Here is a 56,897-nt window from a genome sequence, read left to right as displayed (position 1 = left end):
CTACATTGGCGGCTGCTTGATGACGCCGTGGTCAGGGTCGAAGGCTCAGCCCGGCGCTGGAACGCCCGGCTTCTGCCGTTGCGTAAGGGCGGTTTCGAGCTGCTACTGGTCGCCGATACGGTACTTGCAGAGCCAGAGGTTGAATCGTCCGCGCCACCTCCGCCGGTGTTTTCGACGCCTGACTGGAAAGGGCTGTTGGGCCAAAATCTTGCACCAGCCTTGCGTTTGCCGGTCAACCGCATCGTCGCCAATGCTGAAACCATCCGCACGCGTCTTGCCGGGCCAATTGCGGAACCTTACGTCGGCTATGCCGGAGACATTGCAGAATCCGGCAGACACTTGCTGTCGTTGGTGGAAGACCTTGCGGTTCTCGAAACGGTGGAGGACGAAAACTTCGCGCCCGCACCGGATCAGATCGACCTTGCCGATTGCGCCCGTCGTGCGGCGGGAATTCTTGGCGTCCGCGCGCAGGAGCGGGGCATCGTACTCGCCCTGCCGCCAGAGGATTCTGCAGCACCTGCCGTCGGCGAATTTCGCCGGGTTCTGCAAATTCTGCTCAACCTGATCGGTAATGCCATCCGCTATACCCCCGGTCAAACCACTGTGCGGATCGAAACCGGCTTCGAACCGGGGATGGCGTGGCTCACGATTGAGGATGAAGGCGAGGGGATCAGCCCCGAACAGGCCGAACGCGTGTTCAACAAATTCGAACGCCTTGGCCGTAGCGGCGATGGCGGCAGCGGCCTTGGCCTCTACATTTCGCGCAAGCTAGCTCTCGCGATGGGCGGAGATTTGTCGGTAGAAAGCGCGACGGGCGGCGGTGCGCGGTTCGTGCTGAGCCTGCCGGCTGACGCTTCGCTTCAGGCTTCCGCTCTGGGTTAGCGGCGCTTGCCTGCGCGCCACAGCGCCAGCAAACCTATCAACATCAGGCCAACGCCGATGTAGGCCCATTGCGTCTGTGCCAGCATGAAGCTCGATGAAGGCCACATGATCAGACCAAGCCCCTGGCCGGTCCACAGCCCACCCATAAGAAGCGCGGCGATGCCGAAAATCCTGAGAATCATCGTCATCGCCGCCTCCTGAGTTGTATTATCGTTCGGTCAAAGACACGTAATCACGCGCCGTAGGGCCAGTATAGAGCTGGCGCGGGCGCCCGATCTTCTGGGCTGGATCGCTGATCATTTCGTTCCACTGCGCCACCCAGCCCACGGTGCGGGCCAGCGCGAAGAGCACGGTGAACATCGTGGTCGGGAACCCGATGGCCGAAAGGATGATGCCCGAATAGAAGTCCACGTTCGGGAACAGCTTCTTCTCGGCAAAGTAAGGATCGCTCAGCGCGATTTCCTCAAGCCGCAGCGCGGTTTCGAACAGCGGGTCCTGCACATTCAGCGCGGCGAACACTTCGCGCACGGTAGATTGCATCACCGTCGCGCGCGGATCGTAGTTCTTGTACACGCGGTGGCCGAAGCCCATCAGGCGGAACGGATCGTTCTTGTCCTTGGCCCGGTCGATGTAGTGCTGGATGCGGTCGGGCGTGCCGATTTCCTTGAGCATGTTGAGCGCAGCTTCGTTCGCGCCGCCATGTGCCGGACCCCACAGGCAGGCAATGCCCGCCGCGATGCAGGCAAACGGATTTGCGCCCGAAGAGCCCGCCAGGCGAACGGTCGAAGTCGATGCGTTCTGTTCGTGGTCAGCATGGAGGATGAAGATACGGTCCAACGCGCGTTCGACGGCCGGGATCACTTCATACTCTTCGGCGGGGACGCCAAACGTCATCTTCAGGAAATTGCCGGTATAGGACAGCTTGTTGTCGGGATAGACGAATGGCTGACCGACCGAATACTTATACGCCATCGCAGCGATAGTCGGCATCTTGGCAATCAGGCGATGTGAACTGATCGTACGATGTGTCGGGTCGGCGATGTCAGTGCTGTCATGATAGAACGCAGAAAGCGCTCCCACCACGCCGCACATGATCGCCATCGGGTGAGCATCCCGGCGAAACCCGCGGTAGAATGTGGCGAGTTGCTCGTGCAGCATCGTGTGGCGCGTGATCGTGCGGCTGAAATCAGCCAGTTCTTTCTGGCTCGGCAGGTCGCCATTGAGCAGCAGATAGCTCACTTCCATAAAGCTGGAATGCTCGGCCAACTGGCCGATGGGGTATCCCCGGTGAAGCAGGACGCCTTCATCACCATCGATGTAGGTCAGCGCGGAATCGCAGCTGGCCGTCGATGTGAAACCCGGATCATAGGTGAACATGCCTGTCTGGCCATAGAGCTTGCGGACGTCGATCACGTCCGGCCCGATCGTGCCGCTCTTGATCGGCATTTCGATGGTGCTGTCACCCGCCGTCAAAGAAGCCTGGTTATCGCTCACGCCTTAACCCTCCTATATTATCTCTGATTTTCAATCACCCACCCGGCTCAAGCCGCTGAATCGCCAATGCGCGCCAGCGACTCGTCCTTGCCGAGAAGCGCCAATACGTCGAATATTCCCGGCGAGGTAGTCTGTCCCGTCAGGCTTGCGCGCAACGGTTGAGCGATCTTGCCCAAACCTATCCCAAGCTCCTCGGCCATTTGCTTTACCGTGGCCTCCAGCCCCTCGGTTGTCCAGCCGTTTTCGCCCGCAAGACGGCTTAACACCTTGCCAAGAATGGCCCGTGCGTCATCGGTCAGCAGTGCGGCCGCTTTCTCAACCATGGGCAAAGGGCGTCGTGCAAACAGGAACACTGCGCCTGTCGCCAGTTCGTTCAGGTCGGCTGCACGAACTTTCAGGACCGGCATGGCCTGCGTCAGCAAATCCATGCCCAATGCTGCATCAAATCCAGGTTCAATCTTGGCCAGCTTCGGGGCAACCAACGCCGCCAACAGCGCATCGTCGGCCTCGCGGATATAATGTCCGTTCAGGTTGAGCAGCTTTTTGATGTCAAAGCGCGATGCGCCTTTGTTCACATCGCCGATGTCGAACCATTCCACCGCCTGTTCGCGGCTGATGATTTCCTCGTCGCCATGGCCCCAGCCAAGACGCAGCAGATAATTGAACACCGCTTCGGGCAGCAGTCCCATCTCGTCGCGATAGGCATCAACCCCAAGCGCACCGTGACGTTTGGAGAGCTTGGCTCCGTCCGCGCCATGGATCAACGGAATGTGGCCATAGACTGGATCGGGCCACCCGCCTTCGATGGCATCCATCGCGCGGATGACCACCAACTGGCGGAAGGCATTGTTGATATGATCGTCGCCCCGGATCACATGGGTGACGCCCATGTCATGATCGTCCACCACTACCGCCAGCATGTAAGTCGGCGTGCCGTCCGAACGCAGGATCACGAAATCGTCGAGTTCGCTGTTCTGGACGGTGATCGAACCTTGGACCTTGTCGTCAATCGTGGTCTCGCCATCACGCGGAGACTTCATGCGCACAACATAGGGCTGGCCCTCAGGCCACTGGTCCGCGCCAGCATCACGCCATTCACTGTCGATGCGGAAGGGGCGACGTTCAGCCTGCGCCTGTTCGCGCCGCGCTGCCAGTTCTTCCTGCGTCAGATAACAGCGATAGGCATGGCCAGCATCGAGCATCTGGTGGGCAACAGCGGCATGGCGCTCAGACCGGGCGAACTGGAACACAGGTTCCTCGTCTCCGCCAAGTCCGAGCCAGTTCAGCCCATCAAAGATCGCCTCAATGGCCGCATCGGTTGACCGTGCACGGTCGGTATCTTCGATCCGCAGCAGATATGTGCCGCCATGATGGCGCGCATAGAGCCAGTTGAACAGCGCAGTGCGTGCGCCGCCGATGTGCAGGAATCCTGTGGGGGAGGGCGCAAATCGCGTGACCACTTTTCCCGTTGTGGGCGATCCTGCAGAAATGGTGTCAGTGGCGCTTGCCATTGGCCGCGCTTTCCTTTGCTTTGAATGTCATGGCGTCCCCGACGGCAGATGGACCTGCGGCAGAATTTCCTGCCGCCGATCCGGGCACTGCCCCGGCCGGACAGGCGCGGCATTGGGACATCCGCGCGCGATTGTCCAGCATACTTGAGCAGGTTGACGGGTTCCTCGACGCCCACCCGTTCGAACGCGGGCTGTGGCTGGTGGTGGCCTTCGCAGCGGGAATAGTGGCGTGGGTGGCCCTGCCGACACAGGCCGACTGGATCGCGTCGCTGCTGACGGCGCTGGCCATCGCGCTGATATCGCTAATTTGCCTGGACGAAGGTCACATCCCTCACTTGCGCGTTGCCTTGTTCGGCTGTGCGGTGATGTTTGCCGCTGGCACGGCATCCATCTGGGGCAAGTCCGCTCTGTTAGGCCAACCTGGTATAGAGCGCCCTGCAGTTCTTACGCTGGAGGGCAGGGTGCTTGAGCGGCGAGAGGAGCCTGCCAAGGCTCGTGTGCGCCTGCTTCTTGTCACCCGTTTGCCAGACTTTCCAGAACCTGTTCGCGTCCGGGTGAACCTGCCTGCTGAAAAGGACATTCCCTCCATCACGGACGGCGCACAGATCCGCCTGCGTGTCCGGCTTATGCCGCCTGCTGCCCCTATGCTTCCGGGGGCATATGATTTCGCCCGCACCGCCTGGTTCAACGGCCTTGCCGCTACCGGCAGCGCGCTGGGTGAAGTCACAGTTGTCCGCCCTGCAACGCAAGGGACGACTTTGCGGGGCGTGCAACGTTCTCTGGCAGACCATGTCCGCTCACAGCTCAGCGGATCGCCCGGCACGATCGCCGCCGCACTTGCCAGCGGAGACCGCGGCGCCATTGCTGAAGCGGACGAGGACGCCATGCGCGATGCGGGCCTCACGCACCTCCTTTCAATCAGTGGCCTCCACGTCAGCGCCCTGGTCGGTGCGGTCTATTTTCTTGTCGCGCGCTTGCTTGCTGCCATCCCGTGGATCGCGCTGCGCATCCGTGTGCCGATTGCTGCTGCACTGATGGGCGCGTTGGCAGGCATAGCCTACACTTTGCTAACCGGCTCCGAAGTCCCGACGATCCGCTCATGCATCGGTGCACTGCTGGTCCTGATTGCCTTGGCGTTGGGCCGTGATCCGCTCTCGCTGCGCATGGTCGCGGTCGGCGCGCTGGTGGTCATGCTGTTCTGGCCTGAGGCGGTGGTCGGTCCGAGCTTTCAGATGAGCTTTGCCGCCGTCATTGCTATCATCGCCTTCCACTCTGCCGCCCCGGTTCGGGGATTTCTTACGGCGGAGCACCACGGTCCGCTTGTTCGCATGGCGCGCAACCTTATCCTCCTGCTCGCCACCAGTCTGGTGATCGAACTGGCGCTGATGCCCATTGGTCTGTTCCACTTTCACCGTGCGGGCATCTACGGCTCTCTGGCCAATGTCATCGCAATCCCATTGACGACATTCGTGACGATGCCGCTGATTGGCCTTGCCCTGTTGCTCGACAGCGTGGGGCTTGGCGCACCGGCATGGTGGCTGGTTGGCAAAAGCCTTGAACTGCTTCTGGCACTGGCTCATTTTGTTGCAGGCAGGCCGGGCGCGGTCACCATGTTGCCGGCTATTGCACCGTGGACTTTTGCATTGTTCATTGCCGGAATGCTCTGGCTCGCGTTGTGGACCGGTAAAGTGCGCTTGTGGGGCATGATCCCAGCGACGCTTGCGGTGATCGCCATGATCTTCACGCCAACGCCGGATATTCTCGTCACCGGAGACGGCCACCACGTCGGCCTGACGGGTGAGGGCAATGACTTGATCGTCCTGCGCATGGGCCGGGGCGATTACATGCGTGACAACCTGCTCGAACTTGCAGGCATGGAAGGAACCCTGCGCCCGATTGACGAATGGCGCGGGGCGCGTTGCGGTGAGGACTTCTGCCTCGCCAAGCTGAACCGAAACGGTCGGCGCTTCACGGTCCTGCTATCCCGCAGCCGCGCCTACATCGATGAGATGGCGCTTGCCGCTGCCTGCGAGAAGGCCGACATCGTGATAGCCGACCGTCGTTTGCCTTTCTCGTGCCGCCCACGATTACTCAAGGCTGATCGCCGCGCACTGGCCGCAACCGGCGGCATGACGATCAACCTTTCAACCGGCACTGTCCGCACCGTCGCCGAAACGCAGGGGCAACATGGTTGGTATCGATGGCCAGTGTCACCAGACCAAACTCGGCACAGCGATCCGAAAGTGCAAGTCAGCCCAGGAACGGCGTTGGCGCCATCACCGACGGGTCAGTGATAGCGGCGTAGCAGCCCCGCCAGCTTGCCTTGTACCGCCACTTCCTCTGGCTGGTAGAACTGCGGATCATAGGCTGCATTTGCCGGGTCAAGCCGGATCATGCCCTTTTCGCGGTGAAGGTACTTGAGCGTGGCTTCCTCGCCACGCACCAGCGCCACAACGATCTCACCATCGCGGGCAACATCGGTCTTGCGGACAAGGGCGTAATCGCCATCGAAAATCCCGGCTTCAACCATCGAGTCACCGGACACTTCAAGCGCATAGTGTTCGCCCGCGCCGAGCAAGGCGGCAGGAACCGGCAGGGTGGCCGCAGTCTCGAAAGCTTCGATAGGCATACCCGCCGCGATCTTGCCGTGCAGCGGCAATTCGATCACATCGTTCGCCGGGGCTGGTGTCGCCTTTGCAGCACTGCGCAGCGGTGTGAGCGCGGTATTGGCATTCGCTGCCTCACGCACGGGCGCAGCAGGTTTGCTGACCGAGCTGTCAGGCTGGCGCAGCACTTCCAGCGCACGGGCACGGTTGGGCAGGCGGCGGATGAAGCCGCGTTCTTCCAGTGCGGAAATCAGGCGGTGGACACCAGACTTCGATTTCAGATCGAGCGCTTCCTTCATTTCCTCAAACGAGGGGGAAATGCCGGATTCCTCCAGACGGATCTGGATGAAGGTGAGCAGTTCATGCTGCTTGCGCGTCAACATTGGCGGTTCCTCCGCGAGTGAACGAATGCGGAACGGATAAGCAACTTCCAACAGCGCGTCAAGCAATACCGCCATTTTCGAGCAGGTAGAGAGGAACATCTGTTCCCGTTGCCTTCTCCTCGGCTCCGGCTTCGCGCACGATCAGGGCATTCGCACGCGCCAGTGGTGACAATGCACCGGAATCCTGCAACGGGTCGAGCGTAACGCTGACCCCGTCCCAGGCGCCACGTAGAAACTCCATACGGCTTCCACCTTTCCCCAGCGGCCCTGCCAACCGACCTGAAATGGCGCGCGGCAGCGGTGCGCTTGCGCCAAGAGCAGCGCGCAGCAGTGGCAGCAGAAACAGGAAAGCCGTTACAAAAGCTGATGCGGGATTGCCAGGAAGCCCAAGGATCACCTGCTCCCCCCGCCGCGCGACCAGCAGAGGTTTTCCCGGCTTGATGCCCACCCGCCAGAAGTCGATCGACGCGCCTATGGCTTCCAATGCGGGGCGCACCAGATCATGGTCGCCGACTGAGGCCCCGCCGCTCGTCACGATAATATCGGCATCGCCTGCACTTTCCAGCGCCGCAGCCAGAGCTTCGAGCTTGTCCGGGATCGGGCCGAGATGGCGCAGTTCCACCGGCAGCGCGGCGGCCATCGCGCAAAGCATCGGGCCGTTACTGGCGGGCAACTGGTGCTGGTCTGGCAGATGACCCGGCAGCACCAATTCGTCACCACTGTCGATCACGGTCAGCTTTAACCGTCGGCGCACGGGCAAGTGGCTGTGCCCACCTGCAATCGCCAACGCGATCTGGGCTGGGCCGACGCGTGTGCCCAGCGCGATCAACTCGGCTTCTGCGACGAAGTCCATACCGGCGGGTCGGATATGACGGTCAGGGGGGATGGGCGGTTCACCGGTCAGATGCACCGCGCCGCCCTCGCGCGTGGCGTCCTCCTGCACCAGAACCATGTCTGCACCGGAAGGCACGATGGCACCCGTGCTGATCCGCACTGCTTCGCCCGCATCGACAGTTTCGCCAAACGGATGACCCGCGGCACTCTCGCCGATGACACACCACGGTCCAGGCAAATCCGCGCTGCGCAGCGCATAGCCATCCATCGCCGAGAGCGGTGCGGCAGGCTGCGTACGGCGGGCAAGCAGCGGTTCGGCAAGGTAGAACCCAAGGCATTCGCCTACTGCGCGGTGCTCGATCGGCAACACCGGAGCGAGGGCAAGCAATCGCGCCTGCGCTTCGGCAAGTGGCAGCGGTGGTGTCCTCACGCGCCCTCCATGCGCCATGGGCCCGACTTTCCGCCGCGCTTTTCAACAAGGCGCAGGCCCTCAATGACCATTCCCTTGTCGAGCGCTTTGGCCATATCATAGACAGTTAGCAGCGCCACCGAGACTGCGGTCAGCGCTTCCATCTCAACTCCGGTGCGTCCGGTGAGGGATGCGGTGGCGGTGCATTCCACGCCGCTTTGGGTAAAAGCAAAGTCGATGTTTACCGCATCAAGCGCCAGCGGGTGGCACAGCGGGATAAGGTCACCGGTCTTCTTTGCTGCCATGATCCCGGCGATCCGCGCAGTGCCCAGAACATCGCCCTTGGGACCGTTGCCTTCGCGCACCGCCTGCAAGGTTGCCGTGTTCATGCGGATCACACCGCGCGCAATGGCCACGCGCTGTGTTTCCGGCTTCCCGCCGACGTCCACCATGCGGGCAGTTCCGGCCGAATCGATATGGCTCAATCCGTTCATTCAGCGCGCCTTTTCCCTGAACAGGTTTACACAGTTTACACAGTCCAGAGAGAAACCATTCAGCCCCCGGCGAAGCATTGCAATGGCCGGATACGTTGCGGTTTTCAAGGCGGAGGGGCGGTTTGTGGACATCGGACGATTCTGGCAGCGCTGCACGGTGTAGGACAGCGCTATTTCCTGCTCTCAACTGCCTTCTTCAACGCATCGGCCACTTGGGTTTGCGTGGCAGCGACGATCTTGTTCACGCCTTCTGCGTTGGGATGCACGTTGTCACCCAGCATCAGCGCGCTGTTGCCCAGTACCGGTGCCAGGAAAAACGGCACGAGGCCTGCCTTGTGCTTCTTGGCCATATCCGGCCAGATCGGGTTGAAGCGCTCGGTATAGTCCGCGCCAAGGTTCGGGGCGGCGAGCATTCCGGTGAGCACGACCGGAATGCCGCGCCGGTCAAATTCGGTGAGGATGGAATCGAGGTTGGCGCGGGTTTCTTCAGGGGGCAGCCCGCGCAGCATGTCGTTGCCGCCAAGGCCGACGAGTGCCAGAACAGGCTTCACTGGCTGATTGTCGAGCGTGAAGGTCAACCGTTGCAGCGCGGCCGATGTCGTATCACCCGAAACGCCCGCATTGACGACCCGCGCCGGGGTGCCGCCAGCATTGAGCGCGGCTTCCAGGCGGGGTGGATAGCCCTCTCCGGGTTGCAGGTTGTACCCGGCATAGAGGCTATCCCCGAACGCAAGAATGACGGGCGCGTCAGCCGGGATGGGGGCCGCATTGGCAACGGCTTGTGCAGCAGCAGAAGCCTTTGATTCGGGAGCATCTTCCGAAGAACAGGCCGCCAGAAGCAGGGCGGAGAGGAGCGCGATCTTTCTCATGCCGCCAGCAATAACCGTTCGCCATGATCTTGTCGAAGGGGTTGGTGTTGCCAGTCGTGCTTCGACAAGCTCAGCATGAGCGCAGCAGTGGGATTACTCCGAACCCATCTCCCGCTCATCCTGAGCCTGTCGAAGGATGTTGGGCAAGAAGGGTGGCCCAGTGCATTGAATCTGGCCGAGCGCGCACCCAAGTGCCGGTTGCACCCTGCAACCAATCCATGCCACTTGAGGCCCGTGACAAACACCACATCCCCGGTCATCACCGCTTCCGCCCTTACCTTGTCGCTCGGCTCCGGGGAGGCGCGGGTGGAGATACTTCGTGGCATCGACCTGTCGGTCAGCCAAGGGGAGAAGCTCGCGCTTTTGGGGCCATCGGGGTCGGGCAAGTCGTCGCTGTTGGCCATCCTGTCAGGGCTGGAGCGGGCGAGCGGTGGGACGCTAAATGTCGCAGGCGCGGATTTTACGTCACTGGATGAAGATGGGCTTGCAGCCGCCCGGCGTGGACGCATTGGCATTGTTTTACAGGCCTTCCATCTGCTGCCCACGATGACTGCGCTGGAAAACGTGGCAACGCCGCTGGAGCTAGCGGGCATGGCCGACGCTATGGCGCGGGCGGAGGCGGAACTGGTCGCGGTGGGCCTTGGGCACCGCCTGCATCACTACCCGGCGCAGCTTTCGGGCGGGGAGCAGCAGCGCGTGGCAATTGCCCGCGCGCTGGCCCCAAAGCCTGCGATTCTGTTTGCCGATGAGCCAACTGGCAATCTTGACCATGCCAATGGCGATGCTGTGGCCGACCTGCTGTTTGCCCGCGCGGGTGAGGCGGGGGCAACGTTTATCATGGTGACGCACGACGAGGCGCTGGCCGCGCGATGCGGGCGGATTGTGCGGCTGGCCGATGGGCAAATTGTTTCCGATGCCGTGGCAGGCGTGAGCGCATGAACCTTTCGTGGGGTGCTGCCTGGCGGCTCGCGCGGCGGGGGGTGGACTGGAGGTTCAAGGGGCTGCGGTTGTTGCTGGTGTGCCTTGTGCTGGGCACGGCGGCGCTGTCATCGATAGGCACGCTGATCGGCGCGATTGAGCGCGAACTGGCAACGCGCGGGCGCGAGATGCTCGGGGCAGATCTGGAGTTCACGCTGGCCGCGCGGGCGCCTGCGGCCGACGAGCGCGCGGCGATTGCGGCATTGGGAGAGCTTTCCGAAGGCGCGCGGATGCAGGCGATGGCGCGCGTGCCGGGTGCCGAGACGCGAACGACCCCGGTGGAGCTGAAGGCCGTGGACGCGAAATGGCCGCTTTATGGACGGTTTACGCTGGAAGGTGGCAAGCGGGCCGGGGCGCCTCAGGGCATGACGGCTTGGATTGCGCCGGGTGTGGCGGACCGTCTTGACGTCAAAATCGGTGACCGCCTGCAAGTGGGCGAAGCTGTGCTCACGGTGGGCGGCGTGATCGGGTCAGAGCCGGACCGGCTGGCTGAGGGCTTCTCGCTCGGGCCGACGGTGATTATCGGCAAGGAGGCACTAGATGCCTCAAAGCTGGTGCAGCCAGGGTCGATGGTGCGTTCGAAGCTGCGCGTGAAACTGCCTTCCGGCGACAATCCGGTGGCGATTGGCGAAAGCATCAAGGAGCGCTTCCCGCTGGCCGGATACGAGGTGCGCACGCGCGAAAAGGCGTCACCGGGTCTGGACCGCTTCGTTTCGCGGATGGGGCAGTTTCTGGTGCTGGTGGCGCTGGCTGCCTTGGCGATTGCCGGGATTGGCATTGGGAACGGGGTGAATTCCTATCTTGAGGCGCGGCGCAGTTCCATCGCCACATTGAAGATCCTTGGTGCGTCCAGCAGTGACATCGCGCGGATATATCTGCTGCAACTGGCGGCGGCATCCTCGTTGGCAATTCTGGCCGGGCTTGTGGTGGGAGTGAGCGTTACCCCGCTGCTGGGACGCGCGTTGCAGGGCTTGCTGCCGATTGAGGCGGGGTTTGTGCTGGATTGGCGCGCACTGGCGATTGCAGCAACTTATGGCGCGCTGATCGCGCTGACCTTTGCCGCTCCGCCTTTGATGCGTGCACGAAGCTTTCCGGCGATGGCGCTGATGCGTGCGCGGGTCAGTCCACTGGCCGGTGGCTGGCGTGGGGCGGTTCTGCCGGTCGCGCTGGGGCTTGGCGGGATTGCGGCGCTGGCAGTGCTGACTGCCCCACAAAAGCTGCTGGCCGCAGGTTTTCTGGGCGGTGCGGCAGCGTTGTTCGTGCTGCTCTCGGCGCTCGGGTGGGGTATTCAGCGGCTGGCGGCGCGGGCGCCCAAGCCCAAGGGCGCAATCGCACGGATGGCGCTGGCGAACCTGCACCGACCGGGCGCGCAAACGTCCGCGCTGGTGGTCGCGCTGGGCTTCGGGCTATCGGCTTTCGTGCTGCTGGCGGGCGTGCAGACCAGCCTTGATGGCAACATCGCGCAGAGGGTGCCGAACAAGGCACCGGATTACTTCGTGCTCGACCTGCCGCAGGGCAAAGTCGCGGCGTTTGACGGCATCGTAAAGGCCGCCGCGCCGGGGGCCGAGGTGCGAAAGGTGCCTGCGCTGCGGGGCAGCATCGTTGCCTATGGCCCGGAAGGCACGATGACGCGGGTCGCCGATCTCAAGGAAATACCTGAAAACGCTTGGCCTTTGCGTGGCGACAGGGGGCTGACTTATGCCGATGCGTTGCCGCAAGGCAACGCGCTGACGGCAGGCGAATGGTGGGCGGCGGACTATGCCGGGGAGCCGCTGGTTTCGGTGGACGATGATCTGGCCAAGGCACTGAGCCTCAAGCTGGGCGACCAGATTTCCGTTTCGATTCTGGGAGTTGAGCGCACCGCGAAGATCGCGTCGTTCCGACGGATCGACTGGGAGAACATGGGCTTCAACTACGTGCTGGTGTTCAGCCCGAACGCAATTGCCGATGCGCCGCACAATCTGGCGGCAACGATCAGCCTGCCCGCGCAGGAAAAAACCGACGAGGTGCGCCGCGCGATCCTTGGCGGGCTGGTGAAGGCGCTGCCCTCAAGCTCGGTGATCGAAATCGGGCCGGTGTTGGGGCAGGCGCGCGAAATCCTGTCGCAGATGGGCACGGCGATCTTGGCGGCGGCGAGTGTCGCAGTGCTTTCAGGCATGGCGGTGCTGGCCGGAGCCATCGCGGCGGCGCGTGAGCGCAAGACCTATGACAACGTGATCCTGAGGGTGCTTGGGGCTAGCCGCAGGCAGCTTTTGGTGCTGTTGATGGCCGAATATGTGCTGTTAGGTGCACTTCTGTGCGCTTTGGCCTTGGGGCTGGGCAGCGCGGTTGCCTGGGCGATTGTCGTGTGGCTGTTCGAGTTCGACTGGTTGCCCGACTGGCCGCGAATTCTTGGCGTGCTGGGCGCAGGCGTGGGACTGGTGATGGTGCTGGCGGTGGGCGGGTCGCTCGGCCTGTTGCGCACGCGCCCGGCGCAGGTGTTGCGGGAGCTTTGACCGGTAAGTTGGTTCAGACGTTGGGGCGCAAGCGTTAGCGATTCGCAAGGCTGGCGTGAGTGACTACATGGCATAGCCGAACGGAAAGCGTATTTTTTTCAGTTTTCCCCAAGCCAAGGTTCGCTATTGTGGTGCGGAAATCCTTTGTCTTTCGATCTATCGAGAACTCGGGGTCAAAATTATGGATGGGTCCATCAATACTGCCGCCAAAAATATGTATCCACTCATTGTCACGAAGCTGGCAGGAATAAAGTAAATTACCAGATAGATATTGTGGAGGATTTCCACAGGTGGAAATATACCGATCTAGCGGTGTAGATGTATAGAATCCTTCAATCACGAATTGGGATGTTGTAGAATCGAGCATTAGAATGCTACTCTTCTTCGCCCCTTTACTCCATGTATTCCATCCAGGCTAGAAAAAATCATTGTATATTATTTCTATTGTGAAAATCTTCATCATTTTGCCTATTGGGCAGACATTTCTAATTGATGACGATATGTGTCGACCACCCGCTCGATTCCGTAGAGCCGGATGTGCATCTCTCCTTATGAAACTCAAATTGTCTTGACCGGAGTTGTGTATGCTAATTTTAAACTCGGGGAAACTGCTCGATGTAATATATAAATTCTTGTTACATTCCCAAATTTTCCATACGGCGCTTGATATTTTTGGCTGTGATGTGAATTTTGGAGATACATATAATATCCCGTTTTTCGCAAAATTGGGCGCCCTAGAAACTACATTCGATGGGATGTTGGCGATATCGCTGAAATGATATTCGAAATTACCATTATTGTAAGTTATTCGAAAAATTTCTCTTTTGAAAACATGAGAGCATCTGGGGCAAATTTCTATTCCATCATCAACCAATACATTTCTCGAAATAAGATATGAAATTCTTTGGGACGCAAACCACTTTTTGCACTCAGGACAAACTACGGCAGGGCTCGAAAGATCAAAAGTTGGAATTCCCGACGTCATAAAGCTTTCCTCTGAAATTTCTTTCAAAAATACAATAAGTTGTATGTGACAAAAGAAGAAAAATGAGGAATTCGGGTCTTGAGTTTCAAGTGGCTGAAAGAAGTTCGCGCGTCGCTGCCTCGACATCGGCCTGACGCATCAGAGCTTCACCGACAAGGAAAGTGCGCGCACCACACTTTTCGAGGCGGTGCAGGTCAGCGTGGGTGTTGATGCCGCTTTCGCTGACCAGCAGTGTGCCTTCGGGAGCGAGCGCGGCGAGGCGTTCTGTGGTGCCGAGGTCGGTGACGAAGCGCTTCAGATCGCGGTTGTTCACGCCGATCAGGCGGGATTTGAGGCGTGCGGCGCGCTCCATCTCCTCTTCGTTGTGGACTTCGACCAGCGCGTCCATGCCCTGTTCGCGGGCGGCGGCTTCAATTTCAGCCATTTGCGCGTCTGACAGGCAGGCGGCGATGATCAGGATGGCGTCGGCACCGATGGCACGCGCTTCGGCGCACTGCCACGGATCGACCATGAAGTCCTTGCGGATGACCGGCAGGGTGCAGGCCGCGCGGGCTTCGATCAGGTAGTCCTCATGCCCTTGGAAATAAGGGGCGTCGGTGAGGATCGAGAGGCAGGTTGCCCCGCCTGCCTGATAGGCGCGGGCGTGATCTGCGGGGCTGAAATCGGCGCGGATCAGGCCTTTTGAGGGGCTGGCTTTCTTGATCTCGGCGATCAGGGCGTAGCCGGTGGCGGCCTTTGCGCGCAGCGCTGCTTCAAAGCCGCGCGGGGCGCTTTGTTCGCTGGCGCGGGCGGCGAGGCCAGCAAGGGAGATTGCGGCCTTGCGGGCGGTGACTTCGCTGCGCTTGGTGTCGCAGATTTCGGTGAGCATGTCGGTCATTGCGAGCGTGCCTTAGCGAGGTTTTGGGCAACGTGTCGAGTGAGATTGCGGGCACTGCATTTACTTTGACCGCTGCACAAAACTTTACTTTTTGCCGTCACCCCGGGCTTGATCCGGGGTCCCGCTTTTTCGGGAGCGTTGCAAAGAAAGCGGGACCCCGGGTCAAGCCCGGGGTGACGATACATTTAGTAGCTGACGTTATGCGAGCGCCACGATCCAGCAGTTGAGCAGCGTGTTGGCGAGGCCTTTGTCGATGGCTTCGGCGGCTTCTTCCACGCCCTCGTGCCAATCACGCGCTTCGCCTGCGACGATCAGCGCGGCGGCGGCGTTGAACAGGACGGCGTTGCGGTAGGGGCCTTCTTCGCCCTGGAGAAGGGCGCGTAGGGCGGCGGCGTTGAATTGTGCATCGCCTCCGCGCAAGGCTTCGACCGGGGCGTTGGGCAGGCCTGCGTCCTGCGCTGTGACGCGGCGCATGAAGACTTCATGCCCACGCACTTCGGCCAGTTCGTTGCCGCCTGCCAGGCTCAGTTCGTCAAGGCCTTCGTCGCCCGAGATGACCATGCTGTGATCTGTGCCGAGGCGGCTCATGGCGTCGGCGTAGATCGGCACGTATGCAGGGCGGGCAATGCCGACGAGTTGGCGGCGGACACCTGCGGGGTTGGCGAGCGGGCCCATCAGGTTGAAGATGGTGCGCCGGCCCAGCGCTTTGCGGATGGGCATGATGCGGCCCATCGATGGGTGGTGCTTTGCGGCGAAGAGGAAGCAGATGCCAAGGTCGTGCAGCGTTTCCTCGGCGGTTTCCACGGCGCGATCGAGGTTGAGACCGAGCGCTTCGAGGGTGTCGGCAGCACCTGATTTGGAACTGGCGGCGCGGTTGCCGTGCTTGGCGACGGGGACGCCGCAGGCCGCGACGACCAAGCTGACGGCAGTGGAGACGTTGAGCGTATGGTGTCCGTCTCCGCCGGTGCCGCAGACGTCGATGGCGTTGGCAGGCGCTTTGACCGGGATCATGCGTGCGCGCATCGCACGTGCCGCTCCGGCGATTTCGCTGGCTGTTTCGCCTCGGTCCGAAAGGGCGGTGAGGAACTGTGCTATTGCTTCGTCCGACACGGTGCCATCGAGCACAGCTGCGAAGGCCTGTTCGGCCTGAGCCTCATCGAGCGGGTGGGTTACGTCTGGCAGGGTCATGCCGGAACGGGGTGCGTGTTGATGCCGCAGAGCTTCAGGAAATTGCCGATCATCGCGTGGCCGTGTTCGGTGGCGATGCTCTCCGGGTGGAACTGCACGCCGTGGATGGGCAGCGAGGTGTGGCGGAAGCCCATGACGTGCGTGTCATCGGACTGCGCGTTGACTTCGAGGCAGGCGGGAATGTCGGTCACGATCAGCGAGTGATAGCGCGTGGCGATGAACGGGCTGGGCAGGCCCTCGAACACGCCGGTGCCATCGTGGGTGACGGACGAGGTCTTGCCGTGCATCAGCCCGCCGCGCACGACCTTGCCGCCGAAATACTGCCCGATGGACTGGTGGCCGAGGCACACGCCGAGCAGCGGCAGCTTGGCATCCGCCGCTGCGCCGACAAGATCGAGGCTGATGCCCGCTTCGTTGGGCGTGCAGGGACCGGGCGAAAGCAGAAACCCTTGCGCGCCGGTCTTGATCGCCTGTTCAGCGGTGAGCGCATCGTTGCGCACGACTTCAACTTCCGCGCCCATCTCCATAAGGTAGTGGACGAGGTTCCAGGTGAAGCTGTCGTAGTTGTCGATGACGAGGATCATTGGGCAAGCTTTTCGTAAGCCATGAAGCGACATTCTGCGAAGGGAGGGTGGATGACGTGCGAACGCCAATCCTGCGTAAAGCCTTCCAGCAATTCGATTTGCGCGACAACGTCGTTCCAGTGAGGCATTTCTTCGTGGAACCAGAGCGTTTGCCCGCAAGCCATCTGGATGTCGCAACACATCAGGTCAGTGGTGAGTTCGTCACGCTTGTAGAACGCGACATGCTGGATGTCTGCCATTTCGAGCGGCAAAACATTGCTCACTGCCCATACTCCGGCTCACTCGCCACCCGCACAGCTTCCCTCGCCGCCGCAAACAGCGCGCCCGACTTCAATTCGCATTCGCGCTGTTCGTATTCGGGGTTGCTGTCGGCGACGATGCCTGCGCCGGCTTGGGCGTGGAGGACGCCGTCTTTGACCACGCCGGTGCGCAGGACGATGCAGCTGTCGACTGAGCCGTCGGGGGCGAAGTAGCCGACGCCGCCTGCGTAGGCGCCGCGGGTTTCGGGTTCCAACTCGGCGATGATTTCGCAGGCGCGGACTTTGGGGGCGCCGCTGACGGTGCCTGCGGGGAAACCGGCGAAGAGGGCGTCCACGCTGTCGGCGCGTGTGGTGTCGAGCTGGCCGACCACATTCGAGACGATGTGCATGACGTGGCTGTAGCGTTCGACGGTGTAGCTCTCGGTGACCTTGACCGTGCCTGCCTTGGCCACGCGGCCGACATCGTTGCGGCCGAGATCAAGCAGCATCAGGTGTTCGGCGCGTTCCTTGGGGTCTTCGAGCAGGCTCAGTTCGTTGGCGCGGTCTTCCTCGGGCGTTTTGCCGCGGGGGCGGGTTCCGGCGATGGGGCGGATGGTGACTTCGCCGTCACGAATGCGGACGAGGATTTCCGGGCTTGAGCCGGTGAGCGCGAAGCCCGGCATGTCGAGGAAATAGAGGAAGGGCGAGGGGTTGATGCGGCGCAGAGCGCGGTAGAGCGCGATGGGCGGCAGCGGGAAGGGTGCGGTGAAGCGCTGGGCGAGGACGACCTGGAAGATGTCGCCTGCTTCGATGTAGTCCTTCGCGCGCATGACCATCTGCGCGTAGTTCGCGGCGGGCATGACCGGCTGCGGGGTTACATCGACGCTTTCGGAAAGGCGCGTGTCGGCGGGGACCGGGTTGGCCAGTTTGCGCAAGGCATTGTCGATGCGTTCGGCGGCGGCTTCGAGCAGTTGGGAGGGTGCGCCGCCTTCGGCCCAGACGGGGGCGATGGCGAAGAGTTCATCAGACAGGCGATCGAACACCAGCACCACGGTGGGACGGGTGAACAGCATGTCGGGCAGGACGAGGTCGCTTTGCGCGGCGCGCGGGAGCTTTTCGACGAGGCCGATGGTTTCGTAGCCGAAATAGCCGACAAGGCAGGCAAGCGCCGGGGGCAGGGCTGCGGGCACATCGATCCGGCAGGCGGAGACGAGCGCGCGCAGTTCGGCTAGGGCATCACCGGGCAGCGGGGCAAATGCGGCCTTGTCATGCCGCCAGATGCGGTTGATCTCGGCGGTGGTGCCGGTGGCGCGGAACACGAGGTCCGGGTCAATCCCGAGCAGGCTGTAACGGCCGCGCACTTCGCCGCCCTGCACGGATTCGAGCAGGAAATCGCCGCGCCCGCTTTCCATCAGCTTGAGCGCTGCGCCGACAGGCGTTTCCGTATCGACGATCAGTTTACGCCAGACGAGCGCGGGCTTTCCAGCGGAAAGCTGGGCAAGCGCGGGGCCGTGGTTTTCGAGCTGTGCGCCGGTGGTTTCGGGGGCGGGATCGGCGGTCAGTGTCGTCATGGCTTATTGCGCGTTGGTGCCGGTCAGCTGGTCGCGGACGGCCTTGATCCCGGCTTCGTTGCGTTCAACGCCAACGTCCTTGCGGATGGCAGCGCGCAGTTGCTGGGCCAATTCGTCGCCCGCATCAGCCGCGAAGGAGCGGGCAGCCTGTGCGAAGACCTGATCGCCGCGCTTCACATCGCCGATCACGATATCCTTGAGCGACACCAGATACCAGCCTTGCTTGTCCGGCCCTTCAAGGCGCTTGTTGCTGCCCTTGGCCATGGCGAACAGCAGGGCGAGCGGGGCAGGAACCTGTCCTTGCATCTGGCCAAGCGCGGCGCGCGGCATATCGATGGGCTGCGCTGCGGGCAGGGCGACGCCAGCCAGCTTGAGCGCTTCGGCCATCGGCGTGCCCTTGTTGAGCGCCGCGAGGATCTTGTCAGCCGCTGCCTTGGCCTTGGCCGAACCCTGATCGACGGCCCAATCGCGCGTGACGGTGCCCTTGATCTGGTCAAGCGGGGCGGGGGTGGCGGCGGTCAGCTGGCCCACATCGAAGATGGCGAACTTTTCACCCGGCGTGATTTCGGCCAGTTGCGCTTCGCCTTCACGTTCCATCGCAAACGCGGCCTGGACCAGCGGGGCGACTTCTTCGCCGACCTTTTCGCCCTGCTTGCCGTAGATGCTGCCATCGGCGGCAAGCGGCTGCGTGGTGGCGAAAGTGAGGTTCAGTGTCTTGGCGATGTCGGCAAGACCGGTGCCGCTGTCGATTTCCTGTTCTGCTTGCGCGGCGAGATCGGACAGGGCGGCGCGGCGCTTTTCGAGCGTGAGCGCGGCGACGAGTTCAGGGCGGGCCTGATCGAGCGTCTTTCCGACGTTGCGCTTGACCGCATCAACCTTGACCACATGCCAGCCGAGGCCCGACTTGGCGGGCGCGGCAAGTGTGCCTTGCGCAGCGGCAAAGGCGGCGTCGGCCACGGCCTTGGCGGTTTGATTGCCGAGCGCTTCGCGGGTCTGGTTTTCCAGCTTGCTGGGGACGAGACCCTTGGCACGGGCGGCGCTTTCGAGCGAGCCGCTGTTGCCAACTTCCGTGGCGAGCGCCTTGGCGGCGGCTTCGGTCGGCACGATGACCTGCGTGACCGAGCGCTGTTCGGACGGAGCATAGACGGCGGTATTGAGCTTGTAGCGGTTCGCCACCTCTGCCTCGGTGGGGGCGGGCACAGTCTTGAGGCTTGCTTCATCGACAACGAGATAGCGGATCGTGCGCCGTTCAGGCTGCATGTAGCGGCCCTTGTTGGCGTTGTAGAATGCGGTGAGCGTGTTGGCATCGGGCGGTGAGGCCGGGGCGAAGGCCAGCGACGGGATCGTGGCAATGGTGCCGACACGCTTTTCGGTGAGGAGCGCGGCGTAGCGCTGCACCGATTCATCAGCCATTTGTGCGCCGAACGCGGCGGGCAGAAGAAGCTGGCGGGCGAGCAAGCCTTGCCCCAGATCCTTGCGCACTTCCTTGTCAGTCAAGCCGCGCTGGGCGAGAAGCTGTTCATAGGTGGTCTGGCTGAACTTGCCATCAACGCCTTGGAATGCCTGAATTTTCACGATTTCGCTATCAACCAGACGGTTGCTTGCCACCATGCCATGGCGCTTGCCCCATTCGGCCATGGCCAGGCGATCGGTCAGCCCGGTGATGATTGTATCCATCCCGCCTGCATCGAGGAACTGCTTCATCGTCAGGCCCGGCTGGCGCTGGCGTTCCTGTTCAAACGCGTTGGTCAGTGCTTTGGCCAGTTCGGCGGTTCCAAGGCGGCTGGAGCCAACCTTGGCGGCGCGATCACCTCCGGCAATACCGCCGAAGCCGCTGCCGGTGACATCGGCGCTGGCAAAGGCGAGCGCGATCAGGCCGAGGAACAGGAGCGCAACGACGACGCCGATGCGGGACTTGAGGAACGAGCGGAAGAAACCGAGCATTTGCGGGTGTTCGTCTCTTTTTCAGGGCACCCAAGGGCGCCGAATGACAATTTGCCGATGCCTTAGGAGCCAAACGCAAATCCCGCAATGGGTCTGGACGCTCCAGATGTCACGGTGGGGTGGTGTGACGGCAATATGACGCGATTGATGTGCGACTGCGCACCGTGTTGTTTAAGCACTTATGCGATCAGGTGTTTTGCAGAATCACTCAGGGTTTGATAGCCGCCCGGCGACTCAGGGCTAAATCGGCCCAATTTGAATGTTTCGAGACTCTGCTATTCGGCAGAGGTCTTGGCAGGGTATAACAGGGGAACGGGCTGATCATGCCGCATCGTCCATACATCGTTGGCAACTGGAAGATGAACGGGAGCCGCGCCATGCTGGCCGAAGCCCGTGCGATTGACCGGGCTGCAGCGCGCTATCCCGATGTGCAGGTGGCGCTTGCCCCGCCGTTCACGCTGATCGGCGCGCTGCGCGAGGCCGTGACGGCTATGGGGGTCGGCGGGCAAGATTGTCACGCGCAGGCCAAGGGTGCCCATACGGGTGATGTTTCCGCGCCGATGCTGGTGGATACTGGCGCGGACGTGGTGATCGTGGGGCACAGCGAGCGGCGCAAGGACCACAACGAGAGCGATGCTGTGGTGAAAGCCAAGGCTGAAGCGGCCCTTTCCGCAGGGCTTGGCATCATCGTGTGTGTGGGCGAGACGCTGGACGAACGCGATGCCGCCAAGGCTGAGGCAGTCGTTTCCGGTCAGATTGATGGTTCGCTTCCCGATGCCGAGATGGCTGGTGAAGCAGTTGCCGCGGGCAAGGTCGCGGTAGCTTATGAGCCGGTATGGGCCATCGGGACGGGGCGTGTTGCAGCCGTTTCCGATGTTGTTGCGATGCACGCCGCCATCCGCGAGCGCTTGCTGGCGCTTTACGGGGAAAGCGGCGCGAAAGTGCGCATTCTTTATGGCGGGTCGGTCAACGCAGGGAATGCTGCGGAATTGCTGGCGGCAGACGGCGTAAGCGGCGCACTGGTTGGCGGCGCGAGCCTGACGGCCGAGGCGTTCCTGCCGATAGTTGCTGCGGCAGGCACTGGTGAGGCCTGATAACCTCTAGCGCATCCTCCGGGTTGCGCCGAAGCGTTCTCGCGCCTACATGGCCGGAAATTCCTGCGCTCATCGGCGCGAAGGGTAGAGATTCATGTCGCTGTTCATTTTCCTCACCGTGGTCCAGGCAATCGTTGCGGCGCTGCTTGTGATCGTGATCCTGATGCAGAAGTCCGAAGGCGGCGGCCTTGGCGTGGGTGGAAGCCCGGCCGGGTTCATGTCTGCACGCGGCGCAGCTGATTTCATGACGCGGATGACGACGATTCTGGCTACGGCATTCGTGGTGTTGAGCATCACGCTGGCGGCGCTGGCCGTGGGCACGACATCGAGCCGCGAGATCGACACTTCGCTTGAGCGTGTTGCGCCAGTGCAAAATGCACCTGCGGCTGATCCGCTGGCACCTGCGCAGGGGGGACAGCCTGCTGTGACACCTTCGGTTGCTGCACCAGCTCCGGCAGCCGATCCTTTGGGTGGCTCTGCCGCTCAGTAATATTTTTCGGACTATGCAATTGGCCGACCCGCTTCCTCAACGGTTGCGGGGCGGTTCTCTTGTTGCGTTCGATCAATGTGTTTTCGACCACGCCTGTGGATTGCGGTAAAGATTACAGCCGCAACCGCTTGCGCAATTGCAACCTCTGACGCTAAGGCCCAACTCCCATGGCGCGGTACATTTTTATCACCGGCGGCGTGGTCTCCTCGCTCGGCAAAGGTCTTATGGCGGCGAGCCTTGCGGCTCTGCTGCAGGCGCGTGGATTTCGCGTGCGAATCCGCAAGTTTGACCCCTATCTGAACGTCGATCCGGGCACGATGAGCCCCTATCAGCACGGCGAAGTCTATGTGACCGATGACGGCGCGGAGACTGACCTCGACCTAGGGCACTACGAGCGCTTTACCGGCGTTTCGGCGCGGCAGGCGGACAACATCACGTCGGGCCGCATCTATCGCGACATCATCGCCAAGGAACGGCGTGGGGACTATCTTGGCGCTACGGTGCAGGTGATTCCGCACGTGACCGATGCGATCAAGGAATTCGCACAGGCTGAAACCGAAGATCTGGACTTCGTGCTTTGTGAAATCGGCGGAACGGTGGGCGACATTGAAGGTCTGCCCTTCATCGAGGCGCTGCGCCAACTGCACAATGAGAAGCGGGACGAGACTTGCTTCGTCCATGTTACGCTGGTGCCCTATATCGCAGCGGCAGGTGAGCTGAAGACGAAGCCGACCCAGCATTCGGTACGCGAGTTGACCGGTCTTGGCATTCAGCCCGACATTCTGCTGTGCCGCTGCGAAAAGCCGCTGCCCGAAAGTGAGCGGGCCAAAATCGCCCAGTTCTGCAACGTGCGAAAATCGGCCGTGATCCCCGCGCTTGATGCATCGAGCATCTATTCGGTGCCGCTGCAGTATCACGCTGAAGGACTGGACGGAGAAGTGTTGCGTCACTTCGGCCTGACTGCGCCTGAACCGGATCTGGCGGTGTGGGACGACATCGTCGACCGTTATCAGAACCCCGAAGGCGAAGTGACCATCGGCGTGGTCGGTAAGTACGTCGGCCTGCAGGATGCGTACAAGTCGCTGAACGAAGCTCTGGCGCATGGTGGCATGGCCAACCGCGTAAAAGTGCGGATCAAGTGGCTTGATGCAGAGTTGTTTGAAAAGGACGACGACGAGATTGCAGCGGCACTGGAGCCCATGCATGGCATTCTTGTGCCCGGTGGTTTTGGCGAGCGCGGGACCGAGGGCAAGATTGCTTCGGTGCGGTTTGCACGTGAACGCAATGTTCCGTTCTTTGGCATTTGCCTTGGGATGCAGATGGCCTGCATCGAAAGCGCTCGCAACACGGCAGGTATAGCGAATGCCTCGTCGACCGAGTTTGGTCCTACTGAGGAGCCGGTTGTCGGAATTATCACCGAATGGATGACGTCAGAGGGTCTGGAAAAGCGCTCCGAAGGCGGCGATTTGGGCGGCACGATGCGTCTGGGGGCATACGAAGCAAAGCTTGCTGGCAACAGTCACGTCGCGAACATCTATGGCACGTCAGACATCAGCGAGCGGCATCGCCATCGCTATGAAGTGAACGCGGCCTACAAGGAACGACTCGAAAAGGGCGGTTTGGTGTTCTCTGGCATGTCTCCCGATGGGCTGCTGCCGGAAATCGTCGAGCGCCCCGATCATCCGTGGTTCATCGGTGTGCAGTTCCATCCTGAGCTGAAAAGCAGGCCTTTTGAACCGCACCCGCTTTTTGCCGGTTTCATTGCTGCGGCGGTGAAGCAGGCGCGTCTGGTTTGATGGTGCGCAAAATCACTGGTCATTGATGGTATTCCCTGATTAGTTGCCCCGGAAGCACGTAGGGCAAGTATTCAGGGGACTGTGTGATGGACGCGGCAAAGCTGGCCGAGGCACTGACGGCGCAGAGTCTTTTTGCAGACTGCGAAGAGGCCGAACTCTCTGACATCATCGCACGCGGACAAGTGCGGGCTTTCAAACCCGGCCAAATGCTGATGAGTCAGGGGGAGCAGGGGTCTACCCTGTTCATCGTGCTCAAAGGGCTGGCCCGCGTGAGCATGGTTGCGGCGAATGGACGCGAGATCATTCTCGACTATGCCGAACCGGGCCATGTGCTGGGGGAAATTGCGTTTCTGGACGGGGGTGAGCGTTCGGCGACAGTGGAAGTGATCGATCCGATCGAAGCACTGGTGCTGACGCGCGGTGCATTTTCCGACATCATCGAAAAGCACAAAGGGCTGGCACTGCGCCTGCTCAAAGCCATGGCGCGCAGGTTGCGGCAGAACAACGCGGTGATCGAGGCAGATCGCGCCTATACATCTGGGCCAAGGTTGGCGCGGTTCCTGCTGCGGCTGATGATGGGTGACGGCGCCGGGAACGAGAATCAGCTCAAAATTGCTCTCAGCCAAGGCGAACTCGGCAACTTTGCAGGCATGTCACGCGAACAGATCAACCGCCAGCTTTCGGCCTGGGCTGAGAATGGCATGGTCGGACTGAAGGGCGGGCGCGTGACGATCCTTGACCGTGATGCGTTGATTGATGTGGCTGAGGCCTGGTAAGGCAGGCTGGATTTCTCATACGAGGGAAATACGTCTGGTTATGCCAATTGCTTCCAGAAATGCAGCGTCATGGCTGACTGCCACCAACGCACCGTCATAGGCGGCAAGACCTGCCTCGATAGCTTGCACAGCTTCGAGGTCGAGGTGGTTCGTTGGCTCGTCCAGCAAAATGAGCGGCGGCGGCGAGGTTGACAGGACGCAGGCCAAGGCCGCGCGAATAGCTTGGCCTCCGCTTAACGAAGCAACAATCTGATCTGCTGCGGATGCGCGAAAACGGAATCGGGCTAGAGCCGCACGTGCCGCATTTTCATCAAGGTCTGGCTGTAGCCGCCGGAGGTTGGCAACGATGCTCAGTTCAGGATCGAAAATTGCGGTGTGTTGATCCAGCATGGCAAAGGGCACGGACACGGATACAGTGCCGACATCAGGCGCATGGCGCCCTGCAATCAGGTGCATCAGGGTGGACTTTCCGGCACCGTTGGGGCCGATGATGGCAACACGCTCAGGGCCGACGACGGTGAAATCAAGGCCGGAAAACAGTGGTGATTGGCCCGGATGCGAAAACGTGACGTTGGTGAGTTGAATGACCTTGCGTGATCCGCTGAGGCCGGTCGACCCGAGTTCGATGCGCAAAGGTTCGATGATTTCGAGGCTGGCACGCGCTTCCATCAGCCTCGATTGAGCCTCGGCTGTCTCACGTTCGGCAAGGCGAGCGTTGGTGCCGCTCGAATTTTCGGCCCGCTCGCGCCGCGCTCCGAGAAGAATGCGCGGAATGCCGCCTTTGCGTGCGTTGTTTTGACCAACTCCGTCACGCCTTCCTTTGCGTTCACGCGCGACTTGCGCGCTGTCGCGCACTTCGTTCAGGGCACGCTCGGCGCTATCGCGCGCTTGTTGAGCTGTAGCGAGTTCCATGTCCTTGCGGTCGCGGTAATGGCTGTAGGGGCCTCCATAGCGGGTTGCCCCGAATGAAGTGAGCTCTAGAATTGCATCCATACCCTCCAGCAGGACGCGATCGTGGCTCACGACCAGCGCACCCTTGCGCCAACTGGCAAGGAACGCACCCAGACTGTCACGACTGCGGCTATCGAGATTGTTGGTTGGCTCATCCAAAAGCAGAAAATCGGGGTTCGCCAGAATTGCAAAAGCAAGACCTGCCTTTGTCAGTTCACCTCCCGACATGCCAACGACTGGCGTGTCGAGGCTGGCCGACAGCCTTACATGGGCAAAAGCTTCGGCGAGGCGTTGCTCAAGGGTCCAGTCAGCGGATTCAATATCTTTCGCATCAGCGAAGCCTGCCTCGGCGCGGCGCAGAACCGCAAGATCATTGGCAACGCCAAGCGCCTCTGCAAGGGTTTCGCCCGCTGAACGGGCAACGATCTGGCGCAGAACGGAGATTGTTCCCAAGCGCGTGATCCGCCCAGTTGAGGGAGAAAGATCGCCCGCAATCAGCCGAAGCAATGTGGATTTTCCGGTCCCGTTGCGCCCAACAATGCCGAGACGTTCGGTGCCGAACGAAGCGTTCAGATCGTTTAGGACTGATCGTCCGTCAGGTGCGGACCAGGAAATCGAAGCGAGTGTAATTGAAGCGGGCATGGGACACATCTTTACTGAAAGCAATTGAGAGCAGTGTTGCGTTCAGAAAGTGGTCCATGATGTTGAAAACTCCGAAATTTCTGTCGATGATTCTAGCGTATGACGATACCGCAGGCAAGATTTTCCGGCAGAAGGGCAGGCCGAAACCGGCCCGCCCTCCATTTGACTTTGCGCCGGATCAGGCGGCAGCGGTGTTGTCGCCTTCGATCACTTTGAGCTGGTTCTGACCGCCGATCAGCACCTTCTTGGGCTTCATTGCCTCGGGTACTTCGCGCACGAGGTCGATGGTCAGCAGGCCATCGGCAAGGTCTGCAGCCTCGACCCGAACGAAATCGGCCAGTTCAAACCGACGCTCAAAACCGCGGTTGGCGATGCCGACATGGAGATATTCGCGATCGGTCGGTTCGGGCTTCTGGCCCTTGACCACGAGCAGGTTCTGCTGCGCTGTGATGTCGATATCTTCGGCCTTGAAGCCGGCAACAGCCAGCGTGATCCGGTAGGATTCATCGCCACTGCGTTCGATATTGAAGGGGGGATAGTTGTCTCCGGCATTGGCGCGGGCCTGGCGTTCGAGCAGATCGAACAGGCGATCAAAACCCACGGTGGTGCGGCGATAGGGGGTAAAATCAAAACGGTTCATGGCAATATCCTCAACATGAGCAATCTGCACTTGCCTTGGCGAGCCCGGAACCCGGCGCCCGCTTCGGCGGTTTGATGGCCATGCCCGACTTGCGGCGCATGACACGTGAACCCATGTGTGTTAGCCAATTTCGCATTTCAAGACCCCCTTTTCGAGGTGCCCATGTCGAATACGCCAAAGGTCGAAATCTATACCAAGTGGGGCTGCCCCTATTGCTCGCGCGCCAAACAGTTGCTCGATGGCAAAGGCGTGACTTATGAAGAGTTCGACGTCACAATGGGCGGGCCGAAAAAGGCCGAGATGCTGGAGCGTGCGCCGGGTCATCTGACGGTACCGTCAATCTTCATCGATGGCATTCACGTGGGCGGGTCTGACCAGCTTTCAGCGCTGAATGCGCAAGGCAAGCTGGATATGATGCTCGGCCTGTGACGGGCGAGGTTGTGCGCGATCCGGTGAAGGTTGCGCTGTTCCAGATGACGAGCGGCATTGATCCGTTGGCCAACGCGGCTGCCATCGTGGACGCAGCGCGCAAAGCAGCAGATACAGGCGCAGCGATGCTGTTCACGCCTGAGATGTGCGGTTTGCTTGATCGGAACCGCGCCCGGGCTACGCCAAATATTGTGCTAGAACGCGAAAACCCTGTGCTGGCGGCAGTGCGTGAGGCAGCGCGAGAGTTTGGTCTGTGGATTGATCTTGGCTCTCTCGCTGTACTGCGCGAAGATGGCAAGTGGGCCAACCGTGGCTTTGTGATCGATGCCGACGGCGCGATTGCTGCGCGGTACGACAAGATCCACATGTTCGACGTCGACCTGGCAACGGGTGAGACGTGGCGGGAATCTGCGGCCTATACACCGGGAGAGCAGGTGGTGACGGTCGAGACGCCTGTCGGCAAGCTGGGCCTTGCGATCTGCTACGACGTTCGCTTTCCGGCATTGTTCGAGGAACTGGGGCGGCATCGGTGCGATGCAATCCGCATTCCGGCGGCGTTTACTGTGCCGACCGGCAAAGCGCACTGGCACCTGATGCAACGTGCGCGTGCGGTAGAGGCAAGCGCGTGGGTCATCTCAGCCGCGCAGGGCGGACGACATGAGGATGGGCGCGAGACCTATGGCCATTCGCTGGTCGTCGATCCGTGGGGCGAAGTTGCCTACGATGGCGGGGAAGGTACTTCGCTTGGTTTTGCGATGATCGACCCAGCACGCACCGGCGAAGTGCGTGCCCAGTTGCCCAGCCTTGCCAACAAGCGCGAAATCCCTAGATCAGCCTTATGATTGTCTTTGATCTGCAATGCGAGCCAGTGGGGCACCGCTTCGAGGGATGGTTTGGCTCCTCGGCCGACTATGAAGAGCAGACCGCGCGCGGGCTTGTTTCATGTCCGACGTGTGGATCGCCGGACGTGACAAAGGCGGTGATGGCACCGAACCTGGGGCGCAAAGGCAATCAGGTGTCGCTGCCAACAAGCAGGCCAGAAACCGCGCCGCAAGCGATGGCACATGCTCCGCTCCCACCTGAGGCTGTTGCCATGCTAAAGGCAGTGGCGGCGATGCAGGCCGAAGCCATCAAGTCCTCAACGTGGGTGGGCGAGAAATTCGCCGAAGATGCCCGCGCCATGCACTATGGCGAAAAAGACGCAACGGCGATCCATGGCAAGGCAACGACGGACGAAGCGCGCGAATTGATCGAGGAAGGAATCGCAGTTGCGCCATTGCTCGTGCCGGTGGTGCCGCCCGAAGAAGCCAACTGAATTTGCCCAAACAGCGTTGCCAGCGCCTGCCCGCCTGCCTAAAGGAAACGCGGGCGCCCGTAGCTCAGCAGGATAGAGCACCAGATTCCTAATCTGGGGGCCATGGGTTCGAATCCCGTCGGGCGCACCATTTCCCTTGGCTTTAATCGATATGCGCGCTGGCTATAACGGCTCTCGCGCCTGTCAGGCTGAGGTGGTGGGAATCGAAATAGGCTGGTTTTCCATCAATCGTGAGGCGCGAATGATAACCTTCGCCCAACACGGCCAGTGGGTCTATGATGACAACATTTCTGGCTGCCCAGCGGGCATAGTGCGATGTCAACCAATCTGTTTCGCTGCGATAGATTGCCATGCTTGCCCCACGCGCTGAGGCAAATTTGCCGCGCGCGGCGGCGTGGGCGAGGTATCGGGGCACATCGAAAGGTTGGCGTGGCACCGGGCCGATCAGCACTACCTGTTTGCCTGCTGACCGTAAGCGGTCGATTGTGCCGTCGATCATGCGGATCATGCCGGGTTGGTTGTAAGCAGGACTTGCCCAGAACGCGACAAGGTAGACGCGCTTGATGTTGGGGGTAACTACAAGCGTTTCTAGCGTGTTGACGTTGTTTGTTGCGCAGCCGGGGTCTGATGGCACCGCGTAGCCGATGACGGGCGCGCAGCTTGCGCGGGTGCGCTGGACGATAGACGCGCCGCTGCGTTGCAGCTTTTCGCCCAACGCGAAGGCCAGTTCTACGCCGTGGCTATCTCCCCAAATCGCTGCGCTTGGTGGAACGTTTGCGCCGAGGACGCAATCGGGATGGTCACCTCCTGCGCTTTCGATGATGCAGGTGCCGCGCTTTGGGCTGATGTCGGTGACGGCTTCGGCCATTTGTGTCACTTGTGCGGGGAATCGCGTGGACCAACCGCCTAGCGACAGCACGGCGATACAGGTGGCAGCAATCGCGCCCATGCTTGCGACGCTGAGGGTGAAGATGCGGCGGCGGTTGAAACGCTGTGCATTGCGGAAAGGACGCTCAACAAATCGCCAACTGGCCCATGCGAAAATGAAACTGGCGACAACCACCACGGCCTGCCGTGCGCCGACAAGCGGAGCATTGGCGACATACTCTGCAAACACGATAAGCGGCCAGTGCCACAAATAGAGGGAATAGGAGATGAGTCCTATGCCGACCAGCAGTGGCAGAGATAGCAGGGAACCCACCATCGTGCCTTGCGCGAAACGGATCAGCAGAACCGTGCCCAATACTGGAGCCAGCGCCGCAACGCCGGGAAACACGGCGGTGCGGTCATAGGCAGCCACAGGCCACACAATCAGCATCAGTCCGAGTAGCGCAAGCGTTTGCGGCAGGGGGCGGCTGCTGGGCTTCGGTGTGGTAAACAGCGCCAGCATTGATCCTGCCAAAAGCTCCCAAGTGCGGGCCGGGAGCAAATAGAACGCAAAGCCGTCGGTATCGGCCTGTTTCCACACAGCTAGCGCGAAACTGGCCAGTACGAGCAGTGCAACGGCGGTCAATCGCTGGCGCGGGGCGGCTCTGGCGCAAAGCCAGAGCACTGCTGGAAAGGCCACGTAAAATTGCTCTTCTACCGCTAGGGACCAGCAGTGCAGAAGGGGCATCGCATCTGCTGGGCCGCCGAAGTAGCTGGTCTGAGTGAAGAACCAGACATTGGCGAGAAAGCCCAGCGTCATCAGCGCCGAGCGTGGCACGGCTGCAAAATCGGCGGGTAAATAGAGCCATGTGGCGAACACCAGCACCGCAGCAATCATTACCAGCAGCGCTGGCAGAATGCGGCGTGCGCGACGTTCGTAGAATTTCAGCAGGGAGAACTGGCCCTCATCGATTTCGCGTGCGATTATGGCGGTTATCAGGAAGCCCGAAATGACGAAGAACACGTCCACGCCGACGAAGCCGCCGGAAAAACCAGGCAGCTTTGCATGGAAGGCCAGGACCGGCAGGACCGCAAAAGCGCGCAATCCATCGATGTCACGGCGATAGGCGGTCGTCGAACTCATTCTTGGCGGTGTTTATCCGCACAAGGTTAATCCTGCGTATCGGTGTGGCGGTCCCTGAATTTGTATTGGGGCCTACAGAGTTTTCCGCATGGGGACTTTGGTGCTTGATCCGGCAATGCTTTTGTGATTCAACAAAAATCATGAACACCCGCCGGTCTCCGTTGCTTCCAAAAGACAGCCTTACGCAGTCGATGGCGCTGATTGCGCTGCTTCTGCTCAGTGCTGCCGGTGTTGCTGGGCCTAGCGGTTTGCTGGCCTGGGGTGAAAATGCGCGCTTGCTTGAGCAGCGTGAGCAGGAAATCGCCCGTCTTACGGCCGAGCGGGATCGGATCAAAAACCGTGTCGCACTGCTCGATCCGCGCCATGCCGACCCTGATCTTGTTGGTGAATTGCTTCGCAGCAATCTCAATGTCGCCCATCCCGACGAGTTGGTCATACCAGTAACGAATTGAACCCGCTGGCAAGGCGGGGAACGCTTTGGTGGCTTGATCGCTTGCGTTGAAGCGCGCATTGCTTTCGTGGCTGAAGGGGATCTGGTTTGACGCAGAAGCGCCGTGGAGGCGAAGGCCCGGCAAGTATTTTGCGGGGCAATGTTTTGCAGGATAGCGAAGCAACTGACGAATCCGGCGCAGACGAAACGCAGCCGCACTCCTCGTCAGTATGGCGTTTTGTCCATGCAAGCCGTGCGCACGCCGTAATCGATGCGGCGGACTATTTCGCACTGATGCGCGAAGCGATGTTGCGGGCGCATCAGCGGATTTTTCTGATCGGCTGGGATTTCGATACGCGCATCCTGATCGGAGGTGGTCGCCGTTGGTGGAACCTCCCGCGCCGCCGCATTTCTCCGGCGAGGCTGGGGCCTTTTATCCTCTGGCTTGCCAATCGTCGCAAGAACCTCGACGTGCGGGTGCTCAAGTGGAATTTTGGCGCTTTCAAGGCGTTCTTCCGTGGGGCGATGATGCTTGATCTGCTGCGCTGGTGGCGGCACCCGCGCATCGTGTTCAAGCTGGACAGTGCGCATCCGCTCGGTTGCAGTCACCACCAGAAGATCGCGGTGATCGATGATCGTTTTGCCGTTTGCGGTGGCATAGATATGGCGTCAGACCGTTGGGATACGCGCGAACATCTGGACCATGATCCGCGCCGCAAACGCCCTGGCGGTAAACTCCACGGCCCGTGGCACGATTGCACGATGCTTCTGGAAGGCGAGGCTGCAAGGGTTTTGGGAGACTTTGGCCGCAAGCGCTGGGAACAGGCTGGTGGCAAGCCGATGGGGCCGTGCAAGCCGCAGAAATCCTCTCCGTGGCCAGGGCATATCGAGGCGGAATTCCACGATGTAGAGATCGGCATTGCGCGCACGCGATCACACTTTGCCGAGGTGCGGGAAGTGCGCGAAGTCGAGGCCTTGTTCCTCGAACATATCGCACGAGCAAAGCGTTTCATCTATTTTGAAAACCAGTATTTTTCATCACGCTGCGTGGCCGAGGCCATTGCCCAGCGCATGATGGAGCCTTACCCGCCCGAGGTCGTCCTGATCAATCCGCAAAGCTCCGATGGATGGCTTGAGCAGGCCGCAATGGATGGTGCGCGGGTGCGGTTGGTGCAGTCTATCCAGCAGGTCGATCACAAACAGCGCTTTTCGGTATGGCATCCCTTTACGGTGGGTGGCAGGCCGATTTACGTTCATTCCAAGCTGACAATCGTCGACGACGAGATACTGCGGATCGGATCGGCCAACCTCAACAACCGTTCGATGGGGTTGGATAGCGAGTGCGATGTGTTCATCGATTGTGCAAGGCCCGGCAACGGTCATTGTGGGGACGCTATCCGACGCTTGCGCATTTCGCTGCTGGCCGAGCATTGCGGTATTTCGCCTGAACAGGTAGCGGAACTGGTTGAACGGCATGGCACGATGGCTGCAATGATCGCTGCGGCTCCGCAGGATGGGAAAAGGCTTGGGGCCTTCGTCCCGCACGAGTTGAGCGAGGCAGAGCAGGCGCTGGCCGATAACGAGGTGCTCGATCCTGAGCGGCCGGAGGAGATGCTCTCCTTCTACCGCAAGGGATTGTTCAGAAGCCGTTTTCTACGGCGGCCGGGAAAGTATAAGGATGCGCGATGAGCAGTTTGGTGGGGCCTGACGACGACGACGATCTGGCACGCGGCAAGGTTCCGGTGCCAAACGATGTGCAGGATGCGATCCGCACATTGCTGCGCTGGGCGGGGGATGATCCAGCCCGCGAAGGCCTGCTCGATACACCCAAACGCGTAGCCCGGGCGTGGAAGGAATATTGCCAGGGCTACGGCGAAGATCCGGCGATCCACCTTGCACGTCAGTTCGAGGAAGTGGGCGGTTACGACGAGATCGTGCTGCTGAAGGACATTCCGTTCCAAAGCCACTGCGAGCACCACATGGCTCCCATTATCGGCAAGGCAGCCATCGCTTATCTTCCGCGTGACAAGGTTGTGGGCATTTCCAAGCTGGCCCGTGTGCTGCATGGTTTTGCCCGTCGGCTGCAGATTCAGGAGCGTTTGACCGCCGAGGTTGCAGATTGCATCTGGCAGAACCTCAAACCGCATGGCGTCGCCGTGGTGATCGAAGCGAGCCACGCCTGCATGACCGCGCGCGGCGTCCGCACGCCTGGTGTCGGTATGGTGACTAGCAGATTGATGGGCACATTTCTGGATGATGAGCGCAGCCGCAAGGAAGTGCTGAGCCTTATGGGTTATTGACCTGCCAAGCAGCAAAGAAACATTACAAACCCGTTGCTTGGTCGGACATGACCCAAGGCCTATCTTGTTTGCGTCACCGGAAAAAAGCCGGGACGCAGCAGGAGACAGGAACATGAAGACTTTCGCGTTCGCAGGAATTGCGGCGGGTCTGGCGTTTAGCGCACCCGCGCAGGCGATGGAGCACAAGACGGTGATTGAGCACCCCGTCGGTCCGATTGCAGCAGACTATACAGGCGCAACCCGCGTGGAAATGCAGCAAATCGGCACAGCCGGGGCAGGGGGGCGTCCTTCTTCGCTGCGTTGCCGGTGGTCCGTTTCGCTTTCGGTCGAGCGACATGCACAAGTCGGCGCAAGCTTGCAGGCAAAGCGTTCAATGACACGTGATGATGTGATCAAGGGGTCGTCGCCAGGTTGGTGCTCTGCGCGATTAAGAGGCATCGACAGTGTCGTTGAAGCGCGCCGCGACGAACTGCGCAGCGCAATGATGGCGATGGTGGCGCAAGATCGTGACGTGATCCTCGTTGAAGCAGATAATGCCCACGCAAAGCAGCGCGCGGGATAAGGAGATATGAAAACATGACCGGCATCCATCGCGGCCTTGGCCTGATTTTCGTTGGCGCAACGGCTTTTGGCCTTGCGCCGCAGGCTCAGGCTCAGTCGGTGGATGCTGGGGTGGAGGCGACGACCGATGAAGTGCGGCGCGGACTTAGCTGGAGCGACGGGGAAGTCTCCGGCTCTGCTGACGCCCGCGTCGGTTTCGGCGGCTTCGATGCTTCTGTGCGCTTGGCCATGCTGCGCAAATCGGATCGTCATGCGAACGCTGACGCCGTGGCTGACCTGGCGCTGGGCAAGGACTGGGACGCGGGGGCCTTCACTCTGCGCACCGAAGCAATCGGTCATGTTTTCGGCAATGCCGACAGCAACATGAACTATGGCGAGCTCGGTTTGGGCGCACGCTATTCAATCGGGCCGCTGCAAGTAGGCGGCATGGCTTGGTACGCGCCAAAGCAGGACAACATCGGCGGTGATAACCTGCACTTGCGCGCCACGGCGGATGCCGGACTTCCTGCGTTCCCGGTTACTGTGTTTGGCGCAGTGGGTTATACGACTGGTGATACAAGGGACGCAGACTCAGCGCGACTGCGCCCGGCGGGAGACTACACCGATTGGAAGATTGGTGCGGAATACAACCAGTTTCCGTTCACGCTGGGGGTCGAATATGTTGGCACCGATATCGACACCGACAACATTGTTTCTGTCTCACCCTTTGCAGACCTGAAGCACGCAGGGGATCGCGTTCTGGCGCGGGTCCGCATGTCCTTCTGATAGCCGATACAAGAAAGCCCCCGCAATTGCGGGGGCTTTACGTTTTTGATCAACATTCCCGGCGCGGCGGGAACGCCAGGGTCAGATGTTGTCGACCATGTATTCGGCCGCGCTGACCTTGAAGTCGCCCGGTGCTTCGACGAAAAGCTGCTCGACCACGCCATCGTTCACGACCATCGAGAAACGCTGGCCGCGCTTGCCAAGGCCAAAGCCCGAACCGTCCATCGTAAGGCCAAGCGCTTCGGCAAGGTCGCCGTTGCCGTCTGCCAGCATGGTCACGTCGGCCGAACCCGAAGCTGCACCCCAGGCCTTCATCACGAACGCGTCATTGACGGCGGTGCAAGCGATCTCGTCAATGCCCTTGGCTTTTAGATCGGCGGCCTTTTCCACATAGCCCGGCAGGTGCTTGGCCGAGCAGGTCGGGGTGAATGCGCCGGGGACGGAGAACAGGGCAACCTTCTTGCCCTTGAAATACTCAGACGACTGCACGGCTTCAGGGCCGTCTGCGGTTGCCTTGACAATCTTCACGTCGGGCAGCTTGTCTCCAACAGCGATAGTCATCCCCAATTTCCTTTCGTTTGGGCGGGGCGACGGTGCCCCGTTCCGGTATTGCTGCATGGATATAGGGGCGGCATTGCGGTCTGCAACCGGGGGAACGGCTTCGGTCAAAAGAGTGCGATATAAAGAAAACTTTATATTAAGTTTGCGCAAGCGCCTGTCGCACGCTATGGGCACACCAGAGGCGCGCAAGCCGCGCACAATTTTCTATCAGGAGACTGCTTCGTGGCCAGCGTGCTTGACGCCAAGAACGACTACGTGATCGCCGACATCGGCCTTGCCGACTTTGGCCGCGCCGAAATCAAGATCGCCGAAACCGAAATGCCGGGCCTCATGGCCCTGCGCGAAGAATTCGGCGCATCGCAGCCGCTTAAGGGCGCGCGCATCACCGGTTCGCTGCACATGACGATCCAGACCGCAGTGCTGATCGAAACGCTGACCGCGCTTGGCGCCGAAGTGCGTTGGGCTACCTGCAACATCTACTCGACGCAGGACCATGCTGCCGCTGCCATCGCCGCAGCCGGCATGCCGGTCTTCGCGATCAAGGGTGAGAGCCTTGCCGATTATTGGGACTATGTCGGTTCGATCTTCGACTGGGGTGATGACATCACCGCCAACATGATCCTCGACGATGGCGGCGACGCCACCATGTTCGCACTGTGGGGCGCGCGCGTTGAAGCAGGCGAGAAGCTGTTCGAGCCTTCGAACGCTGAGGAAATCGAATTCGTCCGCGCGCTGAACGCTTTCCTCAAGAAGAAGCCTGGCTACCTCACGGCATCGGTCAAGAACATCAAGGGCGTTTCGGAAGAAACCACCACCGGCGTTCACCGCCTTTACCAGATCGCCAAGGACGGCAAGCTGCCTTTCCCCGCGATCAACGTGAACGATTCGGTCACCAAGTCGAAGTTCGACAACCTTTATGGTTGCAAGGAATCGCTGGTCGACGCGATCCGTCGCGCCACCGACGTAATGCTCGCCGGCAAGGTCGCCTGCGTTGCTGGCTTCGGCGACGTTGGCAAGGGTTCGGCCGCTTCGCTCCGCCAAGGCGGCGCACGCGTCATGGTCACCGAAATCGATCCGATCTGCGCACTGCAGGCCGCGATGGAAGGCTATGAAGTTGTCACGATGGAAGAAGCCATCAAGCGCTGTGACATCTTCGTGACCGCCACCGGCAACGAAGACGTCATCACCGCCGAGCACATGATGGCGATGAAGCCCATGACCATCGTCTGCAATATCGGCCACTTCGACAGCGAGATCCAGATCGCCGCACTCGACAACTACAACTGGACCGAAGTGAAGCCGGGCACCGACCTGGTTCAGTTCCCCGATGGCAAGCAGATCATCATCCTCGCCAAGGGCCGTCTGGTGAATCTGGGCTGCGCCACCGGCCACCCCAGCTTCGTCATGAGCGCCAGCTTCACCAACCAGACGCTCGCGCAGATCGAACTGTGGACCAAGAGCGAGAACTACAAGAACGACGTCTACGTGCTGCCCAAGCACCTCGACGAAAAGGTTGCCGCGCTCCATCTCGAAAAGCTGGGCGTGCAACTGACCAAGCTGAGCAAGAAGCAGGCTGATTACATCGGCGTGCCGGAAGTCGGCCCGTTCAAGCCGGATCACTACCGCTACTAAAAGGTGCGGAATTGATCCGAGTCCCCGCGAAGGCGGGGAACTCAGTCGGTTTACGCTGACCGAGCCGGAACACGCAGAAGCCCCCGCCATCGCGCGGGGGCTTTTGTGCATTTGAAGGCACTTTCAAACGGCTGAGGCCCCCGCCTTCGCGGGGGCGCGATTAACAAGTTGTGCGGCAATTGACGCAAGTTGCAGCCTCAACTTCAACACGCCGCATTGTAATTGTGCAGCGCACGCCGTAGCGAATAGGTGATGCCGTTGCTTACCCAGACTGCACTGGTCCTGATTGGAGTGCTACTCGCCGCATGGACGGCGGGGGCGGGCTGGTTCGTGCTCGATGCCCGCCGTCGCGCGCGCAAGGGTGAGGCGGTGCTGCGTCAAGCCCGCAAGTTGGGCCGGATGGTCGATGAATCGCCCGCGCTGCCACTGTTGGTGCGCGCCGATGGCCGGATCGAAGGGCCTGCTCGACTCGCTGGATGGCTCGGGTTCGATGCCATGCCCGGCTACCTTTCAGAGCTTGATGCCGAAGGCCGTGGCTTTGATGAAGTGCAGCTTTCACGGCTCAGCGATGCCGTGCGCAAGGCGCAAAAGACCGGCGCACCGTTCCGCATGGCGCTCACCCCCAAGGGCGGCACGCGCAGCCTTGCCGCGCACGGCCATCTAGCCGATCCACAAGTCTCCCCGGGTGGCTCCGCGCTCGTCTGGTTCTTTGATTTCTCCGAGAGTCAGGAAGAACTGGTCCGCCTGCGCGAGGAAACGCAAAGCGCCAAGGCTGATTTCGCAGGTCTTTCCGGCTTGATCGAAGCCGCTCCGCTGCCGATGTGGTTTCGCGGGCCAGACCTGCGGCTGCGGTTGGTCAACAGTGCCTATGTCAAGGCCGTCGGCGCGGCCAGCGCCGAGGCAGCGATCGCCCAAGGCACCGAATTGATCGAGCCGATCGACGGCCTTAGCGCCGCGCAAGTCGCCCGGCAGGCGCAATCGCGCCGCGTTCCGGTGGAGCGCTCGCTCCTCGCCACGGTCAAGGGCCAGCGCCGCGCCGTGCGCGTGATCGACCTTCCGCTGGGCGAGGACGGCGTTGCCGGTTACGCGGTGGACATCGAGGAAATGGAGGAATTGATCCGTCAGTTCCGCCGCTTCCGCGAAGCCCAGCGCGAGATGCTCGATACGCTTTCGGCGGGCATCGCGCAGTTTGACGACAAGCGGAATCTGGTCTTCGCCAACCAGCCGTTCCTGCGAATCTTTGGCGTGCCGCAAGCGTGGGTGGTGGACACTCCGCCCTTTGACCGCGTGCTGGACCGGATGCGCGATGCCGGACGCTTGCCTGAAGTGCGCGATTTCCCCGAATGGCGGCGTGAACGGCAGGCGTGGTTCCTTTCGCGCATCCCTGTGGAGGAATCGTGGCACCTTTCGGGCGGCACGCACCTGCGCGTGGTAGGCCAGCCGATGCCCGATGGCGGGCTGCTGATGATCTTCGAGGATCGCACCGAACAACTCCAGCTTTCTGCCACCCGCGACACGTTGCTGCGCACCCGCACCGCCACGTTCGACAATCTGTTCGAATCGCTCGCGGTCTTTGCGCCCGATGGAAAGCTCCAGCTGTGGAACCGGCGCTTTGCGGCCGATTGGGGGCTGGAGGAAGACTTCCTCACAACCCACCCGCGCGCCGATGTTCTGCTTAACAAGCTGGCCCCGTTGCTTAAGCGGCCTGCGCAGATCGGCACCATTGCGCAAGTCATTCAGGCCGCCACGCTAGAGCGCAAGCAGCGCACCGGGCGGCTCACGCTGGCTGATGGGCGGCACCTTGCGCTGGCAGGCGTGCCGCTGCCTGATGGCAACGGGATGCTCACCGTATTGGACATCACCGACAGCCAGAAAGCCGAAGCCGCGCTGCGCGAACGCAATGCCGCGCTGGTCGAGGCCGATGCGGTCAAGACCCGTTTCATCGCCAACATGAGCTACGAATTCCGCACCCCGCTCACCTCGATCGGCGGTTTTGCCGAACTGTTGCAAAGCGGGATCGCGGGCGACCTAACTGAGCAGCAAAACGAATATGTTGGCGCAATCCTGTCGTCGGTCGAAAGGCTTGGCGAGCAGATCGAGAACGTGCTCGACCTTTCGCAAAGCGAGGCAGGCACCCTTCCGCTGGCGCAGGAGCCGGTAGAAGTCTTTCCGCTCTTGACCGAAGTTGTCACCGAACGAGCCGAGCGCCTGTCTACTGCCGGGCTGACGCTCGATCTGCGTGGCGACAAATCCGCTGGCACCATCACCGGCGATGCCCGCCGGCTGCGCCGCGCGTTCGGCCAGCTGATCGACAATGCCATTGCCGCAACGCCCAAGGGCGGGCGCATTCTGGTCGAAGCCGGACGCAAGAAGGGCGGGGCGGTGCAAGTAGTCGTTTCGGACAATGGCAGCGGCATGGAAGCTGCGGTCCTTGCCCGCGCGCTGGAAGGCCTGAAAGTCAGCGCCGATGGCAAAACGGTGGAGCGCAGACAAGGCCTTGGCCTGCCACTGGTGCGCCAACTGGTTGAAGCGCACGGTGGCACGCTTGAACTGTTGTCCGAACCCGGCCTTGGCACAAGCGCCATCGTCGTCCTGCTATGATCGTTGAACTGCCCGATCTCGCAGCGTCCGAAGCGCTGGCCCAACGCATCGCCGCAAAGTTGAAAACCGGCGACGTCGTGGCGCTTTCAGGTGGCCTCGGTGCGGGGAAAACCACACTGGCGCGCGGCATCATCGCCGCGCTGGGGCATCAGGGCGAGGTGCCAAGCCCCAGTTTTGCCATCATAGAACTTTACGAGCCGCCCACCGTCCGACTGCCTCTGGTCCACGCCGATTTCTACCGGCTGGAAGATCCGGCTGAGGCCGAGGAGATCGGACTTGACGATTATCGGCAGGGTGCGGCCATGCTGGCGGAATGGCCGGAACACGCGGGCGGTTTCGCGCATGAACCTGCGTGCCTGTCGATCCTGCTGGAATCCACGGAAAACGGCAGGCGGGCCATTGTAACCGCAGGCCCCAATTGGCTAGAGCGAAGCGCATGGACCTGACTATTCCCACGGGCGTCGAAGCCTTCCTCACGCAGGCAGGCTGGGGCGGTGCCGTGATTGAGCCTTTGCCGGGGGACGCATCGTTCCGCCGCTATTTCCGTATCCGCCGTTCGAATGGCAACGCCATGCTGATGCACGCGCCACCGCCAAACGAAGACCCGCAGCCTTTCCTCCGCGCGGCCAAGTGGCTCGATGCCAATGGCTTGCGCGCGCCGCTCATTCTGGCCGAGGACGCAGAGCAGGGCTTTGTCTTGCTTGAAGATTTCGGCGAAGTGCGGATGCGTGAATATCTTGATGCCTGGCCGCAGGACGAAGACGAGGTCTATCGCAACGCCATTGATGCGCTGTTGCAACTGCGCAAGCTGCCGCCAGGGCCATTCACCGGTTACAGCCTTGCAGAATATCAGCGCGAGGCAAGCCTGTTCGTCGATTGGTATGTGCCTGCGCGTGGCCTTTATGTGGACAGCCGTAGCTGGGCGAATGCGTGGGAAGCGGTGATCTCGCAACTCCTGCCGCGCCAGCGCCCCGGCGTGACCGTGCTGCGGGATTACCATGCTGAAAACGTAATGCTGCTCGGTGGGCTGGAAAAGCAGGGCCTGCTTGATTTTCAGGATGCCCTTGTCGGGCATCCGGCCTACGATCTCGTCTCGCTGTTGCAGGATGCACGGCGCGATGTTTCTCCCGAACTCGAACTGCGTATGCTGGATTACTATCTGCAGAAGTCTGGCGAGGGCGAGGAATTCCTTGCCGACTATGCGCGGCTCGGCGCGCAGCGCAACGCCAAGATCGTGGGCATTTTCGTTCGCCTGTGGAAGCGAGATGGCAAGCCGCGCTACCTTGATTATATCCCGCGCGTCTGGGCGCTGATGGAGCGGGATCTTGCGCATCCCGCGCTCGCGCCGGTAGCACAATGGTTTGACACACACATTCCGGCAGAGCTTCGCGCCGCTGGTGGTGGCCGGTTCGAGCCATGACCAAACCGCTCGCCAGCGATGTTGCGATGGTCCTGTCCGCAGGCCTTGGGAAACGCATGCGCCCGCTCACTGCATCGCGCCCCAAGCCGCTGGTGCAGGTCGCCGGAAAGCCGTTGATCGACCATGCCCTCGAGAAGCTGCAGGAAGCCGGCGTCGCGCGCGCGGTGGTCAATGTGCATTACCTTGCCGATGCGATGGAGGCCTATCTTTCAAGGCGCACGGTTCCTGCCATCAGCATCTCGGACGAACGAGAAAAGCTGCTCGAAACCGGCGGTGGCATGGTCAAGGCGCTGCCGCTGATCGGCACCGATCCGTTCTTTTGCCTGAACTCGGACAACATCTGGCTTGATGGTCCGCGCGATGTGTTTGCGCATCTTTCTGACCACTGGGATGCCGAAAAGATGGACGCGCTGTTGCTGCTGGTGCCGCACGCCCGCGCTTTCAACTATCGCGGCAAGGGCGATTTCCACATGGACGCGTTGGGCCGCATCTCGCGCCGCCGCACCGGACGCGTTGCGCCATTCATCTATAGCGGCATCCAGATAGTTTCGCACCGCCTGCTGCGCGATGCGCCCGAAGGCGCGTTTGGCACAATGACGCTATGGCAAAGGGCGATGGAAGAAGGTCGGCTCTATGGCGTATCGCATCAGGGGCTGTGGTATGAAGTGGGCGAACCGCAGATGATTGCGCCTACCGAGGCGGCGCTCCGGTCCGATTGATGGGCGATCAGCCCCTTCCCAAACGACTGCGCGTATGGTCGATCGCCGCGCACCGTGGCTTTGCCGATGCACTGGTGGCGGGCCTGATCCCGCGGTATCGTGAAGACCGGTTCGGGCTGGCAAGGCTCACGCTGCTTCTGCCCAGCCAGCGCGCCGTGCGCACGATCACCGAAGCCTTCGTGCGGGCGAGCGGCGCAGGACTGCTGCTGCCGCGCATGGCCGTTGTTGGCGATCTGGATCTGGACGAAACGCTGGGGCCGCTGCTCGATCCCATCGGGGCAGGAGCCGCAATTCCTGCCGCCGTCGATCCCACATTCCGCCTGCTGCGCCTTGCCACCTTACTTCGTATCGAACTGGGCGACGAGGCACCGGGTGAGGCCGCACTGATCCGGCAGGCCAAAGGCATTGCGCAAGGCATAGGCCGGTTGCTGGTCGAAGGCGTTCGGATTGAAGACATGCTGGATGAGGCCGTGATCGGCATCGCCGCAGAACTGTCAGAACACTGGCAGGACGCCACACGGCTGTTCGCGCGGGTTTTTGCACACTGGCAGGCAGAGCTTGAAACGTTGGGCAAAGTCGATGCGCCCGAACGCCGCAACCGATTGCTCGATCACGCGGCGCTAGGCTGGAAAGCCCGTCCGCCCGCGCATCCTGTCATCGCCGCTGGCGTAACCTCCGCGTCTCCCGCCGTGGCAAAGCTGCTGCGCGTTGTGGCGGATTTGCCCGATGGTGGCGTGATCCTCCCCGATCTCGATCTCGCACTGGAACCTGAGGTGTGGGATGCGCTCGGCTCGGCAGGTGGCCCCGATGGTGCCGTTTTCGAACGCGGCGATGTCGTCACCCATCCGCAGTACCACCTCAAGCTCCTGCTCAACCGCATGGGCATCGCGCGGGACGAGGTAGAGCCTTGGCACCGCTCCGGCCTTTCGCCAGCGCGGCCAGAGCGCAGCCGCGCGATTTCGAACCTGTTCCTGCCGCCGGAAGCCAGCGCAGCCTGGGTATCGCTCGAAGCCAAGGACCGTCGCCTCACCGGCGTGCGCGTAATGGAGAGCGCAAACCCCGAGGAAGAGGCGCAATCCATCGCCATTCTCGTGCGCGAGGCGCTTGCCGAACCAGAACGCCGCGTCGCGGTTGTCACGCCCGACCGAAGCCTTGCCGCCCGCGTCGTCGCCCATCTGGCGCGCTGGAACGTGGTGGCCGATGACACCGCCGGTCGCCCCCTGCCGCAGACAGCCGCTGGCCGCGTGCTGCTGCAACTCGCCGAACTCGTGGCCGAACGGGCCGCCCCGGTGCCGCTGCTCGCCCTGCTCAGCCATCCGCTGGTGCAACCGGGCGAGGGGCGTGTGATCTGGCTGGAACGCGTCCGCCAACTCGATCTGATCCTGCGCGGCCCAAGGCCGGGGCCGGGGCTTCCCGCCATCCGCCAGCGTGTCGAAGAGCATGAGCGCCGCCATCCCGGCCTCACCGAGTGGTGGTCTGGTGTTGAGGATCTGCTGTTCCCTCTCGTCCCGCTCGAAGGCGAAATTTCGCTCGATTCCGCGTTGATCGCACTGTCCGAAGCGGGCGAGGCGCTGTGCGGCACTGGTCTGTGGGCACAGGCCGATGGCCGCTGCCTTGCCCAATTCGTCGAACGCTGGCGCGAGGCGGCAACATCGGCCCCCACGCTTCTCGCTTCTGAAGAACTTCCCGCGCTGCTGCGCGATGCGATGGAGGACGTCTCTGTCCGTCCGCCCTACGGCGGCCACCCGCGCCTTGCCATCTACGGCTTGCTCGAAGCGCGCATGAGCCGCGCTGATCTGGTGATCTGCGGGGGGGTGACCGAAGGCACCTGGCCGGGCCGCCCGGCGCCTGATCCGCTGCTCGCACCGCCGGTTCTGCGCGCGCTCGGCATTCCCGGCGCCGATTTCCGCATCGGCCTGTCCGCGCATGATCTTGCCGCTGCCTTGGGCGCGCCCGAAGTGGTGCTGAGCCACGCGCAACGCGATGCGACCGGCCCCGTCATCCCCTCACGCTTCCTGTTGCGCATCCACGCCATGTTGGGCGATCAACTGCGTCATGAAACGCGCGCGGTGGAACTTGCACAGGCACTGGCAAACCCGGCCCCAGCGCCTGCACACCCGCGCCCGCATCCGATGCCCAGCGCCGAACAGCGCAAGGTCGACATTGCCGTCACCGCACTGGATCGGCTACGCGGTGATCCCTACCAGTTCTACGCCTCGGCCATCCTTGGACTGCGTAGCCTCGACCCTGTCGATTCCGATCCGACAGCAGCGTGGAAGGGTACGGCGGTCCACAAAATCTTGCAGGATTGGCACGAAGCTGGCGGCGTTCCCGGCCAACTGATCCCGCTGGCGGAACAGAAGTTCGATGAAATGAGCGCACATCCCTTCATGCGCGCCATGTGGAAGCCGCGTCTTATCGACGCGCTCCACTGGATCGAGGAAGAAACCGACCGCCTTGCAGGCGAGGGCCGTGACGTGCTCGCTATCGAAAAGAAGGGCGAGATGCGCGTCGATGGCATCCGCATCCACGGGCGTGCGGATCGCATAGACAAGCTGGCCGACGGCACGCTCGCTATCGTCGACTACAAGACCGGAATGCCGCCATCGGGCCGCATGGTGCAGGAAGGATACGCCCTGCAACTCGGACTCATCGGCATGATCGCGGTGCAGGGCGGTATCGACGGTGTGAAGGGTGAGCCTGCGCGCTTCGAATACTGGTCACTGGGCCGCAACAAGCAACGCGGCTTTGGCTACATGGACAGCCCCGTCCTCGAAGGCCGCAAGAAGTCCGGCCTCCCGCTTGACGAGTTCTTGCCCGAAACCGAACGCTACCTGCGCGAGGCGATTGCCCGCTGGCTGCTCGGCAGCGAACCATTCACTGCGCGGCTCAATCCTGATTTGCCGAGCTATACCGACTATGACCAGTTGATGCGCCTCGACGAATGGCAAGGCCGCGAAGGGGAAGGCGAGCCATGAGTAAGGTCTACCCGCTCAAGGACAACCAGGCCCACGCCGTCCATCCACAACGCACCGTCTGGCTCTCAGCCTCGGCAGGCACGGGCAAGACGCAGGTGCTGTCCGCCCGCGTGCTCCGCCTGCTGTTGCAGGATGGCGTCGAGCCTGAGCAGATACTCTGCCTCACTTTTACCAAGGCTGGCGCGGCCGAAATGGCCACGCGCGTCAACGAAGTGTTGGCCGGATGGGTGCGGCTGCCAGAAATCGAATTGGCCGCGCAATTGAAGGCCATCGGCGCGCCCTTCGGGCCTGAAACCGTGGCTCGCGCGCGCAGCCGCTTTGCTGCCGTGCTTGATTGCCCCGGCGGCGGCTTGCGGATCGAAACGATCCACGCCTTCTGCCAGTGGCTGCTCGCGTCATTCCCGGTAGAAGCCGGCCTGCGCCCCGGCACCCGCGCGATGGAGGACCGCGACCGCGCGTTGCTGGTCCGTCAGGTGCTGGCCGAGCTGCTGGTCCATGCAGAACAGCAGGGCGATGAGGCGCTCATCGAGAATCTCGCCACCCTCTCACGGCGGATGAGCGAGGATCAGGTCGAATCCTTCCTGCTCCGGTGCGCTGGTGCACTGGATCTGTGGCAAGGCACCGGCGCATGGCAGCCCCCACTGCGCCCCCGCATCAACCGTGTGATAGGGCTGGGCGAGGATGACGGCCCCGAAAGCCTCGCCACGATGTGTGCTGACGACGTTTTCGATCATCGCGCACTGCGGTCATGCTTGGAAGTCCAACTCGATTGGAACACGGCCAACGGAAAGAAGATGGCCGAGCCGATCTCCGAATGGCTGTCTGCCTTGCCCGAGCAACGCTCGCTCGACATCGAAGTTCTGGCCAAGGCCCTGCTCAATGCCGAAGGTGAGCCCAAGTGGCTCAAGAACCTGCTAAAGATCGATGGCTCGTACGAAGAAGCCGCCACGCGCGTCAAAACCTGCATCGAGGCGGTCCGCGCGCGCAAGGCGCAGATCGATCTGGCCGACTTGCTTGACACCGCACTCACCGTTGGCCGCCGCTTTGCCCTCGCATGGGATACCGCCAAGGCGCGCGAAGGCTTCATCGATTTCGACGATCAGATCCGCACCGCCGCCGAACTGCTGACCAAGCGTACCAGCGCCGACTGGATTCGCTTCAAACTGGACCGACGCTTCGACCACATCCTTGTCGACGAGGCGCAGGACACCAACGCCTCACAGTGGGACATCGTGCTCGAAGGATTGGTGTCAGACTTTTTCACCGGTGAAGGCCAGCGCGGCCCCGCCGTGCGCACGCTGTTCGTGGTGGGCGATTACAAGCAGGCGATCTTCGGCTTTCAGGGGACCAGCCCCGAAAACTTCGCCCGCGCCAGCCACAAGGTCCGCGCGCAGCTTGCCGACGTCGCCGAAATCCTGCGCGATCCTGACCGCAAGCTGCTTGAACTCGGCCTCGGCCAGTCGTTCCGCACCGCGCGCCCGATTCTCGATTTTGTCGATGCCGCCATCGATCATATCGGCTGGGACCGGCTCGGTCTGGAAAACAAGCCCGAACGCCACGTCGGCCTCGACATCCCCGGCACAGTCGGCATGTGGCGCGTGGTGGGGGACGATGCGCCCGATGAGGATGAGGCGGGCGAAGGCGCGGGCGATGAAGGCGCGGAAAGCTGGCTCTCGCGGCCCGATCGCAAGCTGGCAGACCAGATCGCGCTGCAAGTCAAAGGCTGGATCGCCAGCGGCTTCCCGCTCAGCAAGGGCGGCCCTAAGACGGCTGGCCCCGGCGATGTCATGATCCTTGTGCGCAAGCGCAAGGAACTGGCCGGATTGATCGTTGCGCGGCTCCATGCGCGCGGGGTGCCCGTCGCAGGTGTCGACAGGTTGCGTCTAGGTGCGCCTCTGGCCGTCAAGGATCTGGTCGCCGCGCTGCGCTTTGCTGCGCAGCCGCTCGATGACCTGAACCTTGGGTCACTGCTGGTATCGCCGCTGATCGGCTGGTCGCAGGAAGACCTGCTCGAACACGGCTATCGCAAGGGCGGGGTGCGCCTGTGGGACAAGCTGCGGCAGGATCGCCATCCCTTTGCCGCGCAAACCGCCCAAAAGCTGGGCAGCCTGCTGAACCGTGCCGATTACGATCCACCGCAAGTGCTGCTGCACTGGCTGCTGGTTGGCCCGTGGGATGGCCGGTCAAAGCTGGTGGCGCGGTTGGGGCGTGAAGCCAACGATCCCATCGACGAATTGCTAAACGCCGCAATGGCTTATGCCAGCGCCAACGTGCCCAGCCTTGTCGGTTTCCTGCAATGGTTTGACGCAGGCGAGGGGGAATTGAAGCGCGAGGCGGGTAAGGCCGAAGGGCTGGTCCGCGTGATGACCGTCCACGGGTCGAAGGGCCTGCAAGCCCCCATCGTGATCCTTGCCGATGCGGCGGACGATCCCGATGCTTCGCCTCCGCGTGGGCTGGAACTTGTCGAGGACATTCTCGGCACGCTGCGTAAGGTACCGCTGCCTTCGCTGCGCAAGGAAGAGAAAGCGCCCGCCGTGCTTGAAGCCGAGGCTGAAGCCGCGCAGGCCGAGCGTGAGGAGCATTGGCGCCTGCTTTATGTGGCGATGACCCGTGCCGAAGAAGCGCTGTTCATCGCCGGGGCAAAGGGTAAGAAGCGCAAGAAAAATGGCGGCGAGCTGCCTGAAGACAGCTGGTACGCGCAGCTCGAACAGCTCTTCGCAGAAGATTGGCGTGAAGACGCGCTGTGGGGTGGCATCCGCCAGATCGGCGGCCCGCCGCCCTTCGCCGCGCCCAAAGCTGAAAATGCAGCGGCCTCCTTCCCAATGCTGCCGGATGTTCTGCTCAACCCTATCGGCCCTGAACCGCGCCCGCCGCGTCCGCTTGCGCCATCGTCACTTGGTGAGGATGATGCGTCCGATCCTCCAGCATCGCCGGGACCACACGCGATGCTGGCGGCGCGGCGCGGCACGTTGTTGCACAGGCTGATCGAGCGGCTTCCAGAGCTTGCAGCGGAAGACCGCCGCGCTGCTGGTCTGGCATGGCTGGCCCAGACCGATGATGAGTTTGATGCGTCCGATCAGGTCGCGATGGTCGATTCCGCGCTTGCCGTGCTGTCTCACCCCGATTGGGCGGATGTCTTTGGCCCGGATTCGCTGGCTGAAGTGCCACTTGCCGCTGTGGTTGGCGGGCGCGTGGTCAGCGGCACGGTGGACCGGCTGGTGATCGGCAAGGACCGCATCCGCATCGTCGATTTCAAGACCGCAAGGCGACCTCCGGCGTCAATCGCAGCGGTTCCGATGGCTTACATCAGGCAGATGGCAGCCTACGTCGCAGCGCTGGAAGCGATCCATCCCGGCCTTCCGGTGGAGGCGGGGCTGCTCTACACCCACACGCCCGAACTGTTCGTATTGCCCGATGATCTGATCGCGGCGCAAAAGCTGCGCATTGCAGGGGTTCAGGAATCCTTTGCGGGCTGATCGCTTGCACCGCGCCCCGCAGTGCCTAGATTGCTCTCAACCATTCAGGAGTTCATCACATGTCGACCAAGGCCGTAACCGACGCCACTTTTGCCACCGAAGTGCTGGGCAGCAGCAAGCCCGTGCTTGTCGATTTCTGGGCAGACTGGTGCGGCCCGTGCAAGATGATCGCACCGGCGCTCGAAGAAATCTCGGATGAGCTTTCCGAACAGGTCGAGATCGTCAAGGTCGACATCATGGAAAACACCGACACTGCCAGCCAGTTCGGCGTGCAGTCGATCCCACTGATGATCCTGTTCAAGGATGGCAAGCCGGTTGCTCAGAAGCTTGGCGCTGCACCGAAGAGCCAGCTCAAGGGTTGGTTGGAAAGCGTCCTCTAAGCGAGACGCCCGAACACAATCCGTGCGCCCCCGCGAAGGCGGGGGCCTCAGGCGTGTTAAGAAGCGCTGGCTTGTAACGAACCGCAACCCCGCTCTCGCCCTGCGGCAAGAGCGGGGTATTTTGCGTCAGGCAACCTCACGCTCCCGCACCGGCTCCAGCGCTTCGCTGACAGCCGCCAGAAACTCATCCGTCGCGCGGTCCCAGTTGTAACGCGCACCCTGTACGGCCGCGCCAACTCGATCACATCGCAGGGCCTTTTGGATCGCCAGCGCCAGATCATCCTCAAGCGCACCGATCTGCATCGGCAGGTCGTCACGCGGGCCATAGCCGCGCTTACCGATCACATCGAGTGGCCCCGGCACGGCGAATCCTGCCACTGGCAAGCCGCAGGCCAGCGCTTCGATCATCACCAGCCCGAAGGTGTCGGTCTTGCTGGGGAAAACGAAGACATCAGCCGACGCATAAGCGCTGGCAAGGTCTTCGCCATGCAAGGCGCCGAGAAACTGAACATCTGGATAGGCTGCCTTAAGGCGAGCCAGATCCGGGCCGTTGCCCACGACGACCTTGGTTCCGGCGACATCGGCGTCAAGGAACGCCGTCAGGTTCTTCTCGATGGCCACGCGACCGACGTTCAGCATGATCGGGCGTGGCAGATCAGCCAGTTGTGCCAGCGGCTCATGTCCTGGCCGAAACAACTGCCGGTCGATCCCCCGCGTCCAGAGACGCGTGTGGTGAATGCCCTGCCTCGCAAGTTCATCCGCCAGCGTTGGCGTGGAAACAAGCACAGCCCGGCTCGATCCATGAAACCGGCGCATCAGCGGCCAGAAGTGATCTGCGGAAAGCCCCGTGCGTACTGCTGCATATTCGGGAAAGCGCGTGTGAAACGCGCTGGTGAACGGTACCCGGTTGGCCTTGCACCAACTCCGCGCGCTCCAGCCGATCGGTCCTTCGGTAGCAATATGCACCACATCGGGCGCGAAATCGGCCAAGGTGCGGCGCGTGCCAAAGCGCGGGGCCATCGCGAGGCGGATTTCGCTGTAACCGGGCAGCGGTATGGTGAGGAACTGGCCGGGCGTGATCAACTCGATCTCGTGCCCGCGCGCGGCGAGCCGGTCGACCGTGGCGGAAAGCGTGCGGACCACGCCATTGACTTGCGGGTGCCAGGCATCGGTGCAGATGGCGATTCTCATGCCGGTTCCTCCTCCAGCGCGGGGATGGGCTTGAGCGCGGCTTTCACTGCCGCGGCGCGGCGGGATTCCTCGGCCCAGTCGATGATCGAAATCTCGCCGAACTGGTCTTCGGCCAGCGCGGTGCAGCTTTCGACCCAATCACCGTCGTTGTAATAGGTAATGTCGCCGATCTGGCGGATTTCGGCGCAGTGGATATGGCCGCAGACCACGCCATCCACGCCCATATCGCGCGCCGCGTGCGCCACCGCTTCTTCGAAATCGCAGACGAACTGAACCGCGTTCTTAACGCGCTTTTTCAAATACGAAGAGAGCGACCAGTACGGCATCTTGAACTGGCGTCGGATCATGTTGACCCACACATTCGCCCGCAGAAGCACCGAATAGGCCTTGTCCCCCAGAAACGCGAGCCAGCGGGCATAGAGCACCACGCCATCGAACCCGTCGCCATGCGTCACCAGCAGGCGACGGCCATCGGCAGTCTCGTGGATCATGTCGAGCGCCAGTTCCACGCCGCCAAAGCTCATTCCCGCATAAGGGCGCAGCATCTCGTCATGGTTGCCCGCAATCAGGATGACCCGCGTTCCGCGATGCGCCATCTTGAGGATGCGGCGGATGACTTCGTTGTGCGCATCGGGCCAGTACCAGCCCTTGCTCAGCCGCCAGCCATCGACGATGTCGCCGACCAGATAGAGCGTCTCGCACTCGATTGCCGCAAGGAAATCCAGCAGCATCGGCGCGTTGCAGCCCCGCGTGCCCAGATGGACGTCCGAAATCCACACCGTGCGGTACTTCCGCTTGGGCCGGAAGCCGCGCGGTTCAGGCAGGTCGAGCCACGCGGGGATGGAGGAGCTGAGTTCAGCGGCGGTCTTGAGCAGGGTCTTGCCGTCATGCTTGGCACGGGTAGCCATGAGCGCACCTCTTTCGATGTCACCCCGCTTTGGCGGATTCGCATTGCGCGCATGTGGCACTGTGTCACGTCAATGAAACACATGGGGAACGAAACATGACATGGGAGCGTGACGCGGGCGCATTGACGCGCTAGAGAATCGCGCGATGCTGACCAGCCTTTCGATCCGCAATGTCGTGCTCATCGAAGCGCTCGACCTGTCGTTCTCCGGCGGCCTCGGCGTGCTGACGGGTGAAACCGGCGCGGGCAAGTCGATCTTGCTCGATGCGCTGGGCCTTGTGCTGGGTGACCGCGCAGACAGTGGCCTGGTGCGCGGGGGTGAAGTTCAGGCCAGCGTTACCGCCACGTTCGAGTTCAATCGCCTGCCGGAAACGATCTGCCACGCTCTGGGCGAAGCCGAAGTGGACCTGGAACCGGGCGAACCGCTGATCGTCAAACGCAGGCTCAAAGCCGATGGCGGATCAAAGGCCTTCATCAACGATCAGCCCGTCGGCGTGGCCCTCTTGCGCGAAATTGCGCGCAGCCTTGTCGAACTTCACGGCCAGCACGATGATCGCGGCCTCGTCAACGCACGCGGCCATCGCGCTTTGCTCGATCGCTATGCCGGTGCAGATTCGGCGGGGGTCGAAGCCGCATGGATCAAGTGGCGCAAGGCAGAAGACGCACTCCATGCAGCGCAGGCCCGTGTGACCAAGGCTGCCGAAGAACAAGACCTGCTGCTCGCCCACCTCGCCGAACTCACCACGCTGGCCCCAGAGGCGGGCGAGGAAGAAGACCTCGCAGGCCAGCGCGCCGACATGCAGAAGGGTGAGCGGCTTTCGGGCGACCTTGTCGAACTGCAACGCCTGTGGGAAGGCTCGGACTCCGCGCTCGCCACCTTGCGCAGCGCAGCGCGGCGGCTTGACCGGATCGCCACTGAACACCCGATGCTGGCCGAAGCGTTGGAAGCGCTGGACCGCGCCGTGATCGAAGCCGGGGAGGCCGAGGACAAACTCGCCCGCGCCGCCGAACTGCTTTCGCACGATCCCGCGATGCTCGACCGGATCGAAACGCGCCTGTTCGATCTGCGCGCCGCCGCCCGCAAGCACAATTGCACGGTCGATGAGCTTGCGCACAAAATGCACGAAATGCGCGCCGCGCTCGATGCCATCGAAGGCGGTGAGGCGCAGATCGCAGACCTTGAACGCAGCGCGCGCGAGGCTGCACTGGATTATCAGGCCAAGGCCGAAACGCTCTCGGTCATGCGCGCCGAAGCTGCGCGCAGGCTCGACAAGGCCGTCGCCGCCGAACTTGCGCCGCTCAAGCTTGACGCCGCCAAGTTCCACACTGCCGTGTTGCGCCTGCCCGAAGATCGCTGGGGCGCGGGCGGGATCGACGCGGTCGAATTCCTGATTTCCACCAACCCCGGTGCCGATTTTGCGCCCTTGGGCAAGATTGCCTCAGGTGGCGAACTCTCGCGTTTCATCCTCGCGCTCAAGGTTGCGCTGGCGGAAGAGGGCGGGGCGGCCACGATCATCTTCGACGAAATCGACCGGGGCGTGGGCGGTGCCGTCGCCAGCGCTATCGGCGACCGGCTGGCCCGCCTTGCCAGCGGCGGCTCGATGCAGCGGCACGCAAGGAGGAAATCGCGCGGATGCTCTCCGGCGCGGAAGTCACCGCAGAGGCCCGCGCACAGGCCGATCGCCTGCTGGAAAAGGCGTGATGTTCGCGCGGCGCACGGTGCTGGCAGGCGCTGCCGCAGCGCTTCTGGTTTCAAGGAAAGGTCTGGCGATGGAAGAGATCGAGCCCGAAAACGTGTACGCAATCATCGGCCAGATGATGTCTGCCCCCGGCAAGCGCGAGGAACTGATCGGTTACCTCGGCGAAGGGTCACAGGACATGCCCGGCAACCTCGCCTACCAGATCTGGCGCGACAAGGGCGACGAGAACAGCATCTGGATCACCGAAGTCTGGCGCGACGAAGCCTCGCACAAAGCAAGCCTCGGCTTGCCGCAAGTGCAAGAAGCCATCCGCAAGGCCCGCCCGATCATCGCGGGCTTTGGGGCGAGGGCTGAGGTGGAGCGGGTTTAAGGTGAGTGAACACCACCCCCCGACCCCCTCCTCTAAAGAGGAGGGGGAGCAGAACATAAAAGCCCCCTCCTCTTTAGAGGAGGGGGTTGGGGGTGGTGTTTCGCAACGTCAGACCATGCTTCAACGCGCGTCCAAAATGCGCCGTGAACCCACCGAACCCGAACGCAAACTCTGGATGACGCTCCGCGATAGCAGGCTAGGAAGTCATAAGTTCCGCAGGCAGAAAGTGGTTGAAAATCGCATTCTCGATTTCTTCTGTCCCGCAAAGCTGCTGGCAGTTGAAGTGGACGGCCAAACGCACGACCGCGAACAAGATTTGAAACGCGACAGGCTGTTCGAATGTTCGACCGGCATCGCCACTGTCCGCTTCACCAACGAAGACATCATGACAAATCTGGAGGGCGTCGAGACCGCCTTGCTGCTCGCGCTGCAAGAGCGGCCGGACAGGTGGGGGCGGGATCAACACCACCCCCCGACCCCCTCCTCTAAAGAGGAGGGGGAGTACGCCCCGCTATGACTGACACCACCGAAGCCGATGCCGCCAACGAACTCATGCGGCTGGCCAGGCAGATCGCCAAGCACAATCGGCTTTACCATGCCGAGGATTCGCCTGAAATTTCAGATGCGGAATATGACGCGCTCGTTCGGCGCAATGCCGAGCTTGAAGCTGCCTATCCGCACCTGATCCGGCCCGACAGCCCCAGCGCCCAAGTCGGCCATGAAGTCGCTGCTTCGCCCTTGCGCAAGGTGGCGCACGAAGTTCGGATGATGAGCCTCGACAATGCCTTTACGGACGACGAAGTCGAGGAATTCGTCGCTCGCGTCCGGCGCTTCCTGGCACTGCCTGACGATGCCGAAGTGGTGATGACGGCTGAAGACAAGATCGACGGCCTGTCCTGCTCGCTCCGCTATGAACACGGCAAACTGGTCCGCGCTGCCACGCGCGGTGACGGGCAGGTGGGTGAGGATGTGACGGCCAATGTAGCCTACATCTCCGACATTCCGCAGGAATTGAAAGGCGCTGGCCTGTTCGACATCCCTGCCGTCTTCGAAATCCGCGGCGAGGTCTACATGGCCAAGGAAGACTTCCTCGCCCTCAATTCCCGCCAGGCCGAGGCTGGCGACAAGATCTTCGCCAACCCGCGCAATGCCGCCGCCGGATCGCTGCGCCAGAAGGACGCCAGCGTCACCGCCAGCCGTCCTTTACGGTTCCTCGCTCACGGTTGGGGCGCGGCCAGCAAGGTTCCTGCGGCTGCCCAGTATGACATGATGCGCAAGATCGCGGACTGGGGCGTGCCCGTCTCGCCGCTGCTGGTTCGCTGCTCGTCAGCCGCAGAGATGGTCGCACACTATCGCAGCATCGGCGCCCAGCGTGCCGATCTGCCCTATGACATCGATGGCGTGGTCTACAAGGTCGACCGGCTCGATTGGCAGGATCGCCTCGGCTTCGTCGCCAAGGCCCCGCGCTGGGGCATCGCGCACAAGTTTCCCGCCGAGCGCGCCGAAACCACGCTCGAAGCCATTGACATTCAGGTGGGCCGCACCGGCAAGTTGACGCCTGTGGGACGCCTTAAGCCGGTGTTGGTCGGCGGCGTCACCGTCACCAATGTCACTTTGCACAACCGGGATGAAATCGGCCGCCTCGGCGTGCGCGTGGGGGACCGCATCGTCCTCCAGCGCGCAGGCGATGTGATCCCGCAGGTGGTCGAAAACCTGACGCGCGACGAGCCCCGCGAGCCCTACCACTTCCCCGACCATTGCCCCGAATGCGGCTCCGAAGCCGTGGCCGAGGAAGGCGAAGTCGATGTGCGCTGCACCGGCGGGTTGATCTGCCCGGCCCAGCGCGTCGAACGCCTCAAACACTTCGTCAGCCGCGCCGCGCTCGATATCGAAGGGCTGGGCGAGAAGACCATCGTCGAGTTCTTCCAGCTCGGCTGGCTTGAAAGCCCCGCCGACATCTTCCGCCTCCGTAAGCGCCGCAGCGACATCGTCGGGCGTGAGGGCTGGAAGGACAAGTCTGTGGACAACCTGTTGGCAGCCATCGAAGCCAAGCGCGAACCCGACGCCGCCCGCCTACTCTTCGGCCTCGGTATCCGCCATGTCGGCGCGGTAACGGCGCGGGATTTGATGAAGCGCTTCGTAACGCTCCCAGCGCTCCGTGAAGCGGCTGAACAAGCATCCTCCCCGGCACGGGGAGGGGGACCGGCGAACGCCGGTGGAGGGGACTCTCAACACGAAACCGCGGCTGAAACCGATAGCCCCCTCCACCATCCTGCGGATGGTCCCCCTCCCCGTGCCGGGGAGGAATTGCTTTCCATTGATGGCGTAGGCCCCGTCGTCGTCGAGGCGCTCGGCGATTTCTTCCACGAACCGCACAACATTGCCGTCTGGGAAGACCTGCTCTCCGAAGTCTCGCCGCCGGCCTATGTGGTGGAGACGAAGGACAGCGCCGTAGCCGGAAAGACCATCGTCTTCACGGGCAAGCTCGAAACGATGAGCCGCGACGAGGCCAAGGCACAAGCCGAAGCCCTTGGTGCGCGCGCTGCCGGATCGGTCTCAGCCAAAACCGGTCTCGTCGTTGCAGGGCCGGGCGCTGGATCAAAACTCAAGCAGGCGGCTGCGCTGGGCATAGATGTAATCGACGAAGCGGCTTGGGCCGAAATCGTCAGGCAAGCGGGGTAGGCGATGCTCGAAGTGCTCGCTGCCCTTGCCGCCGAAGCAGGCACGTTGCTGAAAACGCGCAAGCAAACCATTGCTGTGGTTGACGGCTCCACAGGCGGCCTGATTTCGGCAAGCCTGCTTGCCATGCCCGGCGCATCGGCGTTCTACCTTGGCGGCGGCGTGATCTACACGCTCAAAGGAAGGCGCATCGTTCTCGGCCACGGACCCGGCTCGCTGCGCAGCTTTACCTCAGCCACTACGGACTATGCGCTGGCACAGGCCCGCTTGATCCGTCAGCGTTATGGCGCGGACTGGGGCATTGCTGAAACGGGAGCATCTGGCGGCAGCGCGCATCCGCTCGGCGTGGCAGCAGGCACCAGCGCGATTGGTGTGGTGGGGCCTGATGGCGTGGAAGGATCGACCCTCGTCACCACCCAAAGCAATAACCGTCTGGCCAATATGCAGACCTTCACCGAAGCGGCACTGGTTCTGTTACGCGATGTGCTGGAGCGGGAATGCTAGCGCCGTACCGTTTTCCTACACGGACCGGTTTGGGTATGATCGGCCGATGGAAAATGACCCGTTCTTCAGCGTATTACACATCCATTCAGACCCGCGCCGGGGCCTGAAGTAATTTCCATGGGCCGTGTAAACTGTGTAAACCTGTTCAGGCTCAGGCGCGCAAACCTGAACGGTTCAATGCCATTTAAGTCCCTCGTTCAGCGTGCTGATGCGACTCGACCGAACGCTGCCAACCGCACGGCGGCGCAGCCACAGAATAGACCAGTCGCCGCGCACCATTCGCGCCGCCAGTCTCAGCCCTGCCTTACGGTAAGCCGCCCGCACCGCAGCCTCCTGCGTTTCAAGCAAGCCCGCCAGCAGCACCGACCCGCCCGGCACCACGGCGCGGGCAAATTCGGGTGCGAGTTCCACCAGTGGTCCTGCGAGAATGTTTGCAATCAGGAGATCATAGGGCGCAGCAGCTTGCAGCAAGGCATGGTCCATGCCCGGCGCAATAACCATCGCCATGCGGCCCAAGCCGTCCCCCAGTTGAATACCGTTGTTCGCGGCATTCTCTGCCACAACCGGTGCGCAAACCGCGTCTATGTCGCTGGCGATGGCGCGGGCGCTTGGCCACAGATGCAGACTTGCAAAGCCCAGCAGCCCGGTGCCCGTGCCGATGTCGGCCAGATTGCGCACGGTCACGCCCTGCCGCTTCATGTGGCTTAACATGGCAAGGCAGCCTGCGGTCGTCGCGTGCTGACCCGTGCCGAAGGCCTGGCTGGCGGGTATCACGAAGTCGCGCACACCGGGCTGTGCCAGCGGCAGATACTCGGGGGTGTGGACATAGAACACACCCTCGCGGATCGGCTCGACGCCTTGCTGGCTGAGCGTCACCCAGTCCTCGTCGGGCAGTTCCTCAACATTCAGTTTGGGCGGAGTGCCTTCGAACAGGTCGGCAATGGCGTTCTGGTCGGCCTTGGTCGGCTTGCGGTCCATCCATGCTTCGAGTTGCCAGTCCTCAGGCTTGTCCTCGGCAATCTCGCTTCCGGCGATGACGATTTCCGGGTGCCAGTCCCACGCATCTTCATGCGCGATCAGTGCGGCCTGAACCACGTCGCGGGGGGCAAAAACAATGACTTTCCAGCTCATTTCCGAAGTGCCTTTTCAAGCCGATCACGCGCTCCGGCGGCAAGCGTCTTGCAGGCTTCGGGGTCTTCCAACGGCCTTGCCCCGCTCATCCGTTCGAACATGGCG

Annotated in this window: 48 protein-coding genes, 1 tRNA gene and 1 pseudogene (1 of these 50 running past the window's edge); 29 read left to right on the top strand and 21 right to left on the bottom strand. The window is 61.9% G+C overall.

The features are described from left to right. Positions 1-882, top strand: partial view of a HAMP domain-containing sensor histidine kinase gene (locus B7X90_RS01670; protein WP_292621078.1) — the 3' portion only. It extends 498 nt beyond the left edge of the window; only the last 882 of its 1,380 coding nucleotides appear in the window; its start codon lies off the left edge, out of view; the stop codon is at positions 880-882. Here B7X90_RS01670 and B7X90_RS01665 read toward each other — a convergent pair. The 3 genes from B7X90_RS01665 to gltX are packed head-to-tail and all read right to left on the bottom strand — an operon-like array spanning position 879 to position 3,887. After that, on the bottom strand, positions 879-1,070 hold the full coding sequence (locus B7X90_RS01665; RefSeq protein ID WP_292621076.1) for a hypothetical protein: 192 nt from the start codon (positions 1,068-1,070) through the stop codon (positions 879-881). The two genes, B7X90_RS01670 and B7X90_RS01665, sit on opposite strands and share 4 nt — an antisense overlap. Before the next feature lie 19 nt (positions 1,071-1,089). Next, positions 1,090-2,376, bottom strand: a complete 1,287-nt coding sequence (locus B7X90_RS01660; RefSeq protein ID WP_292621073.1) for a citrate synthase — start codon at positions 2,374-2,376, stop codon at positions 1,090-1,092. 47 nt (positions 2,377-2,423) lie between these two features. After that, a complete protein-coding gene (gltX, locus tag B7X90_RS01655) occupies positions 2,424-3,887 on the bottom strand; it encodes a glutamate--tRNA ligase (protein ID WP_292621071.1) in 1,464 nt (487 codons plus the stop codon). A gap of 29 nt (positions 3,888-3,916) precedes the next feature. Between gltX and B7X90_RS01650 the strand changes: the two genes are divergently transcribed. Further along, positions 3,917-6,181 (top strand): ComEC/Rec2 family competence protein, encoded by a 2,265-nt coding sequence (locus B7X90_RS01650; protein ID WP_292621069.1) that lies wholly within the window; start codon positions 3,917-3,919, stop codon positions 6,179-6,181. On the opposite strand, the gene lexA is transcribed toward B7X90_RS01650, so the two are convergent. From lexA to B7X90_RS01630, 4 genes are all read right to left on the bottom strand, one after another. Further along, the gene (gene lexA, locus B7X90_RS01645) at positions 6,175-6,876 is read right to left on the bottom strand and encodes a transcriptional repressor LexA (protein ID WP_292621066.1); all 702 of its coding nucleotides are present in this window, start codon (positions 6,874-6,876) and stop codon (positions 6,175-6,177) included. The genes B7X90_RS01650 and lexA overlap by 7 nt on opposite strands. Positions 6,877-6,934: 58 nt before the next feature. After that, complete coding sequence (locus B7X90_RS01640; RefSeq protein WP_292621064.1) at positions 6,935-8,140, bottom strand: molybdopterin molybdotransferase MoeA; 1,206 nt, start codon at positions 8,138-8,140, stop codon at positions 6,935-6,937. Further along, positions 8,137-8,613, bottom strand: a complete 477-nt coding sequence (moaC, locus tag B7X90_RS01635) for a cyclic pyranopterin monophosphate synthase MoaC (RefSeq protein WP_292621063.1) — start codon at positions 8,611-8,613, stop codon at positions 8,137-8,139. The genes B7X90_RS01640 and moaC overlap by 4 nt, the downstream gene beginning before the upstream one ends. Before the next feature lie 170 nt (positions 8,614-8,783). Next, positions 8,784-9,482: an arylesterase gene (locus B7X90_RS01630; protein ID WP_292621062.1), complete on the bottom strand. Its 699-nt coding sequence runs from the start codon at positions 9,480-9,482 to the stop codon at positions 8,784-8,786. A gap of 234 nt (positions 9,483-9,716) precedes the next feature. On the opposite strand from B7X90_RS01630, the gene B7X90_RS01625 reads away from it, so the two are divergent. Together B7X90_RS01625 and B7X90_RS01620 are read left to right on the top strand one after the other, a co-directional pair. Next, complete coding sequence (locus B7X90_RS01625) at positions 9,717-10,421, top strand: ABC transporter ATP-binding protein (protein ID WP_292621061.1); 705 nt, start codon at positions 9,717-9,719, stop codon at positions 10,419-10,421. Then, a complete protein-coding gene (locus B7X90_RS01620) occupies positions 10,418-12,955 on the top strand; it encodes an FtsX-like permease family protein (protein WP_292621060.1) in 2,538 nt (845 codons plus the stop codon). Before B7X90_RS01625 ends, B7X90_RS01620 begins: the two co-directional genes overlap by 4 nt. A gap of 1,070 nt (positions 12,956-14,025) precedes the next feature. Here B7X90_RS01620 and trpC read toward each other — a convergent pair. From trpC to B7X90_RS01590, 6 genes are all read right to left on the bottom strand, one after another. Further along, entirely contained in the window at positions 14,026-14,817 is a 792-nt protein-coding gene (trpC, locus tag B7X90_RS01615) for an indole-3-glycerol phosphate synthase TrpC (RefSeq protein WP_292621059.1), read from the bottom strand. A 198-nt stretch (positions 14,818-15,015) separates the two neighbouring features. After that, positions 15,016-16,005, bottom strand: coding sequence for an anthranilate phosphoribosyltransferase (gene trpD / locus B7X90_RS01610; protein WP_292621058.1), 990 nt, complete (start codon positions 16,003-16,005; stop codon positions 15,016-15,018). Continuing rightward, complete coding sequence (locus tag B7X90_RS01605; RefSeq protein WP_292621057.1) at positions 16,002-16,589, bottom strand: aminodeoxychorismate/anthranilate synthase component II; 588 nt, start codon at positions 16,587-16,589, stop codon at positions 16,002-16,004. The genes trpD and B7X90_RS01605 overlap by 4 nt, the downstream gene beginning before the upstream one ends. Beyond that, positions 16,586-16,852, bottom strand: coding sequence for a hypothetical protein (locus B7X90_RS01600; protein WP_292621056.1), 267 nt, complete (start codon positions 16,850-16,852; stop codon positions 16,586-16,588). Before B7X90_RS01600 ends, B7X90_RS01605 begins: the two co-directional genes overlap by 4 nt. Next, entirely contained in the window at positions 16,849-18,399 is a 1,551-nt protein-coding gene (locus B7X90_RS01595; RefSeq protein WP_292621055.1) for a chorismate-binding protein, read from the bottom strand. The genes B7X90_RS01600 and B7X90_RS01595 overlap by 4 nt, the downstream gene beginning before the upstream one ends. A gap of 3 nt (positions 18,400-18,402) precedes the next feature. After that, a complete protein-coding gene (locus B7X90_RS01590; RefSeq protein ID WP_292621054.1) occupies positions 18,403-20,343 on the bottom strand; it encodes a peptidylprolyl isomerase in 1,941 nt (646 codons plus the stop codon). 323 nt (positions 20,344-20,666) lie between these two features. On the opposite strand from B7X90_RS01590, the gene tpiA reads away from it, so the two are divergent. The 4 genes from tpiA (at position 20,667) to B7X90_RS01570 (ending at position 24,499) form a co-directional block, all read left to right on the top strand. Next, positions 20,667-21,437: a triose-phosphate isomerase gene (gene tpiA / locus B7X90_RS01585; protein WP_292621053.1), complete on the top strand. Its 771-nt coding sequence runs from the start codon at positions 20,667-20,669 to the stop codon at positions 21,435-21,437. A gap of 100 nt (positions 21,438-21,537) precedes the next feature. Then, positions 21,538-21,927: a preprotein translocase subunit SecG gene (secG, locus tag B7X90_RS01580; protein WP_292621098.1), complete on the top strand. Its 390-nt coding sequence runs from the start codon at positions 21,538-21,540 to the stop codon at positions 21,925-21,927. Between the two features lie 167 nt (positions 21,928-22,094). After that, the gene (locus tag B7X90_RS01575; protein WP_292621052.1) at positions 22,095-23,723 is read left to right on the top strand and encodes a CTP synthase; all 1,629 of its coding nucleotides are present in this window, start codon (positions 22,095-22,097) and stop codon (positions 23,721-23,723) included. 86 nt (positions 23,724-23,809) lie between these two features. Further along, on the top strand, positions 23,810-24,499 hold the full coding sequence (locus B7X90_RS01570) for a Crp/Fnr family transcriptional regulator (RefSeq protein ID WP_292621051.1): 690 nt from the start codon (positions 23,810-23,812) through the stop codon (positions 24,497-24,499). Between the two features lie 15 nt (positions 24,500-24,514). On the opposite strand, the gene B7X90_RS01565 is transcribed toward B7X90_RS01570, so the two are convergent. Then, positions 24,515-26,092, bottom strand: a complete 1,578-nt coding sequence (locus B7X90_RS01565; RefSeq protein WP_292621050.1) for an ABC-F family ATP-binding cassette domain-containing protein — start codon at positions 26,090-26,092, stop codon at positions 24,515-24,517. Positions 26,093-26,270: 178 nt separating this feature from the next. After that, positions 26,271-26,732, bottom strand: coding sequence for an Hsp20 family protein (locus tag B7X90_RS01560; RefSeq protein ID WP_292621049.1), 462 nt, complete (start codon positions 26,730-26,732; stop codon positions 26,271-26,273). A 162-nt stretch (positions 26,733-26,894) separates the two neighbouring features. Here B7X90_RS01560 and grxC point away from each other — a divergent pair, with 162 nt between their 5' ends. The 4 genes from grxC (at position 26,895) to B7X90_RS01540 (ending at position 28,606) form a co-directional block, all read left to right on the top strand. Next, a complete protein-coding gene (grxC, locus tag B7X90_RS01555) occupies positions 26,895-27,161 on the top strand; it encodes a glutaredoxin 3 (protein WP_292621048.1) in 267 nt (88 codons plus the stop codon). 44 nt (positions 27,162-27,205) lie between these two features. Continuing rightward, complete coding sequence (locus B7X90_RS01550) at positions 27,206-28,003, top strand: carbon-nitrogen hydrolase family protein (RefSeq protein WP_292621095.1); 798 nt, start codon at positions 27,206-27,208, stop codon at positions 28,001-28,003. Beyond that, positions 28,000-28,476 (top strand): DUF1178 family protein, encoded by a 477-nt coding sequence (locus B7X90_RS01545; RefSeq protein ID WP_292621047.1) that lies wholly within the window; start codon positions 28,000-28,002, stop codon positions 28,474-28,476. The genes B7X90_RS01550 and B7X90_RS01545 overlap by 4 nt, the downstream gene beginning before the upstream one ends. Before the next feature lie 53 nt (positions 28,477-28,529). Further along, positions 28,530-28,606 (top strand) — tRNA-Arg (locus B7X90_RS01540). A gap of 12 nt (positions 28,607-28,618) precedes the next feature. On the opposite strand, the gene B7X90_RS01535 is transcribed toward B7X90_RS01540, so the two are convergent. Both B7X90_RS01535 and B7X90_RS18315 read right to left on the bottom strand, forming a co-directional pair. After that, positions 28,619-30,487, bottom strand: coding sequence for an acyltransferase family protein (locus tag B7X90_RS01535; RefSeq protein WP_292621046.1), 1,869 nt, complete (start codon positions 30,485-30,487; stop codon positions 28,619-28,621). Between the two features lie 128 nt (positions 30,488-30,615). Next, a complete protein-coding gene (locus B7X90_RS18315; protein ID WP_366409650.1) occupies positions 30,616-31,101 on the bottom strand; it encodes a hypothetical protein in 486 nt (161 codons plus the stop codon). Between B7X90_RS18315 and B7X90_RS01525 the strand changes: the two genes are divergently transcribed. The 4 genes from B7X90_RS01525 to B7X90_RS01510 all read left to right on the top strand — a co-directional run bounded on the left by B7X90_RS01525 (position 31,083) and on the right by B7X90_RS01510 (position 34,543). After that, positions 31,083-32,606 (top strand): phospholipase D-like domain-containing protein, encoded by a 1,524-nt coding sequence (locus B7X90_RS01525; RefSeq protein WP_292621093.1) that lies wholly within the window; start codon positions 31,083-31,085, stop codon positions 32,604-32,606. The two genes, B7X90_RS18315 and B7X90_RS01525, sit on opposite strands and share 19 nt — an antisense overlap. Next, positions 32,603-33,217 (top strand): GTP cyclohydrolase I FolE, encoded by a 615-nt coding sequence (folE, locus tag B7X90_RS01520; RefSeq protein ID WP_292621044.1) that lies wholly within the window; start codon positions 32,603-32,605, stop codon positions 33,215-33,217. The genes B7X90_RS01525 and folE overlap by 4 nt, the downstream gene beginning before the upstream one ends. A gap of 112 nt (positions 33,218-33,329) precedes the next feature. Then, a complete protein-coding gene (locus tag B7X90_RS01515; protein WP_292621043.1) occupies positions 33,330-33,779 on the top strand; it encodes a hypothetical protein in 450 nt (149 codons plus the stop codon). 14 nt (positions 33,780-33,793) lie between these two features. Next, the gene (locus B7X90_RS01510) at positions 33,794-34,543 is read left to right on the top strand and encodes a TorF family putative porin (protein ID WP_292621042.1); all 750 of its coding nucleotides are present in this window, start codon (positions 33,794-33,796) and stop codon (positions 34,541-34,543) included. Between the two features lie 81 nt (positions 34,544-34,624). Here the strand turns inward: B7X90_RS01510 and B7X90_RS01505 are convergent, their stop codons facing one another. Next, positions 34,625-35,104, bottom strand: coding sequence for a peroxiredoxin (locus B7X90_RS01505; RefSeq protein ID WP_292621041.1), 480 nt, complete (start codon positions 35,102-35,104; stop codon positions 34,625-34,627). 222 nt (positions 35,105-35,326) lie between these two features. On the opposite strand from B7X90_RS01505, the gene ahcY reads away from it, so the two are divergent. From ahcY to trxA, 8 genes are all read left to right on the top strand, one after another. Continuing rightward, positions 35,327-36,736, top strand: coding sequence for an adenosylhomocysteinase (gene ahcY, locus B7X90_RS01500; RefSeq protein WP_292621040.1), 1,410 nt, complete (start codon positions 35,327-35,329; stop codon positions 36,734-36,736). A gap of 252 nt (positions 36,737-36,988) precedes the next feature. Next, positions 36,989-39,337, top strand: a complete 2,349-nt coding sequence (locus B7X90_RS01495) for a PAS domain-containing sensor histidine kinase (RefSeq protein WP_292621039.1) — start codon at positions 36,989-36,991, stop codon at positions 39,335-39,337. Then, positions 39,334-39,783, top strand: a complete 450-nt coding sequence (tsaE, locus tag B7X90_RS01490) for a tRNA (adenosine(37)-N6)-threonylcarbamoyltransferase complex ATPase subunit type 1 TsaE (RefSeq protein WP_292621038.1) — start codon at positions 39,334-39,336, stop codon at positions 39,781-39,783. The genes B7X90_RS01495 and tsaE overlap by 4 nt, the downstream gene beginning before the upstream one ends. Continuing rightward, a complete protein-coding gene (locus tag B7X90_RS01485; protein WP_292621037.1) occupies positions 39,774-40,757 on the top strand; it encodes a phosphotransferase in 984 nt (327 codons plus the stop codon). Before tsaE ends, B7X90_RS01485 begins: the two co-directional genes overlap by 10 nt. Continuing rightward, positions 40,754-41,476, top strand: a complete 723-nt coding sequence (locus B7X90_RS01480; protein WP_292621036.1) for a nucleotidyltransferase family protein — start codon at positions 40,754-40,756, stop codon at positions 41,474-41,476. Before B7X90_RS01485 ends, B7X90_RS01480 begins: the two co-directional genes overlap by 4 nt. Beyond that, a complete protein-coding gene (locus B7X90_RS01475) occupies positions 41,476-44,454 on the top strand; it encodes a PD-(D/E)XK nuclease family protein (RefSeq protein ID WP_292621035.1) in 2,979 nt (992 codons plus the stop codon). Before B7X90_RS01480 ends, B7X90_RS01475 begins: the two co-directional genes overlap by 1 nt. After that, positions 44,451-47,930 carry a double-strand break repair helicase AddA gene (addA, locus tag B7X90_RS01470; RefSeq protein WP_292621034.1) on the top strand — a complete coding sequence of 1,160 codons (3,480 nt, stop codon included), beginning with the start codon at positions 44,451-44,453 and terminating at the stop codon, positions 47,928-47,930. The genes B7X90_RS01475 and addA overlap by 4 nt, the downstream gene beginning before the upstream one ends. Before the next feature lie 59 nt (positions 47,931-47,989). Continuing rightward, entirely contained in the window at positions 47,990-48,310 is a 321-nt protein-coding gene (gene trxA / locus B7X90_RS01465) for a thioredoxin (protein ID WP_292621033.1), read from the top strand. Positions 48,311-48,436: 126 nt separating this feature from the next. Here trxA and B7X90_RS01460 read toward each other — a convergent pair whose 3' ends face one another. Both B7X90_RS01460 and B7X90_RS01455 read right to left on the bottom strand, forming a co-directional pair. Next, on the bottom strand, positions 48,437-49,501 hold the full coding sequence (locus tag B7X90_RS01460) for a glycosyltransferase family 1 protein (protein ID WP_292621031.1): 1,065 nt from the start codon (positions 49,499-49,501) through the stop codon (positions 48,437-48,439). After that, positions 49,498-50,409, bottom strand: a complete 912-nt coding sequence (locus tag B7X90_RS01455; protein ID WP_292621030.1) for a UDP-2,3-diacylglucosamine diphosphatase — start codon at positions 50,407-50,409, stop codon at positions 49,498-49,500. Before B7X90_RS01455 ends, B7X90_RS01460 begins: the two co-directional genes overlap by 4 nt. A gap of 145 nt (positions 50,410-50,554) precedes the next feature. On the opposite strand from B7X90_RS01455, the pseudogene B7X90_RS01450 reads away from it, so the two are divergent. From B7X90_RS01450 to B7X90_RS01430, 5 genes and pseudogenes are all read left to right on the top strand, one after another. Beyond that, positions 50,555-52,110: pseudogene (locus B7X90_RS01450) on the top strand (DNA repair protein RecN). Further along, positions 52,110-52,478, top strand: a complete 369-nt coding sequence (locus tag B7X90_RS01445; protein WP_366409649.1) for a putative quinol monooxygenase — start codon at positions 52,110-52,112, stop codon at positions 52,476-52,478. Before B7X90_RS01450 ends, B7X90_RS01445 begins: the two are co-directional and overlap by 1 nt. A 115-nt stretch (positions 52,479-52,593) precedes the next feature. After that, positions 52,594-52,995: an endonuclease domain-containing protein gene (locus B7X90_RS01440; protein WP_292621088.1), complete on the top strand. Its 402-nt coding sequence runs from the start codon at positions 52,594-52,596 to the stop codon at positions 52,993-52,995. After that, positions 52,992-55,160 carry an NAD-dependent DNA ligase LigA gene (ligA, locus tag B7X90_RS01435; RefSeq protein WP_292621029.1) on the top strand — a complete coding sequence of 723 codons (2,169 nt, stop codon included), beginning with the start codon at positions 52,992-52,994 and terminating at the stop codon, positions 55,158-55,160. The genes B7X90_RS01440 and ligA overlap by 4 nt, the downstream gene beginning before the upstream one ends. Positions 55,161-55,163: 3 nt before the next feature. Next, the gene (locus B7X90_RS01430) at positions 55,164-55,661 is read left to right on the top strand and encodes a CinA family protein (protein ID WP_292621028.1); all 498 of its coding nucleotides are present in this window, start codon (positions 55,164-55,166) and stop codon (positions 55,659-55,661) included. A gap of 174 nt (positions 55,662-55,835) precedes the next feature. Here B7X90_RS01430 and B7X90_RS01425 read toward each other — a convergent pair whose 3' ends face one another. Continuing rightward, positions 55,836-56,792 carry a 50S ribosomal protein L11 methyltransferase gene (locus B7X90_RS01425; protein WP_292621027.1) on the bottom strand — a complete coding sequence of 319 codons (957 nt, stop codon included), beginning with the start codon at positions 56,790-56,792 and terminating at the stop codon, positions 55,836-55,838. Positions 56,793-56,897 lie beyond the last annotated feature (105 nt).

Source organism: Novosphingobium sp. 17-62-19 (assembly GCF_002256775.1).
Classification (GTDB): Bacteria; Pseudomonadota; Alphaproteobacteria; order Sphingomonadales; family Sphingomonadaceae; genus Novosphingobium.
Note: the sequence above shows the minus strand (reverse complement) of the source record. Positions and strands in the feature narration are given on the sequence as shown.

What these genes read in the sequence shown, in the direction of transcription:
- B7X90_RS01460 (WP_292621031.1), bottom strand. Translation starts at nt 49,501, where the DNA reads ATGAGAATCGCCATCTGCACCGATGCCTGGCACCCGCAAGTCAATGGC.
- folE (WP_292621044.1), top strand. Translation starts at nt 32,603, where the DNA reads ATGAGCAGTTTGGTGGGGCCTGACGACGACGACGATCTGGCACGCGGC.
- B7X90_RS01475 (WP_292621035.1), top strand. Translation starts at nt 41,476, where the DNA reads ATGGGCGATCAGCCCCTTCCCAAACGACTGCGCGTATGGTCGATCGCC.
- B7X90_RS01550 (WP_292621095.1), top strand. Translation starts at nt 27,206, where the DNA reads ATGACGAGCGGCATTGATCCGTTGGCCAACGCGGCTGCCATCGTGGAC.
- lexA (WP_292621066.1), bottom strand. Translation starts at nt 6,876, where the DNA reads ATGTTGACGCGCAAGCAGCATGAACTGCTCACCTTCATCCAGATCCGT.
- B7X90_RS01480 (WP_292621036.1), top strand. Translation starts at nt 40,754, where the DNA reads ATGACCAAACCGCTCGCCAGCGATGTTGCGATGGTCCTGTCCGCAGGC.
- B7X90_RS01510 (WP_292621042.1), top strand. Translation starts at nt 33,794, where the DNA reads ATGACCGGCATCCATCGCGGCCTTGGCCTGATTTTCGTTGGCGCAACG.
- moaC (WP_292621063.1), bottom strand. Translation starts at nt 8,613, where the DNA reads ATGAACGGATTGAGCCATATCGATTCGGCCGGAACTGCCCGCATGGTG.
- tpiA (WP_292621053.1), top strand. Translation starts at nt 20,667, where the DNA reads ATGCCGCATCGTCCATACATCGTTGGCAACTGGAAGATGAACGGGAGC.
- trpC (WP_292621059.1), bottom strand. Translation starts at nt 14,817, where the DNA reads ATGACCGACATGCTCACCGAAATCTGCGACACCAAGCGCAGCGAAGTC.
- B7X90_RS01515 (WP_292621043.1), top strand. Translation starts at nt 33,330, where the DNA reads ATGAAGACTTTCGCGTTCGCAGGAATTGCGGCGGGTCTGGCGTTTAGC.
- B7X90_RS01570 (WP_292621051.1), top strand. Translation starts at nt 23,810, where the DNA reads ATGGACGCGGCAAAGCTGGCCGAGGCACTGACGGCGCAGAGTCTTTTT.
- B7X90_RS01590 (WP_292621054.1), bottom strand. Translation starts at nt 20,343, where the DNA reads ATGCTCGGTTTCTTCCGCTCGTTCCTCAAGTCCCGCATCGGCGTCGTC.
- grxC (WP_292621048.1), top strand. Translation starts at nt 26,895, where the DNA reads ATGTCGAATACGCCAAAGGTCGAAATCTATACCAAGTGGGGCTGCCCC.
- B7X90_RS01425 (WP_292621027.1), bottom strand. Translation starts at nt 56,792, where the DNA reads ATGAGCTGGAAAGTCATTGTTTTTGCCCCCCGCGACGTGGTTCAGGCC.
- B7X90_RS01665 (WP_292621076.1), bottom strand. Translation starts at nt 1,070, where the DNA reads ATGACGATGATTCTCAGGATTTTCGGCATCGCCGCGCTTCTTATGGGT.
- B7X90_RS01560 (WP_292621049.1), bottom strand. Translation starts at nt 26,732, where the DNA reads ATGAACCGTTTTGATTTTACCCCCTATCGCCGCACCACCGTGGGTTTT.
- B7X90_RS01620 (WP_292621060.1), top strand. Translation starts at nt 10,418, where the DNA reads ATGAACCTTTCGTGGGGTGCTGCCTGGCGGCTCGCGCGGCGGGGGGTG.
- B7X90_RS01440 (WP_292621088.1), top strand. Translation starts at nt 52,594, where the DNA reads ATGCTTCAACGCGCGTCCAAAATGCGCCGTGAACCCACCGAACCCGAA.
- B7X90_RS01495 (WP_292621039.1), top strand. Translation starts at nt 36,989, where the DNA reads ATGCCGTTGCTTACCCAGACTGCACTGGTCCTGATTGGAGTGCTACTC.
- B7X90_RS01565 (WP_292621050.1), bottom strand. Translation starts at nt 26,092, where the DNA reads ATGCCCGCTTCAATTACACTCGCTTCGATTTCCTGGTCCGCACCTGAC.
- trpD (WP_292621058.1), bottom strand. Translation starts at nt 16,005, where the DNA reads ATGACCCTGCCAGACGTAACCCACCCGCTCGATGAGGCTCAGGCCGAA.
- tsaE (WP_292621038.1), top strand. Translation starts at nt 39,334, where the DNA reads ATGATCGTTGAACTGCCCGATCTCGCAGCGTCCGAAGCGCTGGCCCAA.
- B7X90_RS01650 (WP_292621069.1), top strand. Translation starts at nt 3,917, where the DNA reads ATGGCGTCCCCGACGGCAGATGGACCTGCGGCAGAATTTCCTGCCGCC.
- addA (WP_292621034.1), top strand. Translation starts at nt 44,451, where the DNA reads ATGAGTAAGGTCTACCCGCTCAAGGACAACCAGGCCCACGCCGTCCAT.
- B7X90_RS01485 (WP_292621037.1), top strand. Translation starts at nt 39,774, where the DNA reads ATGGACCTGACTATTCCCACGGGCGTCGAAGCCTTCCTCACGCAGGCA.
- trxA (WP_292621033.1), top strand. Translation starts at nt 47,990, where the DNA reads ATGTCGACCAAGGCCGTAACCGACGCCACTTTTGCCACCGAAGTGCTG.
- B7X90_RS01505 (WP_292621041.1), bottom strand. Translation starts at nt 35,104, where the DNA reads ATGACTATCGCTGTTGGAGACAAGCTGCCCGACGTGAAGATTGTCAAG.
- B7X90_RS01430 (WP_292621028.1), top strand. Translation starts at nt 55,164, where the DNA reads ATGCTCGAAGTGCTCGCTGCCCTTGCCGCCGAAGCAGGCACGTTGCTG.
- B7X90_RS01445 (WP_366409649.1), top strand. Translation starts at nt 52,110, where the DNA reads ATGTTCGCGCGGCGCACGGTGCTGGCAGGCGCTGCCGCAGCGCTTCTG.
- B7X90_RS01545 (WP_292621047.1), top strand. Translation starts at nt 28,000, where the DNA reads ATGATTGTCTTTGATCTGCAATGCGAGCCAGTGGGGCACCGCTTCGAG.
- B7X90_RS01575 (WP_292621052.1), top strand. Translation starts at nt 22,095, where the DNA reads ATGGCGCGGTACATTTTTATCACCGGCGGCGTGGTCTCCTCGCTCGGC.
- B7X90_RS01455 (WP_292621030.1), bottom strand. Translation starts at nt 50,409, where the DNA reads ATGGCTACCCGTGCCAAGCATGACGGCAAGACCCTGCTCAAGACCGCC.
- B7X90_RS01605 (WP_292621057.1), bottom strand. Translation starts at nt 16,589, where the DNA reads ATGATCCTCGTCATCGACAACTACGACAGCTTCACCTGGAACCTCGTC.
- B7X90_RS01535 (WP_292621046.1), bottom strand. Translation starts at nt 30,487, where the DNA reads ATGAGTTCGACGACCGCCTATCGCCGTGACATCGATGGATTGCGCGCT.
- gltX (WP_292621071.1), bottom strand. Translation starts at nt 3,887, where the DNA reads ATGGCAAGCGCCACTGACACCATTTCTGCAGGATCGCCCACAACGGGA.
- B7X90_RS01595 (WP_292621055.1), bottom strand. Translation starts at nt 18,399, where the DNA reads ATGACGACACTGACCGCCGATCCCGCCCCCGAAACCACCGGCGCACAG.
- ligA (WP_292621029.1), top strand. Translation starts at nt 52,992, where the DNA reads ATGACTGACACCACCGAAGCCGATGCCGCCAACGAACTCATGCGGCTG.
- B7X90_RS01630 (WP_292621062.1), bottom strand. Translation starts at nt 9,482, where the DNA reads ATGAGAAAGATCGCGCTCCTCTCCGCCCTGCTTCTGGCGGCCTGTTCT.